We start from the raw sequence: 56079 nt of genomic DNA, 5'->3' as shown, positions 1-56079 counted from the left end.
GCTGCTGATGGGCGCCTTTATGTTGTCCAAGGCGCTGGAGAAAAGCGGTGCCCATGAGCGGCTTGCGCTGTATATGCTGAAGGTGGTCGGCGTTTCCAGTGGCCGCCGGCTGGTGCTCGGCTTCATGTTGGCAGCGGGGCTGCTCAGCATGTGGGTCTCCAATACCGCCACCACCTTGATGATGTTGCCCATCGCCCTGGCCATCCTGTCACGGGTGGATAATCACCGTCTGACCGTTGCGCTCATTCTCGGCATCGCTTATGCGGCGAGTCTTGGTGGTGTTGGCAGCCCGCTGGGCACGCCCCCCAACGTGATCTTCATGGGAATATACGAAGAGGTGACCGGTAGGGAATTCAGCTTCCTGAGCTGGCTCAAAATCGGCGTGCCTGTGGTGGTTGTCACCCTACCGATCATGGCGCTGTGGCTGACCCGTAATATCAAACTGGAACAGGCGATTGAGCGCCCGTCGGTGGGCGCGTGGCGGGTGGAAGAGGTGCGCACTTTGCTAGTGTTTGCCGTTGCGATCCTGTTCTGGGTGACTCGCAACGAGCCTTTCGGTGGCTGGAGCCAGTGGTTCAACGTGCCGGCTGCCGGCGACAGTACCGTTGCTATCGGCGCTGTGGTGCTGATGTTCCTGGTGCCCAATGGCAACGGTGGGCGATTGCTGGACTGGAAAGCCGCGGAGAGTATTCCGTGGGGCATGCTGTTGTTGTTTGCCGGTGGTATCGCCATTGCCAAAGGTTTTCAGGCATCCGGCCTCAGCGAAATGATGGGCAGCGGCCTCGCTTTCCTGACCACCATGCCGCTGTGGCTGATGCTGTTGCTGTTATGCCTGTCGGTGACCTTCCTGACCGAGATCACCAGTAACACCGCTACCGCTACACTGCTGATGCCGATTCTCGCGGTGGTTGCCACCTCCGCAGGCTTCGATCCCATGGTGCTGATGATTCCCGCCGCCATGTGCGCGAGCTGTGCATTCATGTTGCCCGTCGCCACGGCACCCAATGCCATTGCCTACGGTACCGGTAAAATCCGGATGCAGGAAATGGTGCGCGAAGGCGCGGCGTTGAGCGTGCTGGCATCGTTGATTATTGCGTTTATGTGCTGGTGGATTCTGACATAGCCCGTGCAGCCTGCCACTGCTCGGGGCGGTGCTGGCGTACGAACTCGATGAATACCTTGAGCCTGCGCGGAAGCTGTCCGTGGCCATAAATCAGGGACACCGGCCGCAGTGGACCCGACCATTGCGGCAGGCAGCGCTGCAGGGCGCCCGGGATAAAAGACTCGCGCAGATCTGCATGCCAGTCGGGCAGCAGGCCCAGGCCGCGAGCCCGAGCGATCGTGTCCGCCTGCAGTGACACCTGATCCACCTGCATGCAGGACTTTTTGCCTGGAATTGGATGGCTGTCTTCGCCCTCCCGGTGCAGTGTCAGCAGGCCCGAGTCATCGTTGATTGAGTTTACCCAGTCATAGCGCGCCAGTGCGCGGGGATGGTCTGGCATGCCCATGCGCTGCAGGTAATCCGGATGGCCGTAGACACTTTGTGTCAGATTGCCCAAGGGCATCAGGTTCTGATCGCAATGGGTGACCCGTCCGACCCAGAAATAGAGTGCGTCATCTTCTGTTTCCGTGGGTAGCTGTGTCTGGGTATGCAGTATGGCTTTGACTGCCGGGTATTTGAGCACGAACTCTTCTACCAGTTCTGCCAGCCATGGGCGTATCAGGATTTCGTGCGCACAAAGTACCAGTGTGCCGCTGACTTCTTCTCTCAGCTCTTCAATTTCTCCCCGCCCCAGCTCCGCCAGCCGCAGGATCTCTTCGCAATAGCGATAGAACACCTGGCCGGCCTCGGTGGGGACGAGTTTGTTTGCCTCACGTTTCAGCAGCATCTGTCCCACAGAAGACTCCAGCTGACGAATGCGTCGGCTCAGGGTGGACTTGGACGTAGCCAGGTTTTTGGCACTGGCGGTGAGGCTCCCGGTTTTGATCACTTGGGAAAAAACTTTCAGTTCTCTCAGATCCTGCATGTCTGCCTCGAATCGTTGGGGCGGCGGTAGCCCCCCCGATCAATGTTTCACTTTTTGCAACGCAATGTTCCGCATGTTTACACTTCTTTAAGCAAATGAGAAGTATTATTATTATCGAAAATTAAGCAGTGACAAGGAGTTACCGATGTCCTCAGCCCATCTCGGGTCTACCCTCATCCCTTTTTCCCGCCTTTTACTCTCTTCAGCGATTCTGGTTTCTGCAACACCGGCGTTGGCTCAGGAGGCGAGCAGCGATACCGAGTCGGTGGAAACGGTGGTGGTGACCGCCTCTGGGCGAGAGCAGGCGGTGATTGATGCGCCGGCGTCGGTGAGTGTTATTGACCGCGAGCAACTGTTGCAGCGGGCGTACCGGGATGTGACCGATGCCCTGAGCGACTTGCCCGGGGTGATCATCACCGGCGGTGAAGCGGGCGGGGATAACGCAGATATCAGCCTGCGGGGTATGGGCGCGAGTTACACCCTGATCCTGGTGGACGGCAAGCGTCTGTCCGGGCGCGCCAGCCGCCCCAACAGTGATGGTCCGGGAGAGGAGCAGAACTGGTTGCCGCCGGTGGAAGCGATCGAACGAATCGAACTGGTGCGTGGTCCCATGTCGACGCTGTACGGTTCGGACGCCATCGGCGGTGTGATCAATATCATCACCCGCAAAGTACCGGCCCAGTGGTCCGGTAGCGTGCAGGTGGACGCGATTCTGCAAGAGAGCAGTGAGTCTGGTGACGTCAATCAGGGCAACTTCCACCTCAGTGGGCCACTGGTGGAGGACACACTGAGCCTGCAATTATACGGGCGCAAATATCGTCGGGACGAAGACCAGATTCTCAATGGCTACTCCCAGCGCGATGTGGAAAGCGTGACGGGTCGGCTCGCTTTTACCCCCAACAGCCGTCACCAGGTGTTGCTGGAGACCGGCCTTACCGAGCAGCGCCAGATTGCCTTGATGGGCAAGTCTGCGCCCACGGAAGGGTGTCGCGGTGGATGTAGCGATTCTGAAAATGAGTACAACCGGGATTACCTGTCCCTGACACACCGGGGCGAGCTGGCCTCGGGCACTGTCAATTCATTTGTTCAGCGGGAAGTCACGGAGAATATTTCCCGGCAGATGGAAATTGCCAATACCGTTGCCAAATCGAGCTATGTGACCGATCTCGGTGCACACACGGTGTCCATCGGCGTGGATTACCAGGCAGAGGAGCTGGACGACCAGACGTCCAACCAGGTTTCTGATCGCACCACCATTGAAGGCGAGCGCTGGGCGGTGTTTCTGGAAGACGAGTGGTCGCTGTTGGACGGCTTTGCGTTGACCGCCGGCGCGCGTCTGGACGACGACGAAAACTACGGAAGCAAAATCAGCCCGCGACTGTATGGCGTGTGGAAGCTGGACGGCCATTGGACCCTGAAAGGTGGTGTGTCCACGGGTTACCGTGCACCGAGCTTGCGTGAAATCACCCCGGACTGGGGGCAGGTCAGCCGCGGTGGCAATATTTATGGTAACCCGGATCTGGAGCCTGAAGTTTCGGTGAACCAGGAGCTCGCGCTGCATTACCAGGGCGAGGGTGGCTTTCACAGTGGCTTGACCCTGTTCAACAATGACTTCGAAGACAAGATTACCCGGGTAGTCTGCCCGCTGGAGCGCTGTGACGCAGGCCCGAATCAGTTTGGCTCGGATCCCACGTATCGGGTCAACGTCGACAAGGCAGTGACACGCGGTGTGGAGGTCAGTGCGACGGTCCCGGTATCTGAAACTTTCCGTCTTGATGCCAGTTATACCTTTACTGACTCAGAGCAGAAGACCGGCGAATACAAGGGTGAACCACTGAACCAGTTGCCGAAACATCTGGCCTCTGTCAGTGCGGATTGGCAGGCAACCGATAATACCAATTCCTGGCTGCGCGTGACCTATCGCGGAGAGGAAAGCCAGCCCACAACCGGCCCTTCCCAGGGGGCGCTGATCGCGCCGTCATACACCTTCGTGGACGTTGGTATGAATTACGCACTGTCGACCAGCACTAAATTGAAAGCCGGTATCTACAACCTCGCCGATGAATCGGTGACCTATGACGAGTATGGCTTTGTGGCCGATGGGCGACGTTACTGGTTGGGTCTCAGCTATCGATTCTGATCAAGTTTACAAATATTAACGGTTTCACGGCGGCTCGCCGCTTTTGTTTGAAAATGAGATGGATTATCATCTTTGGCCATTGAGGACCCCGGTAAAAGGAACCTGAAGTTCGTGGCAATCTCTCTCGGCAGCGCACGCCAATGGCATTGGATCAGCTCGGCAGTGTGCCTGGTGGGTATGTTGCTGTTTGCGATTACCGGTATCACGTTAAATCACGCCGGTGAAATCCCCGCTGAGCCACAGCTGGTGAGCCATGAGTCCGTGGTTCCTGTTGAACTTTTGCAGGGGTGGGATACCGGAGAAGACGCGCCGCCGGTACTGCCGCGGGTTTTGCGACGCTGGTTTGCCAGCGAATATCGGATCTTTATTCCTGGGGGGCGCAGCGGGGAGTGGGACAGTGGTGAGTTCTATCTCGCCATGCCGCGGCCCGGCGGCGATGCCTGGCTGTCAGTCGACACGCAAACCGGTGACTTTATCTACGAAAGTACCGACCGCGGCTGGATCGCGTATCTCAATGACCTTCACAAGGGCCGCGATACCGGTACTGTATGGCGCTGGTTTCTGGATGTGTTTTCCGCGGCCTGCATCATCTTCTGCCTCACGGGATTCTGGCTGTTGTGGAAGCAGTCGTCGCAGCGTGTTTCCACCTGGCCGATCACCGCGCTGGGGGTGTTGATTCCCCTGGTGATTGCTCTGGTTTTCATACATTGATCGACCCATCTCTCAAATGGAAAAACGGGAATAGATATGGATAAAAAGTGTTTCCGACAGCTGGCGGGCGGTTTGCTGCTGGCAGGGCTGTTTGCCGGTAATGTCGCGCACGCGGAAAGCCTGCAGGTCAGCATCGAGATCCCGCGCCTGAAAGTAGCGGAATACCATAACCCCTATGTTGCGGTGTGGCTCGAGGACGAATCCCGTAATGCCACCCAGCTCGCCGTCTGGTACGACGTCGAGATGCGTAACAACGAAGGGGAGAAGTGGCTCAAGGATCTGCGTCAGTGGTGGCGTCGCGGCGGACGGGCGCTGGATATGCCGGTAGATGGTATTACCTCAGCGACCTACGGCCCCGGTGAGCACGCGCTGGAAGTCGCGATTGCCGAAAGCGAACTCGCAGAGCTTGTACCGGGTAAGTACCGGCTGCGTATCGAGGCCGCACGGGAAGTGGGCGGTCGTGAGCTGATTGAAATTCCCATCACCTGGCCGCTGGAAAAGTCCGCACTGCCACTGTCTGCCAGCGGTGAAGAAGAACTCGGCAGTATCCGGGTTGCCCTCGTCCAGTGACCCCCGACTTTCCCCCCCAAGTTTCAAGGAGACTCTCATGAAGAAAATGACTTTCGCAAAAATTCTGATGACCGGACTGGTCAGTGCCAGCATCGCGATGCAGGCCCAGGCACACCGCGCGTGGATTCTGCCCAGCACCACCGTCCTCTCCGGTGAAGATCCTTACGTAACCTTCGACGCCGCGGTATCCAACACCATTTTCTTTCCTGATCATGTCGCCATGGGGGTGGATCATGTAACTGCGACTGCGCCCAGCGGGGAAGAGATCGCTCTGGAAAACCCGTCCAAAGGGAAGTACCGCAGTACCTTTGATGTACAGCTGAAGGAAGAGGGGACTTACAAAATCGGGCTCGCCTCCAGCGGTTTGCGTGCCTTCTGGAAAGACGACGCGGGCAAGCGCCATATGTGGCCTGGTCGCGGCCAGCGGGCGAACGATTCCGAGTTTGATAGCGCTGTGCCCAAAGACGCGAAAGAGCTACGCGTGTTTCAGAGCTCCCATCGTATTGAGACGTTTGTCACCGCTGGCCAGCCGACCAGCGATGTGTTCAAGCCGCAAGGCGTTGGTTTGGAGCTGGTACCGGTGACGCACCCCAATGATCTTTATGCCGGAGAAAGTGCCAATTTCAAGTTGCTGATTGATGGCGAGCCGGCAAAGAATGCCGAGGTTGTACTGGTGCCCGGCGGCAGTCGTTACCGCGACAGCCAGGAAGATATTCAGGTGAAAGCGGATGATACCGGGCAGTTCAGCGTAACCTGGCCCAGTGCAGGCCGTTACTTTATGGAAGCGGAATATCAGGATGACCAGGCCAAGGCACCAGCGACTGCCCGCCGTGGTTCTTACTCCGCAACTTTTGAAGTTCTGCCGATGTAATCCGCAGGTACCGTGGTGACAGAACTTCAACGAACTGCTGTGGCCGTCGCGTTAGTGATGGCCTGGCTCCTTTGGTGCGTCTGGCTGTACTGGCGCGCCCGCAGGGCGCAACCTTGCGCCAATCGCGGTGGCCACACGTTGGTCGCCTACGCCAGCCAGAGTGGTACCGCCGCAGCGTTGGCCGCCCGGCGTGCCCGACAACTGGAGGTCGAGGCAGGGGAGGCTTCAGTCAATCTGTTGCCGCTGAATCAGGTTTCCCGACAGACTCTGCTTGCGGCCCGTAAAGCGGTGTTTGTGGTGAGTACTTACGGCGAGGGGGAACCACCGGATAATGGTGTTCGATTTGCGCGCCAGTTTCTTCGTCCGGCGCTGCACGCCGGTGGTGCCGAAGCCGGGGGACAGATAAACCCCGCGCTGGACCTTTCCCACCTTTCTTATTCCGTTGTCGCGCTCGGAGACAGCGCCTACGCGCAATTCTGCGCGTTTGGGAGACGTCTATTCGAGGGCATGGCGGCGATGGGGGCGCAGGCGCTGGCACCCCTGGAGCAGATCGACAGCGGTCAGATTGCCGCTGTCCCTGATGACGGTTCGGAGGGGGGCGAAGCTGGCAACCGTTTCTGGACCCTGACCGCGCGCACGCTTTTGAACCCTGGTAGCCCCGGCGCTCCGCTGTATGAAGTGACGTTGAGCGCCTGCGGCCCGTTGCCCACCTGGCGCGCCGGCGATATTTTCGTGCTGCAGCCACGCAACGCCCCCGAGGTAGTCTCCGCCTGGCTGTCGGCGAGAAACCTCGATGGCGATTTATGGATTTCGTCACAACAGTCCACGCGCCAATTGCGGGACTGGCTCAGCGAGCGCGATCTGAGCACCGTCGCAGTGGAGAGCTCGGAGCTGCTCCGCGGGGATTTTTCCGCACTGCCTATGCTCCCCGCGCGGGAGTACTCGGTGGCCTCAGTGCCTCGGGAAGGCAACCTGAAATTGATTGTACGCCAGCAGATGCAGACAGACGGGGGGCTTGGCGTCGGGTCTGGCTGGCTGACGGCGTTCAGCGAGCCGGGTGCCCGGTTTGCCGGCAGGCTGCGCCACAATAACAATTGCCATACGATCGATCACACGCCACCGATGTTGGCAATCGGCGCCGGCAGCGGCCTGGCGGGGCTGCGCGCGCAGTTGGCTGAACGGTCAGGGTGTGCAAGCGCCGGGCCGGCGTGGGTGGTGTTTGGAGAGCGCAGCGAAACCGCGGACTGTCCATTGGCACTGGAGCTCGATAACTGGCTGACTGGGGGCGTCATTGCCCGCTGTGATCGGGTCTTCTCCCGAGGCGAGGTCACCGGAAAACGCTATGTGCAGGATGTACTCACCGGACGGGCCGACGACGTGCAGGCGTTTGTTGCCCGTGGCGCCGACATCTATGTTTGCGGCAGTCGCTCAGGGATGGGGGAAAGCGTCCACCGGGCGCTTGCGGCGATCCTGGGTGAGCAGGCCCTGGAAGCGCTGATGGCAGAGGGACGCTACCGACGGGATCTTTATTAGTGCGTAATTAGCGCGCAGTCGGGGCGAAAAATGGTAGTGGGAGGGCTGGTGATCACCAGCCCATTTTCTCCCGGATAACACTCGCCAATTGTTCTCCGTTCTTTACATGTTGTGCAATGCGTGGATGCTGCCCGTAGCCGGTGTAGTCAAAGAAGACGGTGTGCAGCTTGTCGTCATCGTATTGCGCTTGCATCTGTGCAACCGCCTTGCGGATATAGTCTGGCCATTTTTCCGTTGCGGTTGCGTCCATGCTGCCCAGGGCAGCGATGATCGTGGCGTCGGGGTATTCTCGCCGGATACGGCGGGCAAATTTCACGTAGGCGTCAATGCGTTGCTGTTCGGTGGGCGCCGGCTGCAGTTTGTGTTCCCGATCAATCAGCCAGCTGTCATTCTGAAGCAGGTTGATGACCACCACATCCGGTGTCCATTGGCTGAAGTCCCACTGGGTCTCGTTGTTGCCCACGCCACTGAGCTGATCGAAATAATCGCGCATGATGTAGGGGAACCAGCTCACCATAATACCGATGCCGCTTCTGCATATGGTGTGTAGCTCGGCATCCAGCGTTCGTGCTGCCACCGCGCCGTAGGTCCAGTAGTGGTTTTGTTCCGAGGCCAGATCGTCGCGACCGTTGTCCGCCCCCTCATTGCCCATGCCGCAGGAGATGGAGTCACCAAAGATTTCCATGCGCCGCTGGGGGCGCGCCGGTGGCACCGTCAGTTCACCCTGTTCAGACAGTCTCAGCCCCTTGAAAGCGGTTGCCCCGTATTCTCCCTCCGTACGCTTGTAGATCTCCAAAGAGTGCTCGCCGGACGGCAGCGCCCGGGAAACCTCGTAAGTGTGCTGGCCTTGTTGCGTTTGCAGTACGAAAGGGTGGGCGGTATTGCCATCAATAATCACATTGAAAAAATTCTGACCCAGTTCGTCGTCCAGAATGATGCTGAGCGCAGTACCGGTAAAATTGGCGCGGACACTGCTTCCGGGCCAAGTAAGGCTGGGAGCTTGCCGATCACTGAAGTCAACGCGGCCCACATACTGTAGGTCCGGCGCATCGGCGCTGATGACCTGGGTTATCCGGTTGTCTGCGGCGGCGAGTGCTGTGCTGCACAGGGTGAGTAGAAGTCCTGCACAGGCGGTTCCAAGTGTGTTTTTCATTGATTGGTATCTTCCGACGGTATCTGACCATTGAGCTGGTGTAGGGTATGGAGCAAACGGTAATATGACTGTTGGGTCCAGTCTACTGGCAGGGACTGCTGCACCGACCAAATCGGCAAAAGGAGAGGGTAATGTGTGATGAATTGAATGGTAAAGACGCAGAAGCATGCTGCCTGCAGGCTTCGTGGCGGTTAACTACGCTCAGGCGGGCGCGCCTGAACTAGAATACTGGATCTGTTCGAGCGGCGCCTGCAATCAGGCTGACCGAGGGCAGAAAACAAATAACCGCCAACAATGACCGGTCACCAGCTGGTCAACATAGTAATTTTATAGACCCGACCTCAACACAAGTTCCGACCCAGGATAGAAGTCCCAATCCCCGATCGGACATTCTGAAGTGAGTGAATTATGGCTCTGGAGCTGGCTCTGAAAACCGTCCCGTCTACGGCGTCCCTGTACCTGAAGGCATTGGTGCCGGGCAAGCGGGTAGAGCCTCCGCGCGAATCCGCGTTGCTCGCCTGCGCGACGCTGAAAAACCAGCCTATTGACCCTGCGCGATTGGTTGAATATTGCAGGGTCTGCGGGTTTTCCGGTCCGGCAGAGGGGCGTGTTCCGCGCGTGCCGGCGACTTACCCCTTTGTGATGGCAATGCCCTTGCAATTGTCATTGCTGGTATCCGAAGCCTTTCCATATTCCGTGCTCGGGATTGTGCATGTGCGCAATGAGATTACTCAGTACCGGCCGATAGAGATTGAAGATCGGCTGGACTTTCGTTGCGAACTTTATGGTCCTCGCCATGCCCGCCGGGGGCTGGAGTTTGATCTCCTCACCCGGGTCTATGTCCAGGAAAGCCTTATCTGGGAGTGTGTGAGTACCATGTTGCGCCGCGATATTGGTGCGGCTCGGAGCCAGGAAAAAGCGGGTGGTGAGAAAAGGAAGCGATCGCCCGCCCGCGCGCAAAGCGCGTTGAGCGGAGCCTCTGCGCTTCAGAGAGCCGCCCGGTCTTCTGCGGGCAATCACGGCATTGAGCGCGAGTGGCAAATAGGCGCGAATACGGGGCGGCGTTACGCGCGCGTGTCCGGGGACCGAAATCCGATCCATCTCTACACCTTGAGTGCAAAGCTGTTTGGTTTTCCCGGCGCGATTGCACACGGCATGTGGACCAAAGCCCGTTGTCTGGCAGAGTTGGAACCGCAGCTGGCCCCGTTTTCCGGTCGATTCAAAATTGCGATCGCGTTCAGAAAGCCGATTATGCTTCCGGCGTCTGTGGTTTTTACCGGCAGCCGTGAACTGGATGCACCAGCCCTCTCTTTTTCAGTGAAAGCCAAAAAAGGTCGCAGCCCGCACCTTCACGGTTCCGTCGAGGCGATAACCGATTAGTCCTTATTCTTCCCGACAACGAAAAAGCCCCGAACTCTTGCGAGATCGGGGCTTTTTGATATGGCGCGCTCGGGAGGATTCGAACCTCCGACCGCCTGGTTCGTAGCCAGGTACTCTATCCAGCTGAGCTACGAGCGCGTCGTTATGGGTGCGAACTATAGTGACCCGCCTTGGCTTCGTCAACTATTTTTTAACGTTGGTTTTGAAAAACTCGTTAAAAATCCGCAAGTTACCGAGTCTTTCGACCCTCCGCAAAGGAATGGATCAACTCGATAGGGCGCGCATTCTGCCGTGGCCGATGGTCCTTTGCAAGCACTTTTTTGCGCTTTTGATGCGGGCATGTGGTTTCAGGCAGCGTGGCATTCGTTGCCACGTAGCTGGCGCTGGAACTCCGCTTCCAGCAGCTCTGGATCCCGATGGCGTTTTATCCGCTCGAAAAACGCCAACGCCTCGGGATAGCTGAGTTTCAGGTAGGCCAGCCACTGTTTGACCCGGTTACCCAGGTATTTGGCCGGGTAGAGGTCCTTGGTGGTGTGGTAGTAGGTGTGGAGTAGCTGTGCCACCTGCTGCCAGTTCATAGGGGCGTAACCCCGGCCTTCACAGTATGCGCGGATCTGAAGCCCGATATCCGGCCGTGCCAGCAGGCTACGGCCAAACATATAGGCATCGCAGCCGGTGACTTCCCGGCAGCGGATGAAATCGTCCAGGGTCCACAGGTCGCCGTTGGCGATGACTTTAATACCTGCTTGCTGACGGATTTCGCCAATGTATTCCCAATAGGCCGGTGGGCGGTAGCCATCCACTTTGGAGCGTGCATGCACGGCAAGCTCGCTGGCGCCGCCGGCCTCCGCCGCACGGGCGTTGTCCAGGTAACTGCTGCGGTCAGAAAACCCCAACCGAATTTTGGCGGTCACCGGGATGGTGTCCGGAACCGCTTTTCTCACCGCGGCCACAATGGATTCCACCCGGTGTGGAGACTGCAGCAGACAGGCGCCGCCGTCACTGTTGTTGACGGTCTTTGCCGGGCAGCCAAAATTGATATCGATAGCCTGGGCGCCGGCGGCTACTGCCCGCATCGCATTGCGCCCCATGGATTCCGGATTGCCGCCCAGTATCTGTAAGCGCACCGGGGTGCCAGATGGGGTCATTGCCCCCTGTTCCAGCTCCGGGCACAGTCGGGTAAAAACCCGGCGGGGCAAACGGTTGTCCGTCACCCGTACAAATTCTGTCACGCAGACGTCGATGCCACCCAGCGCAGAAAGCAGTGTGCGCACGTGGTGGTCAATCACACCTTCCATAGGCGCCTGATAAATCATTGGCGCGGGGCTGGCGGTGGGCTTTGCGGAGGGCTTTGTTGTGGATGTGGTGGTGGACATATCTCGGTCAATGCGATCCCAAAGTGAGCGTCGGCGTATTGTAAGGGAACGCGCTGTGCAACGGATATGCCCGTTGACGCAAAACGTCAAGGTGTTGATTCTGGTAGCGAAAATGGTCGATTTTGCCTGTTATTGTCGGCTTCTTGGTTGCTTTTGTAACTAATAAGTGTTTGATTTCAAAGGGAAGTTGTATTGATAATAACGCCCGCCAAAAAACGGGTACGACTAACATTAGAAGTACATCGAAATATAACAAGGGGGTTATAAGATGCAGGAATCGCTATTACAGCAGGGACTGGACATCACGCTGTTCGGTATGGGTATTGTTTTCACTTTCCTGCTCACGCTCATCATCTGCACCACCCTCATGTCCCGCTTTATCGGCCGTTTCCTGCCAGAGGCGGCTCCCGCTCCGGCCAGCCCCAGTGGGCAATCGACGCCGGCTGGCACCGGCGATGCCCGTCTGAAAAAGATCATTGAGGCTGCAATCGAGCAGCATCGCAAAAATCGCCGCTGAGCCAGTTATCGGCGGGCTTCCGGCTGCCTGTCATTCATCCATTACCAAGATCAATTGCTTAGAGAGACGACCCATGACTGAGGTTAAAAAGCCATTGGGGATTACTGATGTAGTCCTGCGCGACGCCCACCAGTCGCTGTTCGCTACCCGCCTGCGGCTGGACGACATGCTGCCGATTGCGGAGAAGTTGGATAAGGTCGGCTTCTGGTCTCTGGAATCCTGGGGCGGAGCCACTTTTGATGCGTGTATCCGCTACCTGGGTGAAGACCCCTGGGAGCGCATTCGCGAACTGAAGAAGGCCATGCCGAACACGCCGCAACAGATGTTGTTCCGCGGCCAGAATATTCTCGGATATCGCCACTACGCAGACGATGTAGTGGAAAAGTTCGTAGAGCGCGCGGCTATCAACGGCGTGGATGTATTCCGTGTGTTTGACGCCATGAATGACATGCGCAACCTGCAAACCGCACTGGCCGCGGTGAAAAAGCAGGGCAAACATGCACAGGGCACTATCTCCTATACCGTAAGCCCGGTACACACGCTGGATATGTGGGTGGATCTCGGTCGCAAGATTGAGGATATGGGCGCCGATTCCATTGCCATTAAAGATATGGCGGGCCTGCTACGCCCGTATGAAGGCTACGAGTTGGTGAAGCGCCTGAAACAAGCGGTGGACATTCCCATCCACATGCAGTGTCACGCCACTACCGGCCTTTCAACTGCTACTGCGTTGAAGTGTGTGGAAGCGGGGATCGACAATATCGATACCGCCATTTCCTCCATGTCCATGACTTACGGCCACAGCCCCACCGAGGCCGTGGTGGCGATTCTGGAAGGCACTGAGCGCGATACCGGGCTGGATATCCATCTGCTGGAAGAAATCGCGGCCTACTTCCGTGAGGTCCGCAAGAAGTACGCAAAATTCGAAGGTTCTCTGCGCGGTGTCGATTCCCGTATCCTGGTGGCCCAGGTTCCGGGCGGCATGCTGACCAACATGGAAAGCCAGTTGCGAGAGCAGGGCGCCGGTGATCGCCTTGATGAAGTACTGGAAGAAATTCCGAGGGTACGTAAGGACCTCGGTTACATTCCCCTGGTAACGCCGACTTCGCAGATTGTGGGCACCCAGTCGGTACTCAATGTACTCACTGGCGAGCGCTACAAATCCATCTCCAAGGAAACCGCCGCGGTGCTCAAGGGCGAGTACGGCGCTACCGCTGCCGACGTTAACAAAGAACTGCAGGACAAGGTGCTGGAAGGCGCAGCCCCCATCACCTGTCGCCCGGCAGATTTGCTGTCGCCCGAGCTGGAAAAGCTGGCTGCGGAGCTGGATCAGAAAGCGTCCGAAGATGACATTGCCCTCACCGAAGGTGAAGGAAAGATAGATGACGTACTGACGTACGCGCTGTTCCCGCAGATCGGCCTCAAGTTCCTGAAAAACCGCGACAACCCGGATGCATTCGAGCCGGTGCCGACCGGAAATGAATCTTCTGAGGTGAAGAATGATCAGGGTGAGGGTGTGTACACCGTTGAGGTGGAAGGGCAGAGCTACACCGTGACCGTCACCGATGGCGGAGATGTGACGGGCATTGCCCCGGTTGGCGGTGCTCCTGCTGCCGGCGCTGCTGCATCCGCACCGGTAGGAGGCTCTCAAGTTGCTGAGGGCTCTCAATTCGCTGAGGGCTCTGGCGAACCCGTGAAAGCACCGCTGGCGGGCAATATTTTCAAAGTGCTGGTCAAACCTGGTGAGCAGGTTAGCGAAGGTCAGAACATTATCATTCTCGAAGCAATGAAAATGGAGACCGCAGTCAGTGCGCCGCGCGCCGGTAGCGTAACCGGAATCAACATCAAGGAAGGCGATTCCGTGGCGGTAGGGGATTCCCTGCTGACCATCGCATAACCGGGGGACGACGTGGAACACTTTACCAACCTATGGCTCTCGTCCGGGGCCTTCAAAATGACCTCCGGCCAGTTCGTCATGATCGTAGTGGGGTTGCTCCTGCTGTTTCTGGCAATCCGCAAAAACTTTGAGCCGCTGTTGCTGGTACCCATCGGGTTTGGTGGCATCCTTGCGAATATTCCCGGCGCAAACCTTGCAGTGCCCGCGGTGGAAGCTGCCATGTATTCCGGGGATGCCGGTGTACTGGCACAGATCGCCCAATCATTGGGGCTCAGCGGTTTTGAATCCATGCAGGGGCTGAAAGAAGCGCTGGAGGCTGCCCCGGCGGCGGCCTATGAGCAGGCTTCGCAAGTTGCCCATGATGCCGGTTTCAACAACGGCATGCTGTACAACTTTTATTCCGTGGCGATAGCCTCCGGTGTTGCGCCGCTGGTGATTTTTATGGGCGTGGGCGCGATGACGGATTTCGGCCCGCTGCTGGCTAATCCGCGTACCCTGTTTCTCGGCGCTGCCGCGCAGTTCGGTATTTTTGCCACGGTACTCGGTGCCGTGGGCTTGTCTGTACTGGGATTGATGGACTTCTCCATCGCTGACGCGGCAGCCATCGGTATCATCGGTGGTGCGGATGGCCCTACGGCGATTTACGTTTCCAGCCTTCTGGCACCGGATCTGCTGGGTGCGATTGCCGTTGCCGCATACTCATATATGGCCCTGGTACCACTGATCCAGCCGCCGATCATGCGCGCCCTGACGACTGAGCAGGAACGCAAGATCGAGATGGTTCAGCTGCGCCCGGTCAGCAAGCGGGAAAAAATCGCCTTTCCCCTGATTCTGCTGATTCTGGTTGCCCTGTTCCTGCCCGACGCGGCACCGCTGCTGGGTATGTTTTGTTTCGGTAACCTGATGCGTGAGTGCGGTGTGGTTAATCGCCTGTCTGATACTGCGCAGAATGCACTGATCAACATCACCACTATTTTCCTGGGGTTGTCCGTTGGTTCCAAATTGGCCGCAGACAAGTTCCTGGATCCCAAGACGCTGGGTATCCTGGCTTTGGGGATTGTGGCGTTCTCGATCGGTACCGCCTGTGGTGTTCTGATGGCCAAGCTGCTTAACACCGTGAGCAAGAACAAGGTGAACCCGCTGATCGGTTCCGCCGGTGTATCCGCGGTGCCGATGGCGGCACGGGTATCCAACAAGCTGGGCCTGGAATCCAACCCGCACAACTTCCTGTTGATGCACGCCATGGGGCCGAATGTGGCCGGTGTGATCGGCTCGGCAGTGGCGGCCGGTGTTATGATCACCATGGTCAAGGCTATGACGGGCTGATATTCAGTGTCTATCACTTCGGTAGTACTCCGCAACAATCAACAGGGTTTGTGGCGGTGCTGCTACCGGGTGCGGCTTTGGGAGACACGCCGTAAACCCATCCATGGGGGCTCGGCTGCGGCCGTCCTGGCCGCAGACGGTCTCCCAAAGCCGCACCCGCCATCAACACCTTCCCATCAACTGCATTTCCGTTATTGAACTTCTTCAATTCAGGCTTTCCTTTTGTCCGAAATTAGGACCAGTGGGTCAGCTGCTGGGCCGAAATCCGCGGTTCGGCGGGTTGTAACGTGATAAGATATCGGCCGTTTTTTCACCATACGGTGCCCGCGCAACGGTGCGGCGGGGCCGAAAGGAGAGGTTATGTCCTGGTTGGGTGCAGGTATTGGTGCCGGCATTGGCATGATGTTCGGTGGCCCCATCGGTGCGGCGCTGGGTGCCTGGGTGGGCAGTTCATTCGGCTCCGGCCTGAAGCGTATGGCGGAGGCCGGGGTCACCCTGAACCGCGACGGCGCACAGACGGTATTTATTGTGGCGCTGTTTTCCATGCTGGCGAAGATGGCCAAGGCCGACGGGCAGGTTTCCAAGGCGGAAATCCAGCTGGTTGAAGATTTCATCAAGCACAACCTGCGCCTGAGTCCGGAGGACCGCCAACAGGCGATCAAGATCTTCCAGAACGCCAAGGATGATCAGTACACCATCTACGACTACGCCCAGCAATTTCGCCAGTTGATCCGCAATCAGGCGATGCGGGAAATGGTTTACCGCCTGTTGTTCGCGGTGGCGTTTGCGGACGGTGAGTTGCACCCGGCAGAAGAACAGATTCTCAAGCAGATACCCGCTTCCCTGGGGCTGCATGAATCCATTTTCACTGCCATGTTCAATGAATTCGCACAGAATGGCGGCGCACCGGCTTCCGGTACCAGCCTCAAGGCGCATTACGACACCCTCGGCGTCAGTGCGGATGTGAGCGATCGCGACCTGAAGTTGGCTTACCGCCGCAAGGCCGCGGAGTTCCATCCGGACAAGATTGCCTCCAAAGGGTTGCCGGAGGAGTTTATGCGCCACGCAGAAGATCAGATGAAAAGTGTCACCGTGGCGTACGATGCGATCGTTGCCGCGCGGAAACGCGAAGCTGCGGTGAACCAGGCATAAGCGGGTTTGCGACAGTAGGGAAGTACCAGAGGAGGAGTTCATGTCTCTCGCACAACAGATTCAGCAGAAGCTGGAATCGGCGTTCGCGCCCAGCCACATAGAGGTGCAGTGCGAAAGCCATATGCACAATGTCCCGGAGGGTTCCGAAATGCATTTCCGGGTGGTTCTGGTGAGTGAGGCTTTCGCCGCGATACGTAAAGTTCAGCGCCACCAGAAAGTGTACGCTGAGCTCGCGGATGAAATGGCGGGGCCGATTCACGCACTGGCGCTACATCTCTTTACCGCGGAAGAGTGGGCAGGCCAGGCGCCGGAAAGCCCACAGTGTCTGGGCGGCAAGGCCTGAATCATTTTTTACCTTCGTCATCGAAAACCAGAAGCGGGAGCCCTGAATCCCGCTTCTGTCTTTTTTCTGTCCTGATAGCCTTTCTCCAGTTTAGTTACCGAATTTTCCGCATGGCCCACTAGTTCGTTACACCACACTAGCCTCCTGGCATTGGTGCCGCGATCGGATCTCTGGCGTGCTTTTTGGTTGAAATTCCCGCCAATCTTCCCTTCAAAACATTTCTTTACGTTTATTACCCGGTTGCGCAACGGGTCATCCTCCAATCTGAATGACGCCTGAATGGCTGACGGAAAATTTCCTATGTTTTTGCGATGAGCTGTAGGTGATGGCGTTAAAATCATTTTCAATGGGTTCTGATGGCTTGCGTTGGCGCCTGGAGCTACCGAATGGCGCGAAAAGCTCTATTTACAGAACGTGTCGTTTTAAAGGTGCAAAGGAAAGCTGTCGCGCGACTTCTCGAAAAACAAAAGTTTTGTGCCAGCACACCACAAAAGTTCCACAGATTGAGATTTTTTTTGGTTGTTTTTTCTACGCCATGGTTTTTCCGTGTCTAGACTGACAAGTGATTGGGTTAATTGCTGTTTAATTTGCCGAATACGATGGAGTTCTCAATGAAAATGACACGCGTTCTGACACCGCTTGCAATCGCCATTTCCGCACTGGTTAGTGCACAACAGGCATCTGCAGCTTGGTGGGATGAGGGTGATTATACTGTTCGCGTTGGTGCCAGCTGGGTTGATCCGAGCGACGACAAGAACAACCTGCGTCTCAGCGACCGCTACCACGCAGTGGATATGAACCTGGATACTGAAACTACATGGAATATTTCCGGTGTATGGAAGCCGGTAGAGCATTGGGGTGTTGAGCTGATGTACGTTGGCGCCACTGAACAGGATATGAAGATTCGCCGTATCCGTTCTGGCAACCAGATCATCAGTGGTGGCAACTTCAAACTCGGCCAGTTTGACGCCAGCTATTCCAATGCTTTCGTAAACTGGTTCCCTCTGAGTGAAGATTGCCTGGGTCAACCGTATGTTGGTATCGGTGTGAACTATACCGATTTCAGCGATGAGAGTTACAGCCGTGATGTCAATGATGTGCTCATTGACAGCGGCGAAACTCTGAATGGCGCCAGCCTTGGTCTGGGGCATTCCTGGGGTGTTGTTGGCCAGGTGGGGGTTGACTTCCGCTTTGGTCGCGAAGATTCCTTCCTGGTGAATGCGGCGGTGATGTACATCGATGCCGACACTGACTTCAACACCTACTACAGAACTGCGGAATTCCCGCGTGTAACTCAGAAGTTGACTGTGAATGACATTGACTACAGCCCCTGGGTATTCAACCTGGGTGTTGGTTACTCCTTCTAAGCGTCGGAGTATTCACGGAAGAACAGGGAAGGCACCTTCGGGTGCCTTTTCTTTTTTGCTTCTCTCTTATTGAAGTCTCAAGAACTGAACGGCCATGGAATACCGGGATTACTACAAGATTCTCGGCGTCGAGCGCACTGCGGCTCAGGATGAAATCAAGCGTGCCTACCGCAAGCTCGCGCGTAAATATCATCCGGATGTCAGTAAGGAAAACGATGCTGAAGACCGCTTCAAGGAAGTCAGTGAAGCCTATGAAGTATTGAAAGATCCAGAGAAGCGCGCTGCTTATGATCAGTTGGGGCAGAACTGGAATGCCGGGCAGGATTTTAATCCCCCGCCAGACTGGGATCAGGGCTTCGAGTTTCACGGCGGTGGTTATACCGAGGCAGATCCGGAAGCCTTCAGCGATTTTTTTGAAAGTCTGTTCGGCCGCGCAGGTTTCTCCCACAGTGGATTTACCGGGCATGGGAGCCGTACCTATAGCGCCCAGGGCAACAATACTCACGCCAAAATCAGCATTGACGTCGAAGACAGTTATCGCGGCGCGACACGTCAGATTACTCTCAAACACTCGGAGCTCGGGCCTGACGGCAGGCCGGTGCTTAAGGAGCGGCGTCTCAATGTGAAAATCCCGAAAGGTATCACCGAGGGGCAGCAGATTCGCTTGGGGGGGCAGGGGGAACCCGGGATTGGAGATGGCAAACCCGGAGACCTCTATCTGGAGATTGTATTCAAACCCCATCAGCGTTTTAGCGTTGAGGGAAAATCGGTCTACCTGAACCTGCCATTGGCGCCCTGGGAAGCCGCGCTCGGCGCCAAGGTGCCAGTGTCCATACCCGACGGCGAGGTGCAGCTGACGATTCCGGCTAACAGCCGCGGTGGGAATAAATTGCGTCTGAAGGGGCGCGGCATTCCGGCGAAGGAGCCGGGCGACCTGTATGTGGTGTTGGATATTGTAACGCCACCGGCGCATTCCGATAGCGAGAAAGCGGCCTATCAACAATTTGCCGGTGCTTTCAGTTTTGACCCCCGGGCGGGGTTGTAGGGAGACGACCGAGAGGAGTCAATATGGCGGCGAAGCAGCCGGAAACGGATGAACAGCTGTTGGACGAACTATGTGAGCTCACCTTACGCGAATTGTGTGTCGCCTGTGGTCTGCCTGCAGAGCATATTCGCGCACTGGTTGATGAAGGGGTGATTGAGCCCCGCGGCAGCGAGACTGCGTGGCGCTTCAGCGGCGTCTGCGTGCGCCGGGTGCGGCGCGTATACACTCTGGAGCGGGATCTGGGGGTTAATCTTGCGGGAGCTGCGCTGGCGGTGGATTTGCTGGAAGAGATCGAGCAGCTGCGGGCGCGATTGAAGCGGCTGGAGCGTTGATAGGAGGGGCGTTCGCGCGAACGCCCCTTTGGGGCTGACAATCAGATATGTACGCTGGTGATTTCGTAGATCAGGTAGCCAGTATAGGCGAGATACGCGGTTAACAGTGCCAGTCCCTCCCAACGGTTGAGTCGACCCTGGCGTCCGCGGAATCCGTAAGCGAACACAAACAGTGCTGCCGTCAATCCGAAGACCATGGGCCAGTCGCGATACATGGCTTCCGGAGGAATACTCGACATGGGCGCGATCACGCCCGCGATACCGATCACCGCGAACAGGTTGAACATGTTCGAGCCCACCACATTGCCAATGGCAATGTCGTGCTCGCCCTTGCGTGCCGCGACCACAGTGGCCGCCAGTTCCGGCAGCGAGGTTCCCAGTGCGACGATGGTCAGGCCGATGATCAGGTCACTGACCCCCAGCATCTGCGCAATTTCAACCGCTCCCCATACCAGCAGTCGCGAGCTGGCGACAAGCAGAAATAGTCCGGCTACCAACCAGAAAATCGCTTTGTTCAGCGGCATTTCGTGGGTTTCAAGCTCGCTTTCGATATTCCCCTCGATCGGGTCTCCTTTGCCGGTAAGGGCGGAGTAGATCGACCAGCCGATCAGGCCGAAAAAGCCAGCGAGCAATACCGCGCCTTCCCAGCGATCTAGCTGATTGTTCCACAAGAAAACTGCTGTCAGGAGGGTGATTACCAGTAGTAGCGGCAACTCTTTGCGCACGATCTTGGAGTGTACCGTGAGCGGAATCATCATCGCGGTAACACCGAGGATAAGGCCTGTGTTAGTGATATTTGATCCGTAGGCATTACCCAGTGCGAGCCCGGGGTTACCGTCCAGCGCGGCCATCGCGGAAACCACCATTTCCGGCGCTGAGGTTCCGAACCCTACAATCACCATGCCGATCAAAAGCGGCGGCATACCGGCGTGGCCAGCGGTAGCCGCCGCACCCTCTACAAACCGGTCGGCGCTCCAGACCAGCAGGATAAATCCGGCAATGATGGCAAGCAGGGCGAGAATCATGGTGTTCCTTAGGTACGTCTGTGGGCGATTCGGTGCTTTCTGGCAACCGGCCTTTCTAATGTGTTCGAGAGTCGTTTTGCGGGGGCGATTGTAACGGTTCAGGCGCAGACGGAAAGAGGTTTATGCGCAACCCCGGAGGGTTTAGCGGAGGACGGGGCGTTTTGGCGAAGCAAACTGCTACACCACACTAGCTGTTCTCGAGCTTGCGCGTAGATATAGGAACTGCCCACAAAAACGCCGTTGGCATCCATTTCGAAAACCGTGTTCTCCATCCCCGGGGGCGCTTAACCTGACTCGACGGGCGCACCGGCAAATTCCGCCAGCAGGCTGAGAAACGGTTCCCCGAAACGGGCCAGTTTGCTGTCGCCGATACCGGAAATGGCGAGCATCTCTGCTTCGTTGCGGGGGCGGGCGCTGAGCATTTCCCGCAGGGTGGCATCGTGAAATACTACGTAGGGCGGTACGCCGCGCTCTTCGGCCAGGGACTTGCGCAGGGCGCGAAGGGCTTCCCACAGGGACTGATCTTCCGGCGCGATTTCCACGGCGGCGCGGGGTTCGCTGTTGACGGGGGCCTTGCGAGTCGCTTTCGGCAGGGTCCGCAGCAGTACGGTTTCTTCCCCGCGCAGGACTGGCCGACATTGTTCGGTGAGCTGGATAGCGTTGAACGCTTCGCTGTTGACCTGCAGGAAACCACGCACCACCAGCTGGCGTACGATCGCGCGCCATTCGTTGGCACTCATGTCGCTGCCAATACCGTAGGTAGAGACTTGCTGGTGATTGAACTGGCGGATTTTCTCGGTATCGCCACCGCGCAATACATCGATTACATGGGAGGCGCCAAAGCGCTGCCCGGTGCGATAGATACAGGACAGCAGTTTGCGGGTGGCTTCGGTGGCGTCCCAGGTTTGCGGTGGTTCCAGACAGGTGTCGCAGTTGCCGCAGTCCTGCGCCAGTTCCTCGTCGAAGTAGCGCAGCAGGGCGCGGCGGCGGCAGCTGGTGATCTCGCACAGCCCGAGCATGGCATCCAGGCGCTGGCGCTCCTGGCGTTTGTGGGCCTCATTGCCCTCGGACTGTGCTGCCATCTGGCTCAGTTTCACTACGTCTTCCAGTCCGTACAGCAATAGTGCTGTAGCGGGCTCTCCGTCGCGGCCGGCGCGGCCGGTTTCCTGGTAATAGGCCTCGACACTTTTGGGGAGGTCGAGATGGGCGACAAAGCGCACATCCGGCTTATCGATGCCCATACCGAAAGCGATGGTGGCCACCACAATCACCCCTTCTTCGCGCAGGAAACGACGCTGGTGATCCGCGCGCATTTCCGAGCTCAGGCCGGCGTGGTAGGGCAGAGCATTGAACCCCTGTTGCTGCAGCCAGGCAGCGGTAGATTCCACCTTGCTGCGAGACAGGCAATAAATGACCCCAGCATGTCCCATGTGCTCCTGTTGCAGAAACTGCAGCAATTGACGCTTGGGATTGTTCTTGGGCGCAATGCGATAACAGATATTGGGGCGGTCAAAACTGCTGACAAAGTGACGTGCGCCGGTGAGATCCAGGCGGTTGGCAATCTCTCCCCGGGTGCGCTGGTCCGCGGTGGCGGTCAGGGCCACCCGCGGGACCGCCGGAAAGCGCTCGTGCAGGCAGGAGAGTTGCAGGTAGTCTGCGCGGAAATCGTGCCCCCACTGGGAGACACAGTGGGCTTCATCGATGGCGAACAGGGAGATCTGCGCTCGGCCCAGCAATTCCAGGGTGCGGGGCTGTAATAGCCGCTCGGGTGCCAGGTAGAGTAATTCGAGTTCGCCGTTTAATAGCTGTGATTCAATCTGCTGGGCCTCGTGGAAGGCCAGGGAAGAGTTCAGGAATGCGGCGGATACCCCCGCGGCCCGCAGCGCCTCTACCTGATCCTGCATCAGCGCGATCAGCGGCGAGATCACCACGCCACAGCCGGGGCGGGCGAGGGCGGGGATCTGGTAACACAGGGATTTCCCCCCGCCGGTGGGCATCAGAACCAGAGCATCCTGGCCTTCCACCAGTGTTTCGATAATGGCCCTCTGGTCACCGCGGAAATCGGTGTAGCCAAAGGTGTGCTCGAGGATGTATTCGGGGGCTTGGGGGGAAGTTGTCATGGGGTGGAGTATACCCGTGACACCACTGAGGATAGAACCGCACAAGCACAAGAAACGGATAGCGGCGAGAAACCGACCGGAAGAAGCAACGGACCATTTGCAGTGCGACTGCAGGCACGAGAAAATCTCGGGCGCCCTGCAAAAATCTGCTGTTGGGCTATAATCCCGGCACCGCAAACATAGGGATAACACTATGCGAGCAATGACAACGGCGTCATTCATGCTGATTATCGGTTTGACAGGATGTTCGACCGCTTCTCAAGACCAGACTCTCAATCCCCGCTACCTGGCGCAATCCGCCGTGGCCGATACTCACCTCGGTTGGCAGCCCGCGCCGGAAAACCAGTTGAAGTACTCTGTAGCCACCTCGACCGGTATCGCCCGAATGGAGATGCGTGAGCTTCCCCGGCACCTGCAGGCGGTGACTATCGAATTGCCCGGGATGCGCAATATTGAGGGCGTCCAGTGGCGCGCCAGTAATGGCGGAGATGAGATGCTGTTCGATGGTGCGAAAGGCGCGGACGGTGTGACGTTAGAGCCTCAGGACCGGGGATACCGGTTGCAGGTAAAGGGCTCTGCACTGGATACCATCCGCAGTGGCGGTCTACTGACTGTTATCGATTACTACCGCAACTGATACGTTACTGCGCTCAGGCCCCATCCCGCTTAAAAACCCACGCCTTCCGGCCGGATCAGGTAGAGTTTCGGCCAGTATTTTCCTGTCACCCAGAGACCGTTGCGGTGTTCGTCCCAGGCGATACCATTGGCAACTGCGTCTACAGTCCTTTTGCTTCCCAGGCTATCCCGTTGCAGTTTCTCCAGATTCAGGATGGCCTGTACTTTCCCGCTTTCGGGGTCGATGGCGATGATGTTTGGCTCCTGCCAGATGTTCGCCCAGATCAGCCCGTGCACATATTCCAGTTCGTTCAGTCGGCTCCAGCCCCCGGGGCCGCCAGTGACCTTGAGGCGCCGCTGGACGGAAAAATCCGCCGGATCGCGAAAGGTGAGGGTATTGCTGCCGTTACTCATGATCAGCTGCTCGCCATCGGTGGTGAGGCCCCAGCCCTCGCCGCGATAGGTGAGGGTCGCCTGCAGGGAGAAGTTCTTGCGGTTGTAGACTTGAAGCTCCCCGGCGCGGTAGGTGAGCAGGTAGAGCTGGTCGTCCAGAATTGCGAGCCCTTCCGCAAATCGGTTGCCTGCGAGCCACTTGCGCCTTACCGGATTACCCCCGGGGTCGGTATACTCCGCGAGCCATGAACGCCCATACAGACCACTGCTTTCATACCATCGGTCGCCGTCGTAATAGAGCCCTTGGGTAAAGTGGTCGGCGGGGCGGTCCTTGGTTTCCAGCAGTTGGTAGTCGAGTTCGACCGGCTGTGTTGCTGTTGGTTGTGCCTGTAGCAACGGTGTCAGCAGCAGCGCGACGAGGGCGGTGATCAAGGGTCTGTACATATTGGGTGTGCAGTGCATTTTCAATGATTCAGTAGCAGTATTTTATGACCAGAATAAAAACGTTTGTCACGCTTACTTTACTCGGTGGCCTGGCGGTGGTGCTGCCGATTGTGATTTTCTTTCTGCTGATTCAGTGGTTATTTGGTCAGGTGACGGATTTGCTGGCGCCGGCGGCGCACTGGATGCAGGACCATACGAATCTGAAGGATACCGTTGCGCAGCTGATCGTGATAGCGGCGATTCTGGGGTTGTGTTTTGTGATTGGTCTGTTGGTTAAGACGAGTGTGGGGCGCTGGATCCACCGTCATCTGGACCATTGGTTGGGTAAGTTGGCGCCGGGATACAATACGATCAAGGATCTGGTGTTGCAGTTTATTGGTGGTGGCGCTGGTGATGGGGTGTTGTCGGGGCCGGTGGCGCGGGCGCGGATTCACGGGGCGAGCAACCCTTTGTCTGTGACGGCGATTGTGACGTCGCGGCATGAGAATGGGGATTTTACGGTGTATGTGCCGACGGCGCCGGTGCCGACTTCGGGGTTTGTTTACCATTTGCCGGCGGACTGTGTGGAGATTCTGCCGGATGTGACGGTGGAGGCGGCGATGAAGTCTGTTGTGGCTTGTGGCTCCGGAAGTGCGCAGTTGTTTCGGCTTGAGTCTTCAGGTTCCTCGGTTACTGGTTCTTAATCTCTCTCGGGGGCGGCAAAGCACCGGGTGGGGATTTTCAGGACCGAGCTAGGCGCCCCCCTGTGAACCCATCCCTGGGCGCTGCGGCGCAAACATCCTGTTTGCGACGCTCCTGAAAATCCCCACCCGGTGCTCTGCCTTCGCTTCTGCCTGTCGTGCTTCGTCGTAGGTTGTCAGAAATTGAGCGGCCGGTCTTTTCCTAAAGCCCTTATTGCAAATCGCATCGGATGCAGTGCCCGCACCAGTTCTCCCTCTACCGGCATCACCTCTCCGCTGATCCATGAGGCCACCACTTCCGCCGCCAACGGCGCGTAGGTGAAGCCGCGCGACCCCAATCCTCCCAACACAAATAATCCCGGCTGGTAGTGGCAGCGTTGGGGAATCAGCTGTTTGCGATTTTTCCGTAGTGGGGCGTAGGTGTCGGCGAGAGAGTGCCAGTCTGCCACCGGGCCGGCCATGGGCAGGTAGTCGAGGGTGGCGGCGCGCAGGGCGGCGCGGGCGGTCATGGGGTTTTGAGCAAAATCTGCGGCGATGTCCGGTAGCAGTTTGCGGAGGGTGTCGAGGTTTTCCTGCTGTTCTTCGGCGCGGACTTCGGTGTCGGTCTGTTTGAGTTTGAAGGTGGCGCCGAAGCTGTGTTGCGGGTTGTGGTGATGACGGTGGGCGGGGGCGATGTAGCCTTCGCCGCACAGGGCGATCTTCAGCTTTCTGGAGCGGTCCGTTGCCTGGGCGAAGCTGACCTGGCCGCGAATCGGCTGCAGCGGCAATGGCTTGGTACGCGCGAAGTCTCTGATGCCGTTGGCGGTGCAGAGGGCGAGGACGTCCGCGTGGAAGGTTTCACGGTGCCTGCTCAATTGCCAGTGGTTTTCCCGATGCTCGATGCTTTCGATGCGCTGACTGCTGTGCAGGGTGATGCTGGGGTGTTCCAGTAATGTGCTGCACACGTTGCGGGGTTCGAGCCAGCCGGCGTTTGGGAGGTACAGCCCGGGGACATCGAGGGGGACGCCGCTCAGGTCGGTGGCTTCTTGTGCGGAGACTGGGCGTACCAGTGTGTCGGCGTCCCATCCGCGCAGGGTGTCTGCGATCTGTTGTTGCAGGCCTTGCTCTTTTTCGCTCTGGGCCAGTTGCAGCAGGCCGTCGAAGTGCACGGCATCGGGGCACTGGCACAGGTAGTAGCGCAGGGCGAACTGCAGCGCCTGTAAGTTGAAGTCGCCATTGGGGCCAGGCTTGGGAGAGAGCTTGGCGTAGAGAATGCCCTGGTCATTGCCGGATGCGCCGCTGCCGGGGCCTGCTCCCTGTTCGAACACGGCGACCTTCAAGCCGCGTTCTGCCAGCGCTCTGGCGAGCGTGGCGCCCGCGATACCGGCGCCGATGATGGCGACAGTGCAGGGCTGTCCGCGCGTGGGGGCATCCGGTAGATGCCAGGGGGTTTGCGTGTATTGTTGCCCGGCGCTTGCTTGCGGATCGGCACTGGCAAGCTGGCCTCGCAGCATTTCCCGCTTATGGCCGAACCCGGGGACTTTCTCGATTTCGAACCCAACGCCTTTGAGCCCGCGTTTGACGATGCCCGCGCAGGTAAATGTGGCGAAGGTGGCGTTGTCTGCGCTCAACCGGGCAATGGCCGAGAACAGTTCCGGGCGCCACATGTCGGGGTTCTTGGAGGGCGCGAAGCCATCCAGGAACCAGGCATCGATCATCGCGTCCCGCTGCGGGTCTTCTGTCTGTAATTGGGTGAAGGCGTCGCTGGCCTCGCCGATGGAGAGGGTGAGTTGCACGCGGCCACCGTCAAATTTGAGACGGTGTACGCCCGGGGTCAGTAGTGGCGGATACTGCTCGATCAGTTGTTCACTGAATGTGGCGAGCTCCGGCCACAGGGCCAGGGCGCGTTCGAGATCTTTGCGGTGCAGGGGGTACTTTTCCACGCTGACAAAATGCAGGCGCGGGGCGCCCGGTGCCAGGCGTTGCCATTGCTGCCAGGTGGCCAGAAAGTTGAGCCCGGTGCCGAAGCCGGTCTCGCCGATGCTGAAAATGTCACTGCCCGTCAGTGCTGCCCAGCGTTCCGGGAGCCGGTTCTGGGTGATGAACACGTAACGGGTTTCCTCCAGGCCGGAGGCGGTGGAGAAGTAGATATCGTCAAACGCGGTGGACACCGGCTGGCCATCTTCGCGCCAGTCGAGCGCAGCGTGGGATGGTACCGGTGGCGTGGGATCAGCCATCGTTGGGTCTGCTCTCTGAACCGGCTTGCAGGCCGAATTCTCGCATGACCTGGGCGCACCACTGATCGAGGCGTGCGTCGCTAAGGTCGAACTCGTTTTCCTCGTCCAGGGCGAGGCCGACAAACTGGTTGCCGTCGGCGGTGAGCCCCTTGGACTCCTCGAATTCGTAGCCGTCGACGGGCCAGTAACCGACAGCCTTGGCACCGAGGGCGACCACTTGGGCGTGCAGGTAGCCGAGGGCATCCTGATACCACTGGGGGTAGCCTTCCTGATCGCCGAGGCCGTAGCAGGCGACGGTTTTGCCGCTCAGATTGAGCAGGGTCAGCTGATCCCAGCAATTCTCCCAGTCCTCCTGCAGTTCGCCGTAATCCCAGGTGGGAATGCCGAGGATCAGGAAGTCATATTCTTCCATCTGATCGATATCATCGTCGGCGACATTGTGCAGGTCGACCCAGTTTTCCCCGAGTCGGTCGCGGATCTTTTCCGCCGCCATTTCGGTGTAACAGGTGCTGGATCCGTAAAAAAGTCCGATGGGTGCGCGCATAACTCGGTAGTGTTCTGGTTTGTGGGCGGCACAGCATTTGGTGCCTTCAGTTACTTGGGTGCTCTTATCCGCTCGGGTCAGAGTGCGTTTTCATACCCCAGCTGCCGCCAGGCCTCATAGATGACAATCGCCGCAGCATTGGAGAGGTTGATGCTGCGGCTGTTGGCGCACATGGGGATACGCAGGGTGTTCTCCGAGCCGGTCATGGCCAGGAAGTCTGCCGGCAGGCCGCGGGTCTCGGGACCGAATACGATGGCGTCGTCGCGTTGGAATTCAATCTCCGAATGCGGCCGGGAACCCTTGGTGGAGAGGGCCAGAACCCGTGTGGGGCGCTCGGTGTCCACAAATGCTTGCCAGTCCCGGTGGCGTACCACGCGGCTGTACTCGGCATAGTCGAGCCCGGCGCGGCGCAGCCGTTTGTCATCCATGGTGAAGCCCAGGGGCTCGATCAAGTGCAGCTCGGCACCAGTATTGGCGCAGAGTCGGATGATATTGCCGGTGTTGGGGGCAATTTCCGGTTGATACAGGACTATTTTGAACATCGCGTGTGTACTGACGCCGGTCGCTCGAGGTGAAGGCCCGAAAGGGCATCACGTACAGTATGACCGGTTGTTGAGTGTGAAACAGCCCGGGGAACCGGGCTGTGAGTGGCGGGGATTATAGCGCGGCAGAGATGTCTTCGCAGTCGATCTCGACTCCGAGTTCGTCGGCGATTTCGTCCAGTTCGTCGTGCAGGCCGTCGATACTCACGTCTTCAGCGACGCTGATGGTGCATTCTGCGGTAAACAGAGGTTCTCCACTCCAGGGGGTACTGCCGTAGCGGGTATCGAGGCTTTCCATGTTGATCTTGCGGGCAGCCAGGGCGCGGGAGATTTCCTTGACGATGCCGGGGCGGTCGTTACCCATCAGCTTCAGTTGCAGGGCCTGGCGATTGTCGGCGGTGACTGCGAGCGCATTTTCAATCTGTAGTTTGAAGTCGTCGCCGGCCAGGTTCTGGAGCGCGTCTTTCAGTTTGTCACTTTCCTCGGCGGCGACACTGACTCGCAGGATACCGGCGAACTTGCCGGCAAAGTGCGCCATGCGGCTATCTTCCCAGTTGCCACCGTTCTCGGCGACGGCGGCGGAGAGCATCTCCACGACGCCGGGTTTGTCGTCGCTGATGATGGAGATGACGTAATGCTGTTGCATGGGGCTTCCTTATCACTGTTGATACACTGAGCTGAATTGTAGCCAGTCAGTCCGCAAGTGGGCAAAAACAGTCTTTACAGGGCACGGCCTGCAGTGTTGAATCATCACTGGATGGAGAAGAAACCGATCAATAATCAATAAACGGAGTGATTATGAAGCTTGCACACTGGTTGGCGGGTATGGCCTGCGCGGTCTCTCTTTGTGGCGCGGCCCACTCGGCGGCGCTGGAGAAGGCGGTTGAGGGAGAGCATCGCACGCCGAAATATGTGGCGCGGGATGAATATCGACACCCGGTAGAGACACTTGAGTTTTTCCAGGTGAAACCGGACATGACCGTGGTGGAGGTCTGGCCGGGCGGCGGTTGGTACAGTGAGATTCTGGCGCCGATGCTGAAGGATGAAGGTACCTTCTACGCGGCGCATTTCCCGAAAGAGACTGACGTCGGTTACTTCAAGAAGTATCGCGGTGTGTATGAGGAAAAGCTGGCGAGCGATAAGGCAACTTACGGGGCGGTGAAGCTGACGGAATTTGCGCCCGGTGGTGACAGTGAGATTGCGCCGGAAGGTTCTGCGGATGCGGTACTGACGTTCCGTAATGTGCACAATTGGATGGGCGGCGATAATGAAGAAGCGGCGTTCAAGACGTTCTACAAGGCGTTGAAGCCGGGCGGCATCCTGGGGGTTGTAGAGCACCGGGCGAAGCCGGGTACGAGTCGCGATCAGATGAAGAAAAGCGGCTATATGCCTCAGGATTATGTGATCGAGCTGGCGGAAAAAGCGGGCTTTGAGCTGGAGGCGTCCAGTGAGATCAATGCGAACCCGAAGGATACTGCGGATCATCCGAAAGGTGTCTGGACGCTGCCGCCGTCTCTGCGTCTTGGCGATGAAGATAAGGAGAAGTATCTGGCGATTGGCGAGAGCGACCGTATGACGCTGCGGTTCCGAAAGCCGAAAAGCTGATCTTCACCAGGTTTGAGCGTTAGAGTGCCTCGGATTGTTCCGGGGCATTTTTGGTTTGGTGGTCTTTTCATGGTTGGGTGGCGGTCAAGCACTGGGTGTTTGTTTTCGAAACCGCTGTGAATACATCCCTGTACGCTGCGGCGGCGACATCCCTGTCGCCGACGCTTTCGAAAACAAACCCCCAGCACTTGCCCTGCAACCTGACCTGTATTGCACTTATCACCAGAAGATTGCAAAGAAGTAGAGATATTAATGATCATTCCCCACAAACAAATAGACGCCGAAACCCTGCAAAACCTGCTGGAAGAATACGCGACCCGTGACGGTACCGATTACGGGGAGCGGGAGGTGAGTCTGGAAGACAAGGTGGCAAACCTGCGCCGCCAGCTGGAGAGTAAGCAGGTGGTGATCTGGTTTGAGCCGGGGGAGGAGTCGGTGAATCTGGTGCTGGCGGAAGACGTGCCGAAAGATCTGCCGGGCGGCGGGAGCTTCTGATGTCGGAGCGCACAGAATGGCTCGTCGACAGGCCGGAAACGGCGCCCGAACATTGGTATCTGTTTGCCCACGGTGCGGGTGCGCCGATGGATAGTGATTTTATGCAGGCGCTGGCGGCGTTGCTGGTGGCCCGTGGTGTGGGGGTGGTTCGGTTTGAGTTTCCGTATATGGTAGAGCGCCGCGAATCCGGTAAACGCCGGCCGCCCAACAAGATGGATGTGTTGCTGGATTGTTTCCGCGCGCAGGTTGATCGAGTCCATGACGAGCTGGGTCCGAAGGCTTTGTTTGTGGGCGGGAAGTCGATGGGGGGCAGGGTTGCCAGTATGCTGGCCCAGGAGGCTTTTGAAGCGGGGAGGGTGGCCGGGGCGGTGTGTCTCGGGTATCCATTCCATCCGCAGGGTAAGCCGGAGAAGTTGCGCACCGGGCATCTGGAGCATATCACCTGCCCAACACTGATCGTGCAGGGCACACGGGATGCGCTGGGAAATCGGGACGAGGTTGAAGGGTATCCGTTGTCAGACGCGGTGCGGTGTCATTGGCTGGAAGACGGCGATCACGATTTCAAGCCGCGTCGTGCCAGTGGCTTCACGCAGTCGCAGCACTGGCAGAGCGCGGCGGAGCTGGCGGCTCGGTTTATGTGCGCTCGAGAAATGTAATTCGCTCTTCGTGGGCCAGCAGGGGCGCCAGCTGTCTCATCTGCTCGCGGCGCTCATCGCTGTTGTACCACTGCTGCCAGTGAAAGACGGAACGCCATTTGGACAGGGTGAAACGACGGCGGGAGTTGTCCAGTTCGTTATAGGTGTGGCCATCCACAAAGCCGGTGGTGTGGTAGGCGTTGGCCAGCAGCCGGCGGGCGGCCTCTTCGTAGGTGGACTCCAGGTCCTCGGCAATTTCCCGTTCGATCAGTACGTATATCATGGCTGTGCATCCCTGAATTCAGCGAATAGCTGCAACATGTCTGGTGAAACCGATAACGGCAGTTTAGTCTTTTTCGCCGCCATCAGTCGAGCCGCCCGGGATGCACCGGTCATCATCTACAGGTGACGGCGCGGGTAGAATACCGGACAATACGCTTATGAAGTCAGATCAAACCCCCTCAGTTTCAGATCACATCCTCGATGCCCGCGGCCTGCTGTGCCCGGAGCCCGTTATGATGCTCCATGCCGCGGTGCGCAAAGTCGCCGATGGCGAAGTGCTGCAGGTGTTTGCCACAGACCCGTCCACGCAGCGCGACATTCCAAAATTTTGCCAGTTTCTCGGTTACGAGCTGATACAGCATGCCGAGGAGAATGATGAGTTTATTTATTGGATCAAAAAAGCGGACGTTTGATTCGTGCCCCTGGATTAACAAGGGCGACCCCTGGTCGCCCTTGTTGCATTTGGAATATGAGGGAAGTTGTTCAGGGCGAAGTGACAAGCGCCGCGATCGCAGCCAGGGCCTCGGGGTCCTCGGATTTGATCTTGTTGGCGATGTGGTGTTGGAAGAAGTAACGGAAACACTCGGCCTCCTGCGCAGGGTAAAGGCAATCATCCCCCGGCAGCACCGGTGTTGTTTCCACACTGTTGTGATCAATCAGCATGCCGTGAATTTCACCGCTGGCAAACAAGCGCCAGCTTACGACTTCAGTGAGCGTCAGGTTTTCCTTATCCAGGTCCATAAACACCGCATGGGTACCGATGGTATCCGGAATCTCCTGAACAACCTCATCCGCCTGATTGTTTTCATACTCGAAGTATTCCGCCGCAGTCTCCAGCTCGACGATCTTGTGGATGGGAGGCTCGTGGAAAATCTCCTCGATGCCTGAATCGTAGTAACCTTCGAACCGACCATCCAATGGATCCTTGATGTCCGGGCAGGCCACAATGGAGTTTAACCAGGGCACCAGACCTACCACATCACCATTGGCACGAAGCCCCCAGCAAAGGATTTTCAGGCTGTAAAGGTCAGATCCACTGGAATTGTTGGAGTAGAGCATTTCCAAGCCATCCAGCTCCGGAGACAAACGGATAAACCGCAGATTCTCTGAAGTTTCGATAGGCTTGCCGGTGAAGAGGTCAACCACGTTGCTGTTACTGTGGTCGGTCATAGAGCACCTCCTTGCAGGGCCGGTAGTTGGGCGGGAAGGTCTTAGACTTATCAGGTACTTCCGGGGAAGGGGCTGAACGCGAGTACTGCACGCGCGCAGATCCAGACTCCAGGAGCGCCTATGCCCCCCTTGGGAAGCCGGTACCGCAACCGAAGACTGCCGCTAACAGAACACCTGAAGCGGAAGCTGGTTTCCGGTATCCCTACTCTCAAAGGTATATGCTGATCCGATGAAATACAACCGGAGAAGCCGACTATTCACTGCGGATCGCGCATGGTTGGTGCCCCACAGCGGTCATCTCCACGGCGGACGCACCGGAAGTGCCCCGATTTTGTAACAGTTTCCGGGAACTGCACCGAAATGGTGGGCTTGAACGCCCGGCACCCCCTGCTATAGTCCGCCCCAATCAAATTGTCTGCCAGTGGTCTGTATTGATCCCCGATCGATTGTGTGTTCCAGAAGAGATTGTGAGTGTTGCTGTGAATGTCCCCGTTGTCGCCCCTCAGCCGAGGCAGGAACCCGCTGCCGGATCGCGCTCGGGCGAGTCCACGGCTGAGCAGAAGATGGCTGAATTGATAGTCACGGTGTTTGATGCCTGCTTCAGCGACCCGCGTACACTGAATACCCGCCTGCAAGGCGGCGCGGAGGAGCCGTATTACCGGCCAGCGGTGGAGGTTGGCGCCTGTCATCGGGTGGAATTTACCCGGGATTATCCCGCCAGTGCGCTCCACGAGGCCGCCCACTGGTGTGTGGCGGGTGCTGCGCGCAGGCAGCTGCCGGATTACGGCTACTGGTATGCCCCGGATGGTCGCAGTGCCGAGCAGCAGGCAGAGTTCGAGCGGGTGGAAATCAAGCCCCAGGCGCTGGAATGGATCTTCTCCCAAGCCTGTGGCCTCAAATTTCGCGTCAGCGCGGACAACCTCGATGCCGGCCTCGGCCCCAGTGAAAGCTTCAAGCGCAATATCTGGTCTCAGGTTCGGCATTACTGCAGCCAAGGGGTGAATCCGCGCGCAGAGCGGTTTGCGCATGCCCTGGCGCAGGCTACCGGTCGGCCCGATCCGCTGCGCCCGGAGCTGTACCTGTTGGAGTCACTGTCTTGAGTACCGCTGACAATGGCGGTGCGACGTATCTGGTGGACGCTTCGGTCTATATCTTCCGCTACTACTTCGCTCTGCCGCCCAATTGGGAAAGCCGCTCCGGCTACAGCACCGAGGCCGTATACGGTTTCACCAACTTCCTGCTCGATCTCCTGGCCCGGAAGCCGCTGCGTATTGCCTGCGCGTTTGATGAGTCGCTCGGAAGCTGTTTTCGCAACGACCTCTATCCGGATTACAAGTGCAGTCGTGCCCTGCCGGACGAGGCGCTCGCCTATCAGTTGGCCGCGTGTCGGGAAATGGCAGAAGCGCTGGGTATCGCCAGTTTTGCCAGCGAACGATTTGAGGCAGACGATATTCTCGCGACACTCACCGGACTGTGTGCCACACAACAGCCGGCGATTGCACCAGTGGTGATTACCCGGGATAAAGACCTGGGGCAGTTGCTGGATCGGGGCGCGCAGAGCCTGTGGGACTTTGCCGCCGACCAGTATCTGGACCGCGCGGTGATCGAAGCGAAGTTTGGCGTGCGCCCGGCACAGATTGCCGATTTCCTCGCCCTGGTGGGCGATAGCATTGACGATATACCCGGTGTGCCGGGGATCGGAGCCAAGACCGCATCGCGCTTGCTGGCAGAGTTTGCGGATACGGAATTGCTGATTGCCAATGCGACAGAGATAGCAACACTGAAAATACGCGGTGCCAGAAGTATTGCTGCGAAAATTGCCGACCATGCCGATCAGATCCGGCTTGCGCGGCAACTGGCGCAGTTGGAATATCGGGTGCCGTTGAATGTCGAGCCGGATGATCTGCGGTGGCAGGCTGCTGATATTGAACATGCTGTGGCGCTTGCGGACGAATACGGGCTGGGTCGACTACAAAGTAAAATTCGTCGAACGCTACCGAATCTGGGGCAGCGGCTGGAAGACGGTCAATCGACGCCCGAAGAAAACACTTTTCTCGAGAACCCATGATGGATCAAGCACCGCGCGATGCGGCATACAGCAGTAAGCCGTTGAATATTGTCGCCGACGAAAACATTCCCGGCCTGGAAGACTGGTTCGGCGATCTGGGCAATATTACCCGCTTGCCCGGCCGCACCATGACCCGTGAACAGTTGCGGGATGCCGATGTGTTGCTGGTGCGCTCGGTAACACCGGTGAATGAAAACCTGCTGCGCGATACGCCAGTGCGCTTTGTCGGTAGCTGTACCATCGGGACCGATCACCTCGATACGGTATGGCTGGAGCAGCGGGGCGTTGCCTGGAGTGCTGCGCCCGGCTGCAACGCAAATTCCGTAGTGGAGTATGTCTTCTGCGCTCTGGCCGCGCTGGATATTGACTGGCGCGATAGAACCTTCGGGATAGTGGGTTGTGGCAATGTGGGTGGATTGTTGCAAACACGGCTGCACCAGCTGGGACTTTCCGTTGTCGTGTATGACCCCTGGTTGCCGGATAACCCCGATGCGGCAACGCTGGAGACGGTGTTGAAACAACAGATTGTGTGCCTGCATGCACCGCTGGTAAAAGCGGAACCGCACCCCAGCCTGCACATGCTGGACACCGCGATGCTGGACAAGCTCGCAGATGATGCGGTGCTGATCAGCGCCGGCCGCGGCGCAGTGATCGATAACAATGCATTGCTGGCGCGTTTGCAGAGAAATCCTGCATTTACCGCGGTACTCGATGTGTGGGAAAACGAGCCGGATATCAATCTCTCTTTGCTGGAGCAGGTGGATCTCGCCAGCCCTCATATCGCCGGCTACAGCCACGACGGCAAGCTGGCGGGTACCCGTATGATTCGCGAGGCCTTGGATCGCTCACCGGGGCTTCGGCCCGTCTCAGCGTCGCATAAAGATCCGGCCTCTGAAACAAAAGTGATTAGCACGGAACAATCCGGCTTTGCCGCAATCCGGGATCTGCTGCTGCAGATGTACAACCCGAGAGACGATGATCGACGCCTGCGCGCCGCCGCTGATGCGCACAAGCAGGGGGGTCTTCCGATGGCAGAAGCATTCGACCTGTTGAGAAAGCAGTATCCGAAACGACTGGAGTTCTCCCATTTTCGTGCTTCCACTTCACAACTGGACAAATCGACGCGGCAGCAACTGACAGCACTGGGGCTTCAATGCAGCTGAAAAAACTCGGACTGATCATCAATCCCTGGGCGGGTATTGGCGGCCCGGCGGGGCTCAAAGGCAGCGACGGCAGCGATACCGTAGAGCAGGCGCTGGCAGCGGGCATCGAACCCCGGTCCCACAAGCGGGTGGCGGTGGCGCTGACCGCCCTGAAACCGTTTGCGGAACAGTTGCAGATTCTGACCTTCGCCGGCGATATGGGCGAGTACCTTGCGCGCGAGCTCGGGTTCACCGTTACTGTGGTTGGGAAAGCCGCCGGTACACGCTCTTCCCCGGAAGATAGCGAACAGGCTGCGCAGGCCATCCGGGCCGCGGGGGCAGATCTGATTGTGTTTGGCGGCGGCGATGGCACCGCACGCAATATGGTCAACGCCCTGGGGGATGCGTTTCCGGTACTGGGCATTCCTGCCGGGGTAAAAATGCATTCCGCCTGCTTCGCCATTTCCCCTAAGGCGGGCGGGCAGGTTTTAACACGCCTGATGTCCGGTGAGCTGGTGGATCTGCACCAGCGGGAAGTGCGCGATATCGATGAGAAGTCCTTTCGCGAGGGGCGGGTCAGCACACGATATTACGGCGAGCTGCTGGTGCCGGAAGAGGGGCATTTCCTGCAGGCAGTCAAAAATGCCGGGCGCGAAGTGGAAGCGCTGGCAGTGGCAGATATCGCGGCGGATATCATTGAGGAAATGGCCGAGCTGGACCCGGAAACGCTCTACGTCTTCGGCCCCGGCTCTACCACCCTGGCGGTGCTGGAGGAGTTGGGCGCAGAGGGTACTTTGCTCGGCGTCGATCTCTGGCGTGGCGATAAGCTGCTGGCAAAAGACGTCAATGCGCTACAGGTACAGCAGGCCATTGAAGACCATCGCAGCCAGAATAAAGAGGCACCGGTAAAAATTATCCTGACTGCCATCGGTGGCCAGGGCCACCTGATCGGTCGTGGCAATCAGCAGCTTTCTCCAAAGGTCCTGCAGCTGGTGGGTCGCGATCATCTGCTGGTCGTGGCGACCAAAACCAAAATTACCGAACTGGGTGGGCGACCGCTACTGATTGATAGCGGTGATGCCGAACTGGACGAGCGCTGGAGTGGCTTTATCCGTGTGGTCACCGGTTACCGCGACGAGATCCTGTATCCGCTGTCCGGGGATGGCAGTGGCGAATTCAGCGAAGAGACGGGTGGAGTGTAGTTCCCTCCGTCAGTGTTTTCTCCCCGCAAATATAAGTGAGTACTACATTGAATTGGGATCCCCTGTTGCAGGTTGTGTCCAGCAAGCTGGAAGTCTGTTTGCCGGAGTCACCGGCAGATAGTCGTCGATTATTCCACGGTCGCGGATATTGCTACCCCGGATTTGAGCGGGTTTGCATCGACAGTTATCAGCCCGTGATTCTGGTGACGCTGTTCGAGGAATATGAGAAGGAGGCGGCGTTGGTGGCCGAGCTCTGGCGGCTGGCGGCGCCGCAGGGGTATACCGGTATTGCGGTACAGCGCCGTTACCAGAAACGTGCCCCGATTGAATGGGAGGCGGGTGAGCTGCTGGAGGCACCGATGGCGCAGCGCGGAGGCCTCAGGTTTCCGCTCACCTTTGATCGACAGAATGTAGGCTTTTTTCTCGATATTGAGCCCGGACGCCAGTGGCTGGAGCAGCAGGTGTGGGATAAAACAGGGCAGCTCGAAAGCCTCAAACTATTAAACCTGTTTGCGTTTACCTGTGCCTTTTCTGTAGTGGCCAGAGCGGCGGGTGAGCTTGAGATTCTCAACATTGATCTGAATAAAGGGGTGTTGAAACGGGGGCAGATCAATCACCAGCTCAATCAGCTTTCCACCAAAGGCATCCGGTTTCAGGCCAGGGACGCGCTGCGGGATTTCAAGCGTTATGACCGCAGTGGTCCTTTTCAGCTGGCAGTCGTCGATCCTCCGACTCGCCAGAAAGGCGCGTTTGATGTGGACGAAAACTACGCGAGGCTGCTGGAAAAATTGCCCGCTTGTCTCGCCGATGAGGCGGACCTGTTGCTCGTACTGAACTCACCGGCACACAGCGAAGCCGAGTTCCGGGCGCTGATCCACAACGCCCACCCGGGGTATGCGGTGGTGGAGCGGTTACCGCAGAACCCGGATTTCCCGGATAAAGACCCGGATGCCGCTCTGAAAATGCTGTATGTGCGGTTTTCTCGAGAATTGTAGGTGGCTTTGGCCAAGTCTGGTGGCGGCAAAGCACCGGGTATCTGTTTTCAGAACCGCTGTGAATACGTCCATGTACGCTGCGTCGGCGACGTCCCTGTCGCCGACGCTTCTGAAAACAGATACCCGGCACTTTGCCTTCGATTCGGCATCTAGTGGTCCATGCGGAAAATTCTGTAACCGATCACTTCGCCACAGGCTCCAGGGCGACGCTGAAAAAGCTTGAATTAACGCTGCTAGTCCTGCGCTTTTTCAGCGCCACCCTGGAGCCAGTGGCTGTGTGCTTTAGTTACCGAATTTTCCGCATGGACCACTAGTGTTCTAGCTTTTCCCCATCAACTCCACCATCAGTGCCTCAAGTTGCGGTGAGGATCCGTTCCGAACCGCTTCATTCAACCTTTCCGCATTGCTCAGGCCATTTTCGTTTTTGGTCACCAGCAACAGGAAACTGTGGTGGGTCAGGGAAGCCTCTTCCACCGCTTCCTGGCGCACCAGTTGCGCGAAATTGATGTAGCCACATTCCTTCAGCCAGGTCATGGCACCCAGGCAGGCGAGGTGGCGGGGGGAGTGGAGGCCGAATTCGTCCGGGGTGTCCGGCCCGGCAATGTCTTCTACGTAGATGGTCGCGGGGGCGGGAAACTGCAGATACAGCGCCAGCAGAATCCGCCCGGCATCGCGGTAAAAATCGTGAATATGTAAATCGTCGAGCATAGAAATTGCTATTCAGCGGTTACAGAGTATAGCGCTCTAGAAAATTACCCAAACGATCGATCGCGTGGGTGAGATCGTCAACGCGAGGCAGGAATACGATACGCAGGTGATCCGGCGTATCCCAGTGGAAGGCACTGCCCTGTACCAGCAGGATTTTCTCTTGACGTAAAAAGTCCAGCACGAACTTTTCGTCATTGTCGATCTTGTAGTGATCCAGGTGAATACGCGGGAACAGGTAGATGGCGCCCTGTGGTTTCACGCAGCTCACGCCGGGAATATCGTTCAGCATTTTCCAGGCCAGGTCTCGCTGGTCTCGCAGGCGGCCTCCAGGGAGCACCAGGTCCTGGATGCTCTGGTATCCGCCGAGGGCCGTCTGTACCGCGAACATGGCCGGTACATTGCCGCACAGACGCATCGAAGAAAGAATTTCCATCCCCTCGATAAACCCTTTGGCCCGATGCTTGGCGCCGCTCACGATCATCCAGCCGGAGCGGAAGCCCGCGAGACGGTAGGACTTGGAGAGGCCGTTGAAGCTCAGGCAGAGCACGTCTTCGGCCAGGGTGGCCATGGGGGTGAATGCGGCGTCGTCATACAGGATCTTGCTGTAGATCTCGTCGGCAAAAATCACCAGGTTGTGCTGCCGCGCCACTTCTACAATCTGTTCCAGTAGCGCTTTGGGATAGACCGCGCCGGTGGGATTGTTCGGGTTGATCACTACAATGCCGCGCGTGCGGGGCGTGATCTTGGATTTGATGTCTTCGATATCCGGCAGCCAGTCCGCCTGTTCGTCGCAGCGGTAGAGTACCGGCGTGGCCCCCGTGAGGTTGGTGGCCGCCATCCATAGGGGGTAATTCGGCATCGGCAACAGCATTTCATCGCCGTCGTTGAGCAGTGCCTGAGTGGACATGGAGATCAGTTCAGAAACCCCATTGCCGAGGTAGATATCGTCGATCTCAACACCGGGGACGCCCAGGGTCTGGCTTTCCTGCATGATCGCTTTGCGCGCTGCGAACAGCCCCTTGGATTCCACGTAGCCCTGGGCCTGGGAGAGGTTGTAGATCACGTCCTGGAGGATTTCATCGGGGGCGTCGAAGCCGAAAGGGGCGGGATTGCCAATGTTCAGCTTCATGATCCGGTGGCCTTCATCTTCCAGGCGGGATGCCTGTTCCATCACCGGGCCGCGGATTTCGTAACAGACACCGTGGAGTTTTTCCGACTTTTGAATATCCTTCATCGTTGTGTTCTTTCTACTGGGTCTTTGACAGACAGACTTCTGGGCAGATTCTCTCAACGGTCCTCGCAGCCGGGGCGTGAATCGAGCTGCGGGTTACGGTCAGTTGTGGAATCGGGTTAGTCACCGGGCGTATTTCACTTGAAAACGGTCCAGTGGAATGTGGCACCATGGGTTAATGCAGGTGCTGCCCCAAAGCGTTTTGCCGGGCCGGGTAATGCCGCAGTTACTGACTTTTCAGGCGAAAAAGGAGCCACAGTATGGCAAAAGAAAAAGATGATAACTACTGGCGCGAGCGCTTGTCTCCAGAGGAGTTTCACGTTTGCCGAGAGGCCGGGACCGAGCGTCCATTTAGCGGTGAGTACTGGGACACATTCGAAGATGGTAAGTACCGCTGCCGCTGTTGCGGTGAGGTACTGTTTGCTTCCGAATCCAAGTTCGATGCCGGGTGCGGCTGGCCAAGCTTTGATGCAGCAGCCGAGCAGGGCGTGGTGGCAGAGCGGGAGGACAGCAGTCTGGGGATGCAGCGTACGGAAATCGTCTGCGCCAACTGCGGTTGTCATCTCGGTCACGTTTTCCCCGATGGTCCCACCGCCACCGGGCTGCGCTATTGTGTAAATTCCCTCTCGGTAAAACTAGACCCGGAAAACGACGGAGAGGGGGCCGACTAGTCAGACTCCGGAGGGTGACTCATGCTCCGTTCAGGGCGACCGCGGCATTGGAGCCGCTGGCTGTACCGCATTCAATGGCTGCTGCTGATTATCATCGGCCTGGTGATTGTGGCGGTAAGACTGCATTTGCTGGGGCTGAAGCCTGCCTACGCGCTGTTCCAGGCCGCGGGGCTGGCGGCCATTGGTGTGGCGCTGGCTTCCATGCTGGTGTTCTTGTGGGGGCTGGTGAAACGACACAGTGAGGCGCGCACGGCCGCGCTGTGGGCCATGGTGCTGGGACTGATCCCGGTGGCGGTGCCACTGTTTACGGTAGGGCAGCAGAATCTCAGCGCGCCGGCGATCTACGATATCTCCACCGACCTGGAGAGCCCACCTGAGTACGACCTGGTACTTTCTCTGCGCAGGGAGGGGGACCACAGTCCGGCGTATCCCGGTGCCACCACGGCCCGTGTGCAGCGGTCTACCCCGGCCTATAAGGACATTCAACCCCTGATCCTCCCCGTTCCTCCAGGCAAGGTAATGGCGCACGCAGAAGCGGTAGCCAGAGAGCTTGGCTGGCGTGTAATCGCGGTGCAGGTGGGGAAGGGGAAGCTGGAAGCGGTGGATCGGACTCCGATTCTGGGTATTTCGGAAGACATTGTGGTGCGCGTGCGCCCACTGGACAGCAAAAGTGAGCTCGGGAAAGGGCAAGCTCAATCTGTCTCGATACAGTCCCGAGTGGATATGCGTTCGGCGTCCCGAAGCGGAGAGGGGGACTTGGGCAGTAACGCACAAAGAATCCGCACATTTTTAGGAAAGCTCAGGGAACGCGTAGAGTTGGCGCAGTAATCCCCAGTCACTGGCGACCACCAGTTTTTGGGTGGTCTCGGTAAGTGACTGTATGGAAAGGAAAAATTTGTAAAAAAGTTTTCATCGAAGTGTTGACAGCCCCCCGGCCCGTCCATAGAATGCGCACCACTTCTGAGGCACTACTGACTTACACAGCAAGTCAGCAGCCGCCAAAAGAAGATTCTGGGTCCCCATCGTCTAGAGGCCTAGGACACCGCCCTTTCACGGCGGTAACAGGGGTTCGACTCCCCTTGGGGATGCCACGCGGGAATAGCTCAGTTGGTAGAGCGCAACCTTGCCAAGGTTGAGGTCGCCGGTTCGAACCCGGTTTCCCGCTCCAATTTTTGTTCACCGGCTTTTGCGGGTGGGCAGGTAAGCAGGAGAGTGATCGCAAGATTATTTTCAGGTTTACCAAACTCAATCTCTTTGAGGTTGAGAATGTTCTAAGTCCCCATCGTCTAGAGGCCTAGGACACCGCCCTTTCACGGCGGTAACAGGGGTTCGACTCCCCTTGGGGATGCCAATGCTGTAAGGTTGCGATAGCAGCCTTCTCACAGGATTGCGGGAATAGCTCAGTTGGTAGAGCGCAACCTTGCCAAGGTTGAGGTCGCCGGTTCGAACCCGGTTTCCCGCTCCAATACAAAAGCCGCTCTTTGAGCGGCTTTTTTTTCGTCGGTTGAAATCTACCGGCCAACGGCGTTGAATAGCGCCTTCATTCTCCAGGAGGCCCCAATGACTGCTGCGCTCTCCATCAAAAATCTGCAGAAAACCTACGATAACGGCTTCCGTGCACTGAAGGGCATCAGCTTTGACGTGCAGCCGGGCGATTTTTTTGCGTTGCTCGGCCCAAACGGCGCCGGCAAATCCACCACTATCGGTATCCTCTGCTCCCTGGTGCGTAAAACCGGCGGTGAAGTGTCGATCTTTGGTATCGATATCGACAAAGACTTCCCGGGTGCCAAACAGATGCTGGGCGTGGTGCCGCAGGAATTCAATTTCAGCCAGTTTGAAAAAGTGTATGACATTGTCTGCACTCAGGGTGGCTTTTACGGCATGCCGCGCAAGCTGGCCGAAGAACGCACGGAAAAATACCTGCGCAAATTGGGGCTGTGGGACAAGCGCAACTCTCAAGCGCGGATGCTTTCCGGCGGGATGAAGCGACGGCTGATGATTGCCCGTGCACTGATTCACGAGCCGCGTCTGTTGATCCTGGACGAGCCCACCGCTGGTGTGGACATCGAGCTGCGTCGATCCATGTGGGAGTTCCTGCAGGAGATCAATGCGCGCGGTACCACCATTATTCTCACGACCCACTATCTCGAAGAAGCCGAGAGCCTGTGCCGCAATATCGCCATCATCGACAGGGGCGATATTATCGAGAACACCTCGATCAAGTCGCTGATCAAGACCCTCAGTAAAGAAGTCTTTATTCTCGATACCCGTGACCCCCTCGAAAGTACGCCGGACTTCGGCGAATTTGATGGGCGACTGGTGGATGATCACAGCCTGGAAGTCACCGTGGAGAAGGGGCAGTCCCTGAGCGATCTGTTTACCAGCCTGAGTGCGCAGAACATTGCTGTCACCAGCATGCGTAACCGCGCCAACCGGCTGGAAGAGCTGTTTGTGTCGCTGCTGGCGGAAAACAAACAGGACGCGAATGAAGACCCGGAGGTGCAATCGTGAATCCACAAGCTGTCTGGACGTCGTTTTCCACTATTTTCCGCCGCGAGGTTCGCCGCTTCACCCGTATCTGGCCGCAAACCCTGGTACCGCCGGTGATCACCATGTCGCTGTACTTTGTGATCTTCGGCTCCTTGATCGGCAGTCGCATTGGTGAGATGGGCGGCTACTCCTATATGGAGTTTGTGGTGCCCGGCCTGATCATGATGGCGGTGATCACCAACTCCTATTCCAATGTGGTGTCGTCTTTTTATAGTGCCAAGTTCCAGCGCAGCGTCGAGGAATTGTTGGTCTCGCCGACGCCCAACTGGATCGTGATGGCGGGTTACGTGCTCGGTGGTGTTGCGCGCGGGCTGATCGTCGGCTTTGTGGTGACGATCATCGCGCTCATCTTTACCTCACTGGAAGTACAGCACATCGGCCTCACGGTAGTGATCGTGTTCCTGACTTCGGTACTGTTCGCACTGGCGGGCTTTATCAATGCGATCTTTGCCAACAGCTTTGATGATATTTCCATCATACCCACGTTTGTGCTCACGCCGCTGACCTATCTGGGCGGGGTGTTTTACTCCATCGATCTGCTGTCGCCGTTCTGGCAGGGGTTATCCAAGCTCAACCCGGTGCTCTATATGGTAAACGCGTTCCGTTATGGCGTGCTGGGCGTTTCCGATATCAATGTGGGGTGGGCATTTGCCGGTGTGCTGGTATTTATTGCGCTGCTTTCCGCCTGGGGGTTGCACCTGATGACCCACGGTAAGCGCTTGCGTCACTGAGGAGTTTTGAACCTATGAGTCGAGAAGACTGGCAGGATCTGCCCCTGGGGCAGGAGACTGATTACGAGTCCCGCTATAACCCGCAGCTGCTGCATCCGATCCCGCGCGCGGTATCCCGCGCGCAGTTGCAGTTGGAAGGCGATGCTCTGCCATTTACCGGCGCGGATGAATGGTGGGGCTTTGAGCTCTCTTGGCTGAACAAAAAGGGGCTTCCGCAAGTGGCAGTGGCGCGCTTTCGTTTCGCCGCCCTGAGTCCGTTCATGATCGAGTCCAAGTCGTTCAAGCTCTATTTGAACTCTTTCAATCAGAGTGAGTTCACTTCTGCCGACGCCGTCTGTGAGACCCTGCAGCAGGATTTATCCAAAGCTGCCGGCAGTGATGTGGCGGTGAACCTGTTTGCCGTGGATGACCCGGCATTGGACGTGGTCGGTCCGGCGGGGTTCTGCATTGATCAGCTGGATATCGAAACCCGCCAATATCAGCCAGACAGTAGCCTGCTCAAACTGGCGGAGCCGGGCGCGCAGGTTCAAGAGACACTGTACAGCCATCTGCTGCGCAGTAACTGCCCGGTAACCGGCCAGCCGGACTGGGCCACGGTGTCCATCGAATACGCCGGCCCCGCGCTGGATCGTGCCGGTCTGCTGGCTTATATCGTTTCCTTTCGGGAGCATCAGGATTTTCACGAGCACTGCGTGGAGCGCATGTTCTGCGATCTGCAAAAGCTGGCGGCGTTTGAGAGCCTGACGGTATGCGCGCGTTATACGCGGCGCGGCGGGCTGGATATCAACCCGTTGCGTACCTCCAGAGGGGAGATAGTTTTTCCCGGGCGTTTTGCCAGGCAATAGGTTGGTGTCACTGCCAGAGGCTTTGGCTGTGTGCTTTAGTTACCAAATTTCCGCATGGACCACTAGGAAGCGGGTTGTCAGGCAGGGGTTTAGATGATGACTTTGCTCTTCAGGCTCGCTGCCGCTTTTTGCAGTGACTGCAAGACCTTTTCCTTGTCGTAATTGCGAATCTTGTCCAAATCCAGGTGCATGGCGAACCCTGGTGCATGCTCTTCCAGGTAGCTCTGCTGACCACCGAGGTTTTTGCGTAGATCGGTCACGGAGTAAACCTTCACCGGTGTGCTGAACCCTTTCACGGTTACATGGCCTTTATCGCGGCACATTACCGTCTGTTTGATCATTGCCCAGGTTTCGTGGCTGATCAGAACCTCGCCGGGTTCTGCGGCACTTTCCAGTCGGGCTGCCAGGTTCACGTGGGTACCCATGACCGTATAGGTCTGGTGATCCGCGGTACCGAATACGCCTACGGTACAGTAGCCGGTATTGATGCCCATGCGAATCTGCAGGGGGTGTGAGATGCCCTGGTCGTACCATTCCTGCTTCATCTCCCGCACCCGTTTGCGCATCGCCAGTGCCATGGCCACACAGCGCAGGGCGTCCGATTTTGGGCCCTTGCTCTGGTCGTCCCCGAACACCACCATGACCGCATCGCCAATAAACTTGTCGATGGTGCCGCCGTAGTGGGCCACGATGCGCGACATCTCTGTCAGGTAGCTGTTGAGCAGGCGGGTGAGGGTTTCTGCCTCCATCTCCTCGGTGAGCTGGCTGAAATCCTTGATGTCTGAAAAGAATACCGTAAGCAGCTTGCGCTCGGTGACAATCTCTTTTTCCCTGCCGGTCGTTACCGCACGCCACAGGCGCTTGGGCAGGTAGCGGGAAAGCTTGTAGCTGGCCAGGTTGGCGAGTCGCTGGTCATTTTGCAGGCTGGTGTTTTCCGACTTCAGCCGTGCGATCTGCTTGTGGGTGTAAAAGGCGTAGGCACAGAAGTAAGTGAATACCCCGATCAGGCTCGCGGCGCTGATGTTGAGGTCCGCGTTCACCACCAGGGCGGGGCGGTGCAGCAGATAGCCGATGCCGACGCCCATCAGCATGGCTGTGTTGTGCTCAAGCCAACAGCGTCCGCCGCCCTGGGTCAGGGCATTGAACTGCACCATGGTCAGGAACAGCAGGCAGGGCAGTAGGCTGAAGTTGGCCATCGCCATGGCCATACCGATCAGCAGGGCATCGGTAAAGGGCAGCCAGCGACGAATCTGTTTTTCGTTTTCCGGTACGCTCCGGCGGGTAATCTGGTAGGCGAGGGGGATATAGGCGAGCAGGATCAGCACCATCCCGAATTGCAGCAGGGTGTCCTGCGTCATCAGCGACGACCAACTGATGACATTCAGCAGGGTGCCCGCTGCGGCAAAGCAGATCAGGGCGCGGAAATAGAATGGGTAGCGAGTGTCGATTTTATATCCGCTTTTTTCTTCTTCTGATTGGTGCTGCATGGATTGAACGGGTATCCGAACTCGGTTTCAGAACTGGGAATGCCGGAGTTTTACCGCCGGGCACATCAAAAACTTTCGGCAAAGCCTTCGTGAGACTTGATAAACGCGGCATACATCACGGACAGGCGGAAAGTTTACCCTCCCGCGCAGGGGAAATCGACGTTATATCGGGACGAATGTCTAAATTTCCGCGAATAATGTAGTACGAAAGTGCAGGTTGAAACCTCGTCTGCTCCTCCGCCACTGGGGTAGAATCTGCAACCGAACCTCCGGCTGGTCACAAAAAGTAAGCCGTAAGAGGGTAAGACCGACTAATCAATGGAGAGAAGTAGATGGAAGCCCTGGCCGCACTGCACAACCGGGTATCCGTAGGCCTGCTGACTGATCCAGCGCCTGATGCCAGTCAGCGAGAACAAATCTTCCGTGCCGCTCTGCGCGCCGCTGATCATGGAAACCTGCGGCCCTGGCGGTTCCTGGTGGTGGAAGGGGAGGCCCGCAACCGCCTGGGCGAACTCTACCGGCGCGCCAGCGAAGCCGAAGCACCCCTCTCGGAAGCGCAGCGCGAACGCACCCTCAATATGCCCCTGCGTGCGCCGCTGGTCATTGTTGCCATCACATGCCTGCAGGAACATCCCAAGGTGCCGTTCAACGAGCAGCGCATGTCCACTGCCGGAGCCGTCCAGGCCATGCTGACAGCCGCCTTTGCAGAAGGTGTCGGCGCCTACTGGCGCACCGGCGCTCTGGCAGAAAACCGGGAAGTCGCCCGCGGTCTGGGTCTTGCGGAAAACGAAGAGATCAGCGGTTTCATCTATATGGGCACCCCCCAGAAAGCCCCCAAAGCCGCACCGGCGCTGGCGGTGGAGGACTTCTTCCGCGACTGGACCGGCGAATAGACAGCCTGTTTCGGCATCGGTGGCGCACTTTTTCGCTGAATGCACTTGCGTCCCCGATCTGCTTTGTGTAAAGTGCGCGCTCTCTGATCGGGGGCGCTATGTCACTGATTAGCAAGGCAAAAAAAGCCAACGAGCCCGCAGGCGTGCGGACGGTAAGCTCGAAAAACATACCGTATTAAACGCAGACAATTTGGTGAGGTGTCCGAGTGGCTGAAGGAGCACGCCTGGAAAGTGTGTATACCGCAAGGTATCGAGGGTTCGAATCCCTCCCTCACCGCCATATACGAAAGGGTCCGATGCGAAAGCATCGGGCCCTTTTTCGTATATGGCGGTGAGGGGGATTTGGATGAGAGCCCCGTTCGAGCCGTAGGCGCGCAGCGCCGGAGACCAGCGAGTGAGTAATATCGGTCTTTAACGGCCGGCTCAACGTCAACGGTATTCGCCGCTAGTCTGTCTGATCGCCCTGCTGTTTGTGCCAGTGGGCGTAGAGATCGGTGCGCGATTCGGGGCGCACCGGCACATGGCGGATTTTCATGGACTGCTCGGCGAAGGGTTTTGCCAGTTCCGCATAGATGGCTTTTGTGGAAAGTCCATAGGGCGCGCCGTCCTCGTTCGAATAGGCATATACCACTTCGCCGACGCCAGCCAAGGTCATGGCGGCCATGCACATGGGGCAGGGGTGGCCACTGGCGAAGACAGTACAGCCTGTGAGATTTGGCGATGCCAGCTTTCCGCTCGCAGCCCGTATCGCGTTTAGCTCCGCGTGGGCGGTGGGATCGTTCTCGCGGTGAATTTCGTTCACTCCGGTCGCCAGCACACGCCCATCTTTGACGACGACTGCGCCGAAGGGGCGGCCGCCGCTATCGACGTTGGCACGTGCGAGGTCGATCGCCTCGCGCAGAAAACGCTGTTCATTGGCCATGTTTTGTGTCCTTTTCGGTAGCTGCCGCCAGGAGTATTCTCTCGATCTCTGGGTGGCGACGCTGGCGTGCATGTTGTTGGGGTGTGACGCCTTTGCGGTCGGCAATATCAACGTCCGCCCCGGCCCGCACGAGGAGATCGACTATCTTTTGGTGGTCAGGGCCGCCGTCGCCGAGGATGATGGCCTCCAGGAGTGCGGTCCAACCGAGATTGTTGACGTGGTCGATATCGACCCCCGCTTCGATCAGGGTGCGGACCGTCTCGACATGGCCGCGTTCGGCGGCCGGGATAAGCGCGGTGCCCCCGTAGCGGTTAGTGCTTTTCAGGTCAGCGCCATGCTCGAGCGTCATCTTGAGTATCTCGAGATGACCGCGCGCACCCGCGTAAAGATAGGGGCTGTCGTTGATCCTGTCCCGGGCATTGACATCGGCTCCGGCATCAATCAATGCCCGGGCGGCGTCGATCCTGTTTGCGTGCGTCGCGACCAGGAGCGCCGTTCGTCCGCGCCCGTCCTTTGCGTCGATGTTTGCTCCCCTCGCGAGAATATCCTGAATAGCTGCTACATCATCGCGTCCGGCGGCCTCGCGCAGCTTGCTCTCGTTCACTGACTGACCCGATGCCAATAGTGGGTATGCGATTGTGAATAGCACGATCGAAGCATATATCCCGAAAACTTTGCGCATTGGTTATCTCTCCATATGGGTTGAGGGACGAGGCGGATCGCCCCTATTTGGCCGCGTCTATATCCCAGGCGGCGACCCTGGTGCGCGTGTCGGCCAGTATGCGATCCAGCGCAGACCGGTCCTGGACGGCGCCGCGCAGAAGCACGGTATGAATGGCGCGGGTCGCGCGGATATCCTCCAGTGGATTGCGCTCCAGCAGCACCAGGTCGGCGGCTTTGCCCTCGTCGATGGATCCATATCGATCCAACAGGCCGAACCACGCCGGTCCCGCGCGGGTTGCGGCCGACAGTGCCTGCGCCGGCGTCAGACCCAGTTCCACAAACAGCGCCAGCTCATCGTGCAGGCCGATTCCCGGATAGTTGAACGAGTTCAGGAAGCCCGCATCGGTACCGGCCATGATAGTGACACCCGCCTCCTGAAGCATCGGAATGACGGCGGCGACGCGCTGATAGCGGGCGTGTCTCTGCTCGATCTGTGCCGGCGTGGCCCCGGCGGCACGCTTGACGCGCCACTGGTAGGTTTCCCTCAGTCCCGGACCGATATAGGCGAGGTAGTCGTCATCCCGGTGATCGTCATGGTCGAGATAGGCGATTATCCGCGAGCCGTTTAGGGTCGGCGTGACGAATACGTCCTTTGCGGCGAGATTCTGATAGGCGGCCATGGCGGTGTCGCGGTCGAAGCCGGTGTCCAGGCGCGCGCGCGCTTCTGCCCGGGTGATGCGACCGGCCGCGAAATCGGCGGCGATTTCGGCCTCATCCTTGGCGCCGGCGTTGTAGGCGTAACCCAGATGCTCGATGGAGCTGAGCCCCGCATCCACGGCCTGGCCCAGGGTGAGCTGCATGGGAATGTGGCCGGAGGTGCGCAGGCCCGCGCCCCGCGCCTGCCTCAGGGCGTACAGGAAGAGCTCCGGTTTGAGGGTGCTGTCGGTGACCTTCACGAAGTCGACGTCGAGCGCCTGCAGATACTCTATCGCTCTATCGACGTCGGCCTTCGAGCCGGTTTCGATGGTGCCCTTCCAGACCGGATCCATGCCCTCGATCTTGGGGCCGGAACTCAGCAGGGTGGGGCCGAACAGGGAGCCCTCGGCGATCTCCCTGCGCCAGTCGAGCACGGGCAGGGGAATATCGCCCGAGGCGTCGCGGACCGTGGTGACGCCGTGGGCCACGTACAGTGGCAACAGCGCCCGGTTCTCTTCGATAAGCGCCTCACCGCCGCCGAAGTGTACATGCATATCCCACAGGCCGGGGATCAGGTAGCGGTTGCGGCCGTCCACCGTCTGCTTGCTACTCCAGTTCCCGGCCACTTCGGCGTCCTTGCCCACCGCAACGATGCGGTCGCCCAGGGTGGCGACGGCTTGGTCGGGCAGCAGCTGTGCACGCTCGACGTCCACGATGGTGGCGTGACGGATGATGACATCCGCCTGGTTCCGGGCTGCGGCCTGGAGGGGGTTGAGTGAAACGGCCGCGAGGACGGCTAAGGCGGCGGTGAGCAGCTTTCTCATTGCGAGTAATCCCTGGTTGTATCGGTGTGCAGGCAGATATATCGCGCTGGAGAGTCATTTACAAATTAGATATCTTTATTCTTTGTATCCATTTTTGTAATGGCCTTATGCTCGATCCCCGTCTTCTCCGTGCTTTCGTCACCATCGTCGATGCAGGTAGTTTCACGGCCGCGGCCGGCCGGCTGCATATGACGCAGTCCACCATCAGCCAGCAACTCGGTCGGCTCGAGCAGGCAGTGGGCCGGACGCTTATCGAGCGCGCGGCTCGACCGGTCAGGCCGACTGCGTCCGGCGAACGACTCCTCGGCCATGCACGACGGATTCTTTCACTCGAATCGGAAGCGATGGCGCTGCTCTCAGAGTCGGTTGGGACTTCTGCCATCCGTATCGGGCTGCCGGACGATATAGTGACTTCGAGGTTGAGCAGGGAGTTTGCGGCTTTCTCTGAGCAGCATCGCGAGGTCCGGCTCGATGTGACAACCGGGTTAAGCCGCGACCTCAGCAAACGCTTTCGAGCCGGTGAGTTCGATGTGGTGGTAGTGAAGGAGCCCACCGCCAGCGCCGATCATCGCGCGACCTTTCCCGAGGCCGTCGGCTGGTTTGAAGCTGCGAACACCGCAGGGGACTGGCCCGACCCAATCCCGCTGGTCGCCTTTCCGGTTGGCGGCCTCTACCGCGAAGCCATGTTCGAGAGGATCGAGCGCGAGCGGCGGAGTTGGTATGTCGCCTTTACCGGCAGTAGTCTGAATAGCGTGCTTGTTGCCGTCGAAGCGGGACTGGGTCTTTCGCTCCTGCCGCTCGGAGCGACTGCCAAATACAATGTCCGGCTGAATGAGTCTTTTGGCCGGGAGCCCGACATGGTGGTTTCTATTTACTCCTGGGAGGGTGCCGGCCATATCGGTGAAGTGGTGGAGCAAATCACGAAGGTCCTGGCCGACCGGTTTGAGTCTCAGGGTTGTTCACGAAACAGTCGCGGATGACAACCACCCGCTTGCAGTCGCAGGAGCCCAGGTAGGGCGCCTTGAGTTGTCTGATCGCTTCTACGAAATCACCGGCGAGCCCGGCCCACTTTCAATAGCCATTGCTCAAAGTGCCGTCGTTGGCTCGGCGCGGTCTTCGGAACCCGGGCCACCATCAAGTCCACGTGGCTGAAAGGGGAAGAGCATCTCTCCGGCCATCACTCCTCGGAAAATACCGTCAAAACATTCTGTTCCATCTGCGGTTCAAGCCTGATAAGTACTTACGAGCAAGCCCCGCCACAAAATGCCGGGGCTTTCGTTTGTCGGGCAGTGAAATCGAGTTAGTCGGCCACCGCAACCTGCCCGGTCTCGCTCTTCCGTGTTCTGAATAGTGCTTTCTTTAGGCGTGCCGCCGCAGCACCAATATCCACCCCGATCCCGTACAACGCCGGCACCAGTAACAGGGTGACGAAGAAGGCAACAAGTACCCCAAACGCCAGCGCCACCACAATCGGCTGCAGGAAGGCGGCCTGGATACTGCGTTCCATCATCATCGGCATCAGTCCTACGATGGTGGTAATCGTAGTCAGCAGGATTGGGCGGAAACGGGCCACGCCGGCTTCGACTACGGCTTTCAACGGCGCCATGCCTTTGTCGCGCAGTCGGTTACAGTGATCCATCAGTACCAGGTTGTCGTTGACCACCACACCCGCTGCGGCGGCGATACCGAAGTAACTGAAAATCGCCATGGTCATATTCATGATGCCGTGCCCGAAGATGGCGCCCACAAAGGCGAAGGGGATGGCGATCAGAATCAGGATCGGCTGGGAATAACTGCGGAAGGCAATCGCCAGCAGGCTGTACATGGCGAAGAATGCCATGGTGTAGAGCCCGAGAACTTCCTGAAGAAACCGCTTTTCACCTTCCGCCTGGCCAACCGCGCCGCGAATGATGCCCGGGTAGCGCTTCTCCCATTCCGGGAAGAAATTCTTGTTCAGGTCTTCCATGATCTCGCCGCGGACATCGTCTTTCAGGTCCGCCATTACCCGCGCCGCGCGGTTGCCGTTCCAGCGCTGGATGCGTTTGATGCCTGGCGCGTATTCCAGGTCGGCGACTGCCAGTAGTGGTAACTCGCGACCGTCGCTGGTGCGCACACGGAAATCTTTCAGGCTCTCGATCGAGCGGCGGGATTCCAGCGGGTAGCGGACCATCACTTTCACGTCCTGTCCGGCCCGCGGGAGGCGCTGCACTTCTTCGCCGAAGTAGGCCTGGCGCACCTGGCGGTTGACGTCTGCCAGGGTCAGGCCGAGTTTGGTGGCGCCGGGTTTCAGCTCGATGCGAATTTCTTCCGAGGCGCCTTCGAGATTGTTGCGTATATCGTACAGGCTCTCATAGCTGCGCAGCTGCTCTTCCAGGTCGGCAGTCGCTTCGCGCAGTACATCCAGATCCGGGTGGCGAATGGAGAGCTCGAACCCGGGGCCGCTGTTATTGAAGGAGTACTGTACGGATACTTCTTTCGCATCCGGAATATCCCCGAGTAGTTCGCGCAGGCGCAGCGCCGCTTCCTTGGCGGACATCTCGCGGACTTCCGGTGGTGCCAGTTTGACGATGGCCATCACGCTGTCGCGACGGGAGCGGGTATACCAGTTTTCGATCAATATTCCGTTGCCGTCAGTGCGCTGATTGACTTCCTCTTCCAGGCGCTTTTCCGCGTCTTGCAGTTGTGCCAGTACTTCCAGTGCGCGGCTGTAGGGCGCGCCCTCGGGCATCACTACATTGACGATGACTTCGTCGGATTCAATTTCCGGGGAGAAGCTTTTCTTGACCCAGCCATTATTGAACAGCCCGAAGCCGATCATCAGCACCGCGACGAAAATGCTCGCAGTCAGGTAGCGGCGATCAACCGCCCACTGTCCAATGCGGCGATAGTGATTCTGCGCGAAGTACACAATCTTATCCGCAATCCCTTTCTGGATGCGCCCGAAGCGACCGAGCTTTGTTCGGGGCTTCAGGTTGCTGAGGTGCGCGGGCAGAATCAGCAGGGATTCAATCAGGGAGAACAGCAGTGCGAGAATGACGACCCAGGTAATGTGGCGGGTGAACTCGCTGGTGGAACCGCTGATAAAAATCCACGGCAGGAAGGCAAAGATGGTGGTGACTACCGCAAATACCACGGGCTTGGCCACCAGCTGGGTGCCCAGTACCGCGGCACTCAGGCCGCCACCGGGGTGCTGGTGTTCCGGGTTGTGGGATTCTGTATGAATGCTTTCACCCACCACAATCGCATCGTCCACCACGATACCCAGCACCAGCAGAAAGGCGAATGTGGATAGCATATTCAGGGAGACGCCGACACTCGGTAGCAACACAAAGGCACCGGCGTAGGCGGTGGCAATGCCAATGGCAACCCAGAATGCCACCTTGGGGCGCAGGCTGAATACCAGTACCAGCAATACCAGTAACAAACCCTGAAAAGCGGAGCTGCCAATGGTATCCAGTCGGCCTTTGAAATCTTCGGCGTTGTCCGTCCACAGGGTGAGTTTGGCACCGGCGGGCAGGGTTTTACTGCGCTCTTCGATCCACTGGTTGATGGAATTGGAGGCAGTGATGATATCCATGGTCTCGGTGCTCATCACCTGCAGCAGTACCGCGGGTTCGCCATTCAGTGTGGCCAGGATCTCATTGTCTTCGAAGCCGTCGACCACCGTGGCCACATCGCCCACGCGAATGGTGCCGCCATCGGCGGTCTGGCGCACGATGATGTCGGCAAACTCCTGCTCGGAATCCGCCTGATTGCGCACTTTCAATTGGTAGGCACCCACCTCGGTGCGCACCGTGCCAGCAGACTGATTGATGGAGCTGTTGCGGATGGCGTCCGCCACCTCCTGAAAAGTCAGGTCGTAACGGTGCAGCGCCACTTCGCTGACCTCGACGGAGACTTCCTCCATGCGGGTACCAAACAGTTCCACGATAGAGACCGCGGGCAGGGTGGCGGCTTCGCGGCGTAACTCTTCTGCCAGTCGCTTCAGTTCGCGTTCGCCCAGGTCGCCGTGTACCGCAACCCGCATAAATTCCTGCCGGTTGACCCACTGATGGACCTGTGGCGGTTCGATATCCCGGGGAAAGGAGGAAATGCCGTCGACACGGATTTTCACGTCGTTCATGAAGCGTGAGAAATCCACGGTGGTTTCCGCCAGAATGTAAACCTCGCCGTGACCTTCAGAGGAAGATGAGCGGACCCAGTCGATATTGTCCAGATCACTGACGGCCTCTTCGATGCGGGCGACGATCTGTTCTTCTACATCCTGGGGCGAGGCGCCGGGCCAGGAGACATTGATGGCGAGGCCGGGAAAGCGCACCTGCGGATCCATTTCCCGTTCCATGCTGGCGAAGCCGATGATCCCGGCAACAAAGATGCCGATCATGGCGAGGTTGGCGGCGACGCTGTTGCGCGCCCACCAGGCGATCAAACTGTTCATGTGCGCACTCCGTTACTTGCGGGCCAGCTGGGTAATGGGCTGAACTTGCATACCGTCTACGGCATTGGCAACCGCAGATGTCACCACGCGTTCGCCATTGCGGATACCGGAGGCTACGACAACGCGATTTTCCGAAGTAGACAGGGTTTCGACGGTGCGAATATCCAGGCGGTCGTCTTCATCAACCACATACACTTTGTCGGCACTGCGCAGTGCCGTACGCGGTACGACCACGGCGTGACGTTCCCTGGTGCCTTCGGCTTCCGCGGTCACGAATAGGCCTACAGCGAGTGGTACGCCATTGCTGGCCCCTGCACCGTAGGGGTCATTGACCTCGGCCACGGCATAGATCAGGCGGGTCTGTTGATCCACTGCAGCCTGAGTGCGCACAATGCGTCCGTGCCACTGGTGTTGTTCGGAGCCGACCAGAGCGGAGAGGGCAACCTGCGGTCCCGGCGCTTTATCGCTGGCGACAAAGCCCATGGGGAGGTCGAGTTCCTGTAGTTGGGAGTCTGTCAGTGGCAGCCGGATCTCTACACGGTCGGTGGCGAATACCCGGCCCAGCGCGGTGCTGGCGGTAACGTACTGGCCGATTCCCACTTCGCGGTTAATCACGCGGCCGCGGAACGGCAGCTTGATTTTGGTGCGGGCGAGGTTGCGCTGGGCATCTGCCAGTTCCGCCTGTGCGGAACGCAGGTTGGCTTCTGCTTCCAATACCTGCGGCAGGTTGACCTGCAGTGGGGTGGGTTCTTTGTTGGGGTTCAACTTCAGCCACTGCTGGCGCTTGATGGAGGCTGCCGCTTTGGCTTGCAGCAACAGGACTTCCGCCTGCGCAACGCCGGCTTCCGCGCGGGCCACTGCCAGCTTGTAGTTGGCATCGTCCAACTGGATCAACGTTTCTCCGGGCTCGAAGCCTGCACCTTCGGCGAAGCTGTCGGAAATGGCGACAATGCGGCCGGACACTTCCGGGGTGAGATCGATTTCCGTATGGGGGCGGACTTCCCCCTGAGTGTTCACGGCAAGATGAACGGCTTCCTCGCGGGCCTCGGTGTAGGCCAGTGATACCAGGCGCTGTGCTTCTTCTTCCTTTTTTTCCGGTTCAGGTTTGGCTGCACCGAGAAATTTAACGGCCCCAAAGCCCAGTGCCAGCACCAGCAACGGCGCGGCGGTTTTCAACCATTTCTTGTTCATGGATCTCATCTTGCCTGAGTTGTTTTGTCTGCCTGTGGCGGCAGTCCCTGTTGTTATCGGGGTCGATAGAATCACGGAACCCGATGGGTGGCTACGCCGCGAGCGCCGGAGCGAACCGGTTCAGCGGCGAGTGAGTGCCAACGTGGTAAAGGACGGTATGGCGAATGGATTTGGATGCACGGGTGGCAAAATTTATTCGCTGTGAGAAAACTCGGCACTCTGGCATGCTTGCTGGCACTGCGAGAGCGAGTGAATTACTTTTATGTCAGCAAAGACAGCTTTCTTGTGCCTGTATTCATCCAATCCATTAACCGCA

At 58.2% G+C, this 56079-nt stretch carries 53 protein-coding genes, 6 tRNA genes and 1 pseudogene (1 of these 60 running past the window's edge); 39 read left to right on the top strand and 21 right to left on the bottom strand.

What is annotated here, in order from left to right; genetic code table 11:
* Positions 1 to 1123, top strand: the 3' portion of a protein-coding gene (locus LPW13_RS09155) for an SLC13 family permease (RefSeq protein WP_230439121.1). The gene continues 251 nt to the left of window position 1, outside the view; the window shows 1123 of its 1374 coding nt (coding positions 252–1374); its start codon lies beyond the left edge, outside the window; it ends in the stop codon at positions 1121 to 1123.
* Here the strand turns inward: LPW13_RS09155 and LPW13_RS09150 are convergent.
* On the bottom strand, positions 1098 to 2027 hold the full coding sequence (locus LPW13_RS09150) for a LysR family transcriptional regulator (RefSeq protein ID WP_230439120.1): 930 nt from the start codon (positions 2025 to 2027) through the stop codon (positions 1098 to 1100). The genes LPW13_RS09155 and LPW13_RS09150 overlap by 26 nt on opposite strands.
* 145 nt (positions 2028 to 2172) lie before the next feature.
* On the opposite strand from LPW13_RS09150, the gene LPW13_RS09145 reads away from it, so the two are divergent.
* The 5 genes from LPW13_RS09145 (at position 2173) to LPW13_RS09125 (ending at position 7852) form a co-directional block, all read left to right on the top strand.
* Positions 2173 to 4167: a ligand-gated channel protein gene (locus LPW13_RS09145; protein ID WP_230439119.1), complete on the top strand. Its 1995-nt coding sequence runs from the start codon at positions 2173 to 2175 to the stop codon at positions 4165 to 4167.
* Positions 4168 to 4278: 111 nt separating this feature from the next.
* The gene (locus LPW13_RS09140) at positions 4279 to 4878 is read left to right on the top strand and encodes a PepSY-associated TM helix domain-containing protein (RefSeq protein WP_230439118.1); all 600 of its coding nucleotides are present in this window, start codon (positions 4279 to 4281) and stop codon (positions 4876 to 4878) included.
* Positions 4879 to 4914: 36 nt separating this feature from the next.
* Complete coding sequence (locus LPW13_RS09135; RefSeq protein WP_230439117.1) at positions 4915 to 5448, top strand: DUF2271 domain-containing protein; 534 nt, start codon at positions 4915 to 4917, stop codon at positions 5446 to 5448.
* Positions 5449 to 5485: 37 nt separating this feature from the next.
* Positions 5486 to 6319, top strand: a complete 834-nt coding sequence (locus LPW13_RS09130) for a DUF4198 domain-containing protein (protein WP_230439116.1) — start codon at positions 5486 to 5488, stop codon at positions 6317 to 6319.
* Between the two features lie 39 nt (positions 6320 to 6358).
* Positions 6359 to 7852 carry an NADPH cytochrome P450 oxidoreductase family protein gene (locus LPW13_RS09125; protein WP_230439115.1) on the top strand — a complete coding sequence of 498 codons (1494 nt, stop codon included), beginning with the start codon at positions 6359 to 6361 and terminating at the stop codon, positions 7850 to 7852.
* Between the two features lie 52 nt (positions 7853 to 7904).
* Here LPW13_RS09125 and LPW13_RS09120 read toward each other — a convergent pair whose 3' ends face one another.
* The gene (locus LPW13_RS09120; RefSeq protein WP_230439114.1) at positions 7905 to 9005 is read right to left on the bottom strand and encodes a GDSL-type esterase/lipase family protein; all 1101 of its coding nucleotides are present in this window, start codon (positions 9003 to 9005) and stop codon (positions 7905 to 7907) included.
* A 471-nt stretch (positions 9006 to 9476) separates the two neighbouring features.
* On the opposite strand from LPW13_RS09120, the gene LPW13_RS09115 reads away from it, so the two are divergent.
* Positions 9477 to 10385: a MaoC/PaaZ C-terminal domain-containing protein gene (locus LPW13_RS09115; RefSeq protein WP_230439113.1), complete on the top strand. Its 909-nt coding sequence runs from the start codon at positions 9477 to 9479 to the stop codon at positions 10383 to 10385.
* Between the two features lie 61 nt (positions 10386 to 10446).
* Here LPW13_RS09115 and LPW13_RS09110 read toward each other — a convergent pair.
* Positions 10447 to 10523: transfer RNA gene (locus tag LPW13_RS09110), tRNA-Arg, on the bottom strand.
* Between the two features lie 209 nt (positions 10524 to 10732).
* Positions 10733 to 11701, bottom strand: coding sequence for a tRNA dihydrouridine synthase (locus LPW13_RS09105; protein WP_230439179.1), 969 nt, complete (start codon positions 11699 to 11701; stop codon positions 10733 to 10735).
* 328 nt (positions 11702 to 12029) lie between these two features.
* On the opposite strand from LPW13_RS09105, the gene LPW13_RS09100 reads away from it, so the two are divergent.
* The 8 genes from LPW13_RS09100 (at position 12030) to LPW13_RS09065 (ending at position 19740) form a co-directional block, all read left to right on the top strand.
* Positions 12030 to 12278 (top strand): OadG family protein, encoded by a 249-nt coding sequence (locus LPW13_RS09100; RefSeq protein ID WP_230439112.1) that lies wholly within the window; start codon positions 12030 to 12032, stop codon positions 12276 to 12278.
* 73 nt (positions 12279 to 12351) lie between these two features.
* Positions 12352 to 14175, top strand: a complete 1824-nt coding sequence (oadA, locus tag LPW13_RS09095) for a sodium-extruding oxaloacetate decarboxylase subunit alpha (protein ID WP_230439111.1) — start codon at positions 12352 to 12354, stop codon at positions 14173 to 14175.
* A gap of 57 nt (positions 14176 to 14232) precedes the next feature.
* Entirely contained in the window at positions 14233 to 15501 is a 1269-nt protein-coding gene (locus LPW13_RS09090) for a sodium ion-translocating decarboxylase subunit beta (RefSeq protein ID WP_230439178.1), read from the top strand.
* A gap of 360 nt (positions 15502 to 15861) precedes the next feature.
* Positions 15862 to 16653, top strand: coding sequence for a co-chaperone DjlA (gene djlA / locus LPW13_RS09085; RefSeq protein ID WP_230439110.1), 792 nt, complete (start codon positions 15862 to 15864; stop codon positions 16651 to 16653).
* 40 nt (positions 16654 to 16693) lie between these two features.
* Positions 16694 to 16996, top strand: coding sequence for a BolA family protein (locus LPW13_RS09080; protein WP_230439109.1), 303 nt, complete (start codon positions 16694 to 16696; stop codon positions 16994 to 16996).
* Positions 16997 to 17607: 611 nt separating this feature from the next.
* A complete protein-coding gene (locus LPW13_RS09075) occupies positions 17608 to 18363 on the top strand; it encodes an OmpW/AlkL family protein (protein ID WP_230439108.1) in 756 nt (251 codons plus the stop codon).
* 94 nt (positions 18364 to 18457) lie between these two features.
* Positions 18458 to 19408, top strand: coding sequence for a DnaJ C-terminal domain-containing protein (locus LPW13_RS09070; protein ID WP_230439107.1), 951 nt, complete (start codon positions 18458 to 18460; stop codon positions 19406 to 19408).
* A 23-nt stretch (positions 19409 to 19431) separates the two neighbouring features.
* Complete coding sequence (locus tag LPW13_RS09065; RefSeq protein ID WP_230439106.1) at positions 19432 to 19740, top strand: chaperone modulator CbpM; 309 nt, start codon at positions 19432 to 19434, stop codon at positions 19738 to 19740.
* Between the two features lie 41 nt (positions 19741 to 19781).
* Here LPW13_RS09065 and LPW13_RS09060 read toward each other — a convergent pair whose 3' ends face one another.
* Both LPW13_RS09060 and recQ read right to left on the bottom strand, forming a co-directional pair.
* Positions 19782 to 20765, bottom strand: coding sequence for a calcium/sodium antiporter (locus LPW13_RS09060; RefSeq protein ID WP_230439105.1), 984 nt, complete (start codon positions 20763 to 20765; stop codon positions 19782 to 19784).
* A gap of 284 nt (positions 20766 to 21049) precedes the next feature.
* Entirely contained in the window at positions 21050 to 22885 is a 1836-nt protein-coding gene (gene recQ, locus LPW13_RS09055) for a DNA helicase RecQ (RefSeq protein ID WP_230439104.1), read from the bottom strand.
* 193 nt (positions 22886 to 23078) lie between these two features.
* On the opposite strand from recQ, the gene LPW13_RS09050 reads away from it, so the two are divergent.
* The gene (locus tag LPW13_RS09050) at positions 23079 to 23522 is read left to right on the top strand and encodes a hypothetical protein (RefSeq protein WP_230439103.1); all 444 of its coding nucleotides are present in this window, start codon (positions 23079 to 23081) and stop codon (positions 23520 to 23522) included.
* 29 nt (positions 23523 to 23551) lie between these two features.
* Here the strand turns inward: LPW13_RS09050 and LPW13_RS09045 are convergent, their stop codons facing one another.
* Complete coding sequence (locus LPW13_RS09045; protein ID WP_230439102.1) at positions 23552 to 24337, bottom strand: glutaminyl-peptide cyclotransferase; 786 nt, start codon at positions 24335 to 24337, stop codon at positions 23552 to 23554.
* A gap of 44 nt (positions 24338 to 24381) precedes the next feature.
* Here LPW13_RS09045 and LPW13_RS09040 point away from each other — a divergent pair, with 44 nt between their 5' ends.
* The gene (locus LPW13_RS09040; RefSeq protein ID WP_230439101.1) at positions 24382 to 25020 is read left to right on the top strand and encodes a DUF502 domain-containing protein; all 639 of its coding nucleotides are present in this window, start codon (positions 24382 to 24384) and stop codon (positions 25018 to 25020) included.
* Positions 25021 to 25193: 173 nt separating this feature from the next.
* On the opposite strand, the gene mnmC is transcribed toward LPW13_RS09040, so the two are convergent.
* The 4 genes from mnmC to LPW13_RS09020 form a co-directional block, all read right to left on the bottom strand.
* The gene (gene mnmC / locus LPW13_RS09035) at positions 25194 to 27233 is read right to left on the bottom strand and encodes a bifunctional tRNA (5-methylaminomethyl-2-thiouridine)(34)-methyltransferase MnmD/FAD-dependent 5-carboxymethylaminomethyl-2-thiouridine(34) oxidoreductase MnmC (RefSeq protein ID WP_230439100.1); all 2040 of its coding nucleotides are present in this window, start codon (positions 27231 to 27233) and stop codon (positions 25194 to 25196) included.
* Entirely contained in the window at positions 27226 to 27777 is a 552-nt protein-coding gene (gene fldB / locus LPW13_RS09030) for a flavodoxin FldB (protein ID WP_230439099.1), read from the bottom strand. Before fldB ends, mnmC begins: the two co-directional genes overlap by 8 nt.
* A 77-nt stretch (positions 27778 to 27854) precedes the next feature.
* Positions 27855 to 28319 (bottom strand): tRNA (uridine(34)/cytosine(34)/5-carboxymethylaminomethyluridine(34)-2'-O)-methyltransferase TrmL, encoded by a 465-nt coding sequence (gene trmL / locus LPW13_RS09025; RefSeq protein ID WP_230439098.1) that lies wholly within the window; start codon positions 28317 to 28319, stop codon positions 27855 to 27857.
* Positions 28320 to 28434: 115 nt separating this feature from the next.
* On the bottom strand, positions 28435 to 28965 hold the full coding sequence (locus tag LPW13_RS09020; RefSeq protein WP_230439097.1) for a glycine cleavage system protein R: 531 nt from the start codon (positions 28963 to 28965) through the stop codon (positions 28435 to 28437).
* Positions 28966 to 29117: 152 nt separating this feature from the next.
* Between LPW13_RS09020 and LPW13_RS09015 the strand changes: the two genes are divergently transcribed.
* From LPW13_RS09015 to LPW13_RS09005, 3 genes are all read left to right on the top strand, one after another.
* Complete coding sequence (locus tag LPW13_RS09015; protein ID WP_230439096.1) at positions 29118 to 29924, top strand: class I SAM-dependent methyltransferase; 807 nt, start codon at positions 29118 to 29120, stop codon at positions 29922 to 29924.
* Between the two features lie 252 nt (positions 29925 to 30176).
* The gene (locus LPW13_RS09010; protein WP_230439095.1) at positions 30177 to 30419 is read left to right on the top strand and encodes a YheU family protein; all 243 of its coding nucleotides are present in this window, start codon (positions 30177 to 30179) and stop codon (positions 30417 to 30419) included.
* Complete coding sequence (locus tag LPW13_RS09005; protein ID WP_230439094.1) at positions 30419 to 31075, top strand: alpha/beta fold hydrolase; 657 nt, start codon at positions 30419 to 30421, stop codon at positions 31073 to 31075. Before LPW13_RS09010 ends, LPW13_RS09005 begins: the two co-directional genes overlap by 1 nt.
* Here the strand turns inward: LPW13_RS09005 and LPW13_RS09000 are convergent.
* Positions 31053 to 31337 (bottom strand): antibiotic biosynthesis monooxygenase family protein, encoded by a 285-nt coding sequence (locus tag LPW13_RS09000; protein ID WP_230439093.1) that lies wholly within the window; start codon positions 31335 to 31337, stop codon positions 31053 to 31055. The genes LPW13_RS09005 and LPW13_RS09000 overlap by 23 nt on opposite strands.
* A 157-nt stretch (positions 31338 to 31494) precedes the next feature.
* Here LPW13_RS09000 and tusA point away from each other — a divergent pair, with 157 nt between their 5' ends.
* On the top strand, positions 31495 to 31749 hold the full coding sequence (gene tusA, locus LPW13_RS08995) for a sulfurtransferase TusA (protein WP_230439092.1): 255 nt from the start codon (positions 31495 to 31497) through the stop codon (positions 31747 to 31749).
* A gap of 70 nt (positions 31750 to 31819) precedes the next feature.
* Here tusA and LPW13_RS08990 read toward each other — a convergent pair whose 3' ends face one another.
* Positions 31820 to 32506 (bottom strand): hypothetical protein, encoded by a 687-nt coding sequence (locus tag LPW13_RS08990; protein ID WP_230439091.1) that lies wholly within the window; start codon positions 32504 to 32506, stop codon positions 31820 to 31822.
* A 563-nt stretch (positions 32507 to 33069) separates the two neighbouring features.
* On the opposite strand from LPW13_RS08990, the gene LPW13_RS08985 reads away from it, so the two are divergent.
* From LPW13_RS08985 to LPW13_RS08965, 5 genes are read left to right on the top strand one after another with little or no spacing between them, the layout of a single operon-like run.
* Complete coding sequence (locus tag LPW13_RS08985) at positions 33070 to 33606, top strand: elongation factor P hydroxylase (protein WP_230439090.1); 537 nt, start codon at positions 33070 to 33072, stop codon at positions 33604 to 33606.
* Complete coding sequence (locus LPW13_RS08980; RefSeq protein ID WP_230439089.1) at positions 33603 to 34574, top strand: 5'-3' exonuclease; 972 nt, start codon at positions 33603 to 33605, stop codon at positions 34572 to 34574. The genes LPW13_RS08985 and LPW13_RS08980 overlap by 4 nt, the downstream gene beginning before the upstream one ends.
* Positions 34571 to 35737: a 4-phosphoerythronate dehydrogenase gene (locus LPW13_RS08975; protein WP_230439088.1), complete on the top strand. Its 1167-nt coding sequence runs from the start codon at positions 34571 to 34573 to the stop codon at positions 35735 to 35737. The genes LPW13_RS08980 and LPW13_RS08975 overlap by 4 nt, the downstream gene beginning before the upstream one ends.
* A complete protein-coding gene (locus LPW13_RS08970) occupies positions 35728 to 36918 on the top strand; it encodes an ATP-NAD kinase family protein (RefSeq protein ID WP_230439087.1) in 1191 nt (396 codons plus the stop codon). The genes LPW13_RS08975 and LPW13_RS08970 overlap by 10 nt, the downstream gene beginning before the upstream one ends.
* A 35-nt stretch (positions 36919 to 36953) precedes the next feature.
* Complete coding sequence (locus LPW13_RS08965; RefSeq protein ID WP_230439086.1) at positions 36954 to 37913, top strand: class I SAM-dependent methyltransferase; 960 nt, start codon at positions 36954 to 36956, stop codon at positions 37911 to 37913.
* A gap of 318 nt (positions 37914 to 38231) precedes the next feature.
* On the opposite strand, the gene LPW13_RS08960 is transcribed toward LPW13_RS08965, so the two are convergent.
* Positions 38232 to 38621, bottom strand: a complete 390-nt coding sequence (locus LPW13_RS08960) for a hypothetical protein (RefSeq protein ID WP_230439085.1) — start codon at positions 38619 to 38621, stop codon at positions 38232 to 38234.
* A 19-nt stretch (positions 38622 to 38640) separates the two neighbouring features.
* Positions 38641 to 39855, bottom strand: coding sequence for a pyridoxal phosphate-dependent aminotransferase (locus LPW13_RS08955; RefSeq protein ID WP_230439084.1), 1215 nt, complete (start codon positions 39853 to 39855; stop codon positions 38641 to 38643).
* 257 nt (positions 39856 to 40112) lie between these two features.
* On the opposite strand from LPW13_RS08955, the gene msrB reads away from it, so the two are divergent.
* The 9 genes from msrB (at position 40113) to queF (ending at position 44649) form a co-directional block, all read left to right on the top strand.
* On the top strand, positions 40113 to 40523 hold the full coding sequence (gene msrB / locus LPW13_RS08950) for a peptide-methionine (R)-S-oxide reductase MsrB (RefSeq protein ID WP_230439083.1): 411 nt from the start codon (positions 40113 to 40115) through the stop codon (positions 40521 to 40523).
* Between the two features lie 21 nt (positions 40524 to 40544).
* Positions 40545 to 41351, top strand: coding sequence for a DUF1499 domain-containing protein (locus tag LPW13_RS08945; protein WP_230439082.1), 807 nt, complete (start codon positions 40545 to 40547; stop codon positions 41349 to 41351).
* A gap of 187 nt (positions 41352 to 41538) precedes the next feature.
* Positions 41539 to 41614 (top strand) — tRNA-Glu (locus LPW13_RS08940).
* A 1-nt stretch (position 41615) separates the two neighbouring features.
* A tRNA-Gly gene (locus tag LPW13_RS08935) sits at positions 41616 to 41691 on the top strand.
* Positions 41692 to 41798: 107 nt separating this feature from the next.
* Positions 41799 to 41874 (top strand) — tRNA-Glu (locus tag LPW13_RS08930).
* A 38-nt stretch (positions 41875 to 41912) separates the two neighbouring features.
* A tRNA-Gly gene (locus tag LPW13_RS08925) sits at positions 41913 to 41988 on the top strand.
* Between the two features lie 95 nt (positions 41989 to 42083).
* Positions 42084 to 43034: an ABC transporter ATP-binding protein gene (locus LPW13_RS08920; RefSeq protein ID WP_230439081.1), complete on the top strand. Its 951-nt coding sequence runs from the start codon at positions 42084 to 42086 to the stop codon at positions 43032 to 43034.
* A complete protein-coding gene (locus LPW13_RS08915) occupies positions 43031 to 43804 on the top strand; it encodes an ABC transporter permease (RefSeq protein WP_230439080.1) in 774 nt (257 codons plus the stop codon). The genes LPW13_RS08920 and LPW13_RS08915 overlap by 4 nt, the downstream gene beginning before the upstream one ends.
* Positions 43805 to 43818: 14 nt before the next feature.
* Positions 43819 to 44649, top strand: coding sequence for an NADPH-dependent 7-cyano-7-deazaguanine reductase QueF (queF, locus tag LPW13_RS08910; protein WP_230439079.1), 831 nt, complete (start codon positions 43819 to 43821; stop codon positions 44647 to 44649).
* A gap of 89 nt (positions 44650 to 44738) precedes the next feature.
* Here the strand turns inward: queF and LPW13_RS08905 are convergent, their stop codons facing one another.
* On the bottom strand, positions 44739 to 46136 hold the full coding sequence (locus tag LPW13_RS08905) for an adenylate/guanylate cyclase domain-containing protein (protein WP_230439078.1): 1398 nt from the start codon (positions 46134 to 46136) through the stop codon (positions 44739 to 44741).
* Between the two features lie 332 nt (positions 46137 to 46468).
* Between LPW13_RS08905 and LPW13_RS08900 the strand changes: the two genes are divergently transcribed.
* Together LPW13_RS08900 and LPW13_RS08895 are read left to right on the top strand one after the other, a co-directional pair.
* Positions 46469 to 47029 carry a nitroreductase family protein gene (locus tag LPW13_RS08900; RefSeq protein ID WP_230439077.1) on the top strand — a complete coding sequence of 187 codons (561 nt, stop codon included), beginning with the start codon at positions 46469 to 46471 and terminating at the stop codon, positions 47027 to 47029.
* 192 nt (positions 47030 to 47221) lie between these two features.
* Positions 47222 to 47309, top strand: a tRNA-Ser gene (locus LPW13_RS08895).
* Positions 47310 to 47474: 165 nt separating this feature from the next.
* On the opposite strand, the gene LPW13_RS08890 is transcribed toward LPW13_RS08895, so the two are convergent.
* From LPW13_RS08890 to LPW13_RS08880, 3 genes are all read right to left on the bottom strand, one after another.
* A complete protein-coding gene (locus LPW13_RS08890) occupies positions 47475 to 47951 on the bottom strand; it encodes a nucleoside deaminase (protein WP_230439076.1) in 477 nt (158 codons plus the stop codon).
* Entirely contained in the window at positions 47941 to 48555 is a 615-nt protein-coding gene (locus LPW13_RS08885; RefSeq protein WP_230439075.1) for an ankyrin repeat domain-containing protein, read from the bottom strand. The genes LPW13_RS08890 and LPW13_RS08885 overlap by 11 nt, the downstream gene beginning before the upstream one ends.
* Positions 48556 to 48676: 121 nt before the next feature.
* On the bottom strand, positions 48677 to 50134 hold the full coding sequence (locus tag LPW13_RS08880; RefSeq protein WP_230439074.1) for an amidohydrolase family protein: 1458 nt from the start codon (positions 50132 to 50134) through the stop codon (positions 48677 to 48679).
* Positions 50135 to 50241: 107 nt separating this feature from the next.
* Between LPW13_RS08880 and LPW13_RS08875 the strand changes: the two genes are divergently transcribed.
* On the top strand, positions 50242 to 51114 hold the full coding sequence (locus tag LPW13_RS08875) for a LysR family transcriptional regulator (RefSeq protein WP_230439073.1): 873 nt from the start codon (positions 50242 to 50244) through the stop codon (positions 51112 to 51114).
* Positions 51115 to 51213: 99 nt separating this feature from the next.
* A pseudogene (locus LPW13_RS18245) lies at positions 51214 to 51438 on the top strand (GFA family protein); the annotation flags it as partial.
* On the opposite strand, the gene LPW13_RS08870 reads toward LPW13_RS18245, so the two are convergent.
* Together LPW13_RS08870 and LPW13_RS08865 are read right to left on the bottom strand one after the other, a co-directional pair.
* Positions 51435 to 54572 (bottom strand): efflux RND transporter permease subunit, encoded by a 3138-nt coding sequence (locus LPW13_RS08870; protein ID WP_230439072.1) that lies wholly within the window; start codon positions 54570 to 54572, stop codon positions 51435 to 51437. The pseudogene LPW13_RS18245 and the gene LPW13_RS08870 sit on opposite strands and share 4 nt — an antisense overlap.
* Positions 54573 to 54584: 12 nt before the next feature.
* Entirely contained in the window at positions 54585 to 55763 is a 1179-nt protein-coding gene (locus tag LPW13_RS08865) for an efflux RND transporter periplasmic adaptor subunit (protein ID WP_230439071.1), read from the bottom strand.
* Between the last annotated feature and the right edge of the window lie 316 nt (positions 55764 to 56079).

The sequence above is a fragment of the Microbulbifer celer genome (assembly GCF_020991125.1).
GTDB lineage: Bacteria > Pseudomonadota > Gammaproteobacteria > Pseudomonadales > Cellvibrionaceae > Microbulbifer > Microbulbifer celer.
This window is presented reverse-complemented; position numbering and strand designations above follow the sequence as displayed.

Excerpts from the sequence above, each read along its gene's own strand:
- LPW13_RS09150 (WP_230439120.1), bottom strand. The coding sequence starts at position 2,027 with ATGCAGGATCTGAGAGAACTGAAAGTTTTTTCCCAAGTGATCAAAACC.
- LPW13_RS09145 (WP_230439119.1), top strand. The coding sequence starts at position 2,173 with ATGTCCTCAGCCCATCTCGGGTCTACCCTCATCCCTTTTTCCCGCCTT.
- LPW13_RS09135 (WP_230439117.1), top strand. The coding sequence starts at position 4,915 with ATGGATAAAAAGTGTTTCCGACAGCTGGCGGGCGGTTTGCTGCTGGCA.
- LPW13_RS09130 (WP_230439116.1), top strand. The coding sequence starts at position 5,486 with ATGAAGAAAATGACTTTCGCAAAAATTCTGATGACCGGACTGGTCAGT.
- LPW13_RS09120 (WP_230439114.1), bottom strand. The coding sequence starts at position 9,005 with ATGAAAAACACACTTGGAACCGCCTGTGCAGGACTTCTACTCACCCTG.
- LPW13_RS09105 (WP_230439179.1), bottom strand. The coding sequence starts at position 11,701 with ATGATTTATCAGGCGCCTATGGAAGGTGTGATTGACCACCACGTGCGC.
- LPW13_RS09100 (WP_230439112.1), top strand. The coding sequence starts at position 12,030 with ATGCAGGAATCGCTATTACAGCAGGGACTGGACATCACGCTGTTCGGT.
- oadA (WP_230439111.1), top strand. The coding sequence starts at position 12,352 with ATGACTGAGGTTAAAAAGCCATTGGGGATTACTGATGTAGTCCTGCGC.
- LPW13_RS09090 (WP_230439178.1), top strand. The coding sequence starts at position 14,233 with ATGACCTCCGGCCAGTTCGTCATGATCGTAGTGGGGTTGCTCCTGCTG.
- djlA (WP_230439110.1), top strand. The coding sequence starts at position 15,862 with ATGTCCTGGTTGGGTGCAGGTATTGGTGCCGGCATTGGCATGATGTTC.
- LPW13_RS09080 (WP_230439109.1), top strand. The coding sequence starts at position 16,694 with ATGTCTCTCGCACAACAGATTCAGCAGAAGCTGGAATCGGCGTTCGCG.
- LPW13_RS09075 (WP_230439108.1), top strand. The coding sequence starts at position 17,608 with ATGAAAATGACACGCGTTCTGACACCGCTTGCAATCGCCATTTCCGCA.
- LPW13_RS09070 (WP_230439107.1), top strand. The coding sequence starts at position 18,458 with ATGGAATACCGGGATTACTACAAGATTCTCGGCGTCGAGCGCACTGCG.
- LPW13_RS09065 (WP_230439106.1), top strand. The coding sequence starts at position 19,432 with ATGGCGGCGAAGCAGCCGGAAACGGATGAACAGCTGTTGGACGAACTA.
- LPW13_RS09060 (WP_230439105.1), bottom strand. The coding sequence starts at position 20,765 with ATGATTCTCGCCCTGCTTGCCATCATTGCCGGATTTATCCTGCTGGTC.
- recQ (WP_230439104.1), bottom strand. The coding sequence starts at position 22,885 with ATGACAACTTCCCCCCAAGCCCCCGAATACATCCTCGAGCACACCTTT.
- LPW13_RS09050 (WP_230439103.1), top strand. The coding sequence starts at position 23,079 with ATGCGAGCAATGACAACGGCGTCATTCATGCTGATTATCGGTTTGACA.
- LPW13_RS09045 (WP_230439102.1), bottom strand. The coding sequence starts at position 24,337 with ATGTACAGACCCTTGATCACCGCCCTCGTCGCGCTGCTGCTGACACCG.
- LPW13_RS09040 (WP_230439101.1), top strand. The coding sequence starts at position 24,382 with ATGACCAGAATAAAAACGTTTGTCACGCTTACTTTACTCGGTGGCCTG.
- mnmC (WP_230439100.1), bottom strand. The coding sequence starts at position 27,233 with ATGGCTGATCCCACGCCACCGGTACCATCCCACGCTGCGCTCGACTGG.
- fldB (WP_230439099.1), bottom strand. The coding sequence starts at position 27,777 with ATGCGCGCACCCATCGGACTTTTTTACGGATCCAGCACCTGTTACACC.
- trmL (WP_230439098.1), bottom strand. The coding sequence starts at position 28,319 with ATGTTCAAAATAGTCCTGTATCAACCGGAAATTGCCCCCAACACCGGC.
- LPW13_RS09020 (WP_230439097.1), bottom strand. The coding sequence starts at position 28,965 with ATGCAACAGCATTACGTCATCTCCATCATCAGCGACGACAAACCCGGC.
- LPW13_RS09015 (WP_230439096.1), top strand. The coding sequence starts at position 29,118 with ATGAAGCTTGCACACTGGTTGGCGGGTATGGCCTGCGCGGTCTCTCTT.
- LPW13_RS09010 (WP_230439095.1), top strand. The coding sequence starts at position 30,177 with ATGATCATTCCCCACAAACAAATAGACGCCGAAACCCTGCAAAACCTG.
- LPW13_RS09005 (WP_230439094.1), top strand. The coding sequence starts at position 30,419 with ATGTCGGAGCGCACAGAATGGCTCGTCGACAGGCCGGAAACGGCGCCC.
- LPW13_RS09000 (WP_230439093.1), bottom strand. The coding sequence starts at position 31,337 with ATGATATACGTACTGATCGAACGGGAAATTGCCGAGGACCTGGAGTCC.
- tusA (WP_230439092.1), top strand. The coding sequence starts at position 31,495 with ATGAAGTCAGATCAAACCCCCTCAGTTTCAGATCACATCCTCGATGCC.
- LPW13_RS08990 (WP_230439091.1), bottom strand. The coding sequence starts at position 32,506 with ATGACCGACCACAGTAACAGCAACGTGGTTGACCTCTTCACCGGCAAG.
- LPW13_RS08985 (WP_230439090.1), top strand. The coding sequence starts at position 33,070 with ATGGCTGAATTGATAGTCACGGTGTTTGATGCCTGCTTCAGCGACCCG.
- LPW13_RS08975 (WP_230439088.1), top strand. The coding sequence starts at position 34,571 with ATGATGGATCAAGCACCGCGCGATGCGGCATACAGCAGTAAGCCGTTG.
- LPW13_RS08970 (WP_230439087.1), top strand. The coding sequence starts at position 35,728 with ATGCAGCTGAAAAAACTCGGACTGATCATCAATCCCTGGGCGGGTATT.
- LPW13_RS08960 (WP_230439085.1), bottom strand. The coding sequence starts at position 38,621 with ATGCTCGACGATTTACATATTCACGATTTTTACCGCGATGCCGGGCGG.
- LPW13_RS08955 (WP_230439084.1), bottom strand. The coding sequence starts at position 39,855 with ATGAAGGATATTCAAAAGTCGGAAAAACTCCACGGTGTCTGTTACGAA.
- msrB (WP_230439083.1), top strand. The coding sequence starts at position 40,113 with ATGGCAAAAGAAAAAGATGATAACTACTGGCGCGAGCGCTTGTCTCCA.
- LPW13_RS08945 (WP_230439082.1), top strand. The coding sequence starts at position 40,545 with ATGCTCCGTTCAGGGCGACCGCGGCATTGGAGCCGCTGGCTGTACCGC.
- LPW13_RS08920 (WP_230439081.1), top strand. The coding sequence starts at position 42,084 with ATGACTGCTGCGCTCTCCATCAAAAATCTGCAGAAAACCTACGATAAC.
- queF (WP_230439079.1), top strand. The coding sequence starts at position 43,819 with ATGAGTCGAGAAGACTGGCAGGATCTGCCCCTGGGGCAGGAGACTGAT.
- LPW13_RS08905 (WP_230439078.1), bottom strand. The coding sequence starts at position 46,136 with ATGCAGCACCAATCAGAAGAAGAAAAAAGCGGATATAAAATCGACACT.
- LPW13_RS08900 (WP_230439077.1), top strand. The coding sequence starts at position 46,469 with ATGGAAGCCCTGGCCGCACTGCACAACCGGGTATCCGTAGGCCTGCTG.
- LPW13_RS08890 (WP_230439076.1), bottom strand. The coding sequence starts at position 47,951 with ATGGCCAATGAACAGCGTTTTCTGCGCGAGGCGATCGACCTCGCACGT.
- LPW13_RS08880 (WP_230439074.1), bottom strand. The coding sequence starts at position 50,134 with ATGAGAAAGCTGCTCACCGCCGCCTTAGCCGTCCTCGCGGCCGTTTCA.
- LPW13_RS08875 (WP_230439073.1), top strand. The coding sequence starts at position 50,242 with ATGCTCGATCCCCGTCTTCTCCGTGCTTTCGTCACCATCGTCGATGCA.
- LPW13_RS08870 (WP_230439072.1), bottom strand. The coding sequence starts at position 54,572 with ATGAACAGTTTGATCGCCTGGTGGGCGCGCAACAGCGTCGCCGCCAAC.
- LPW13_RS08865 (WP_230439071.1), bottom strand. The coding sequence starts at position 55,763 with ATGAACAAGAAATGGTTGAAAACCGCCGCGCCGTTGCTGGTGCTGGCA.